Annotated in this window: 48 protein-coding genes (2 of these 48 only partly in view); 33 read left to right on the forward strand and 15 right to left on the reverse strand. The window is 62.3% G+C overall.

The features are described from left to right. The 5 genes from hslV to HER32_RS04575 all read right to left on the reverse strand — a co-directional run. On the reverse strand, nt 1-314 hold the 5' portion of the coding sequence (gene hslV, locus HER32_RS04555) for an ATP-dependent protease subunit HslV (protein WP_149071853.1). The gene continues 223 nt to the left of window position 1, outside the view; only the first 314 of its 537 coding nucleotides appear in the window; the start codon lies at nt 312-314; the stop codon falls past the left edge of the window. Between the two features lie 174 nt (nt 315-488). Next, complete coding sequence (locus tag HER32_RS04560; RefSeq protein ID WP_168680879.1) at nt 489-2819, reverse strand: S9 family peptidase; 2331 nt, start codon at nt 2817-2819, stop codon at nt 489-491. Nucleotides 2820-3007: 188 nt separating this feature from the next. Then, nucleotides 3008-5560 (reverse strand): TonB-dependent receptor, encoded by a 2553-nt coding sequence (locus HER32_RS04565; RefSeq protein ID WP_168680881.1) that lies wholly within the window; start codon nt 5558-5560, stop codon nt 3008-3010. 165 nt (nt 5561-5725) lie between these two features. After that, nucleotides 5726-7444 carry a pyruvate dehydrogenase complex dihydrolipoamide acetyltransferase gene (locus tag HER32_RS04570; RefSeq protein ID WP_168680883.1) on the reverse strand — a complete coding sequence of 573 codons (1719 nt, stop codon included), beginning with the start codon at nt 7442-7444 and terminating at the stop codon, nt 5726-5728. A gap of 161 nt (nt 7445-7605) precedes the next feature. Further along, nucleotides 7606-8232 (reverse strand): histidine phosphatase family protein, encoded by a 627-nt coding sequence (locus tag HER32_RS04575; RefSeq protein WP_149071857.1) that lies wholly within the window; start codon nt 8230-8232, stop codon nt 7606-7608. Between the two features lie 211 nt (nt 8233-8443). Between HER32_RS04575 and HER32_RS04580 the strand changes: the two genes are divergently transcribed. From HER32_RS04580 to HER32_RS04600, 5 genes are all read left to right on the forward strand, one after another. Then, the gene (locus HER32_RS04580) at nt 8444-8878 is read left to right on the forward strand and encodes a hotdog fold thioesterase (RefSeq protein ID WP_149071858.1); all 435 of its coding nucleotides are present in this window, start codon (nt 8444-8446) and stop codon (nt 8876-8878) included. Beyond that, a complete protein-coding gene (locus tag HER32_RS04585) occupies nt 8818-10095 on the forward strand; it encodes a chorismate-binding protein (protein ID WP_232066376.1) in 1278 nt (425 codons plus the stop codon). The genes HER32_RS04580 and HER32_RS04585 overlap by 61 nt, the downstream gene beginning before the upstream one ends. Nucleotides 10096-10196: 101 nt before the next feature. After that, the gene (menD, locus tag HER32_RS04590; protein ID WP_168680885.1) at nt 10197-12068 is read left to right on the forward strand and encodes a 2-succinyl-5-enolpyruvyl-6-hydroxy-3-cyclohexene-1-carboxylic-acid synthase; all 1872 of its coding nucleotides are present in this window, start codon (nt 10197-10199) and stop codon (nt 12066-12068) included. A 121-nt stretch (nt 12069-12189) separates the two neighbouring features. Beyond that, on the forward strand, nt 12190-13002 hold the full coding sequence (gene menB / locus HER32_RS04595; protein WP_168680887.1) for a 1,4-dihydroxy-2-naphthoyl-CoA synthase: 813 nt from the start codon (nt 12190-12192) through the stop codon (nt 13000-13002). Between the two features lie 121 nt (nt 13003-13123). Continuing rightward, complete coding sequence (locus HER32_RS04600) at nt 13124-13486, forward strand: DUF6370 family protein (RefSeq protein ID WP_149071861.1); 363 nt, start codon at nt 13124-13126, stop codon at nt 13484-13486. A 177-nt stretch (nt 13487-13663) separates the two neighbouring features. Here the strand turns inward: HER32_RS04600 and HER32_RS04605 are convergent, their stop codons facing one another. Continuing rightward, nucleotides 13664-13873, reverse strand: a complete 210-nt coding sequence (locus tag HER32_RS04605; RefSeq protein WP_149071862.1) for a hypothetical protein — start codon at nt 13871-13873, stop codon at nt 13664-13666. A 149-nt stretch (nt 13874-14022) separates the two neighbouring features. Here HER32_RS04605 and HER32_RS04610 point away from each other — a divergent pair, with 149 nt between their 5' ends. The 3 genes from HER32_RS04610 (at nt 14023) to HER32_RS04620 (ending at nt 17884) form a co-directional block, all read left to right on the forward strand. Next, nucleotides 14023-15156, forward strand: a complete 1134-nt coding sequence (locus tag HER32_RS04610; RefSeq protein WP_168680889.1) for an AMP-binding protein — start codon at nt 14023-14025, stop codon at nt 15154-15156. 79 nt (nt 15157-15235) lie between these two features. Then, complete coding sequence (locus HER32_RS04615) at nt 15236-17395, forward strand: dipeptidyl-peptidase 3 family protein (protein WP_232066378.1); 2160 nt, start codon at nt 15236-15238, stop codon at nt 17393-17395. A gap of 111 nt (nt 17396-17506) precedes the next feature. Continuing rightward, complete coding sequence (locus tag HER32_RS04620; protein WP_149071864.1) at nt 17507-17884, forward strand: hypothetical protein; 378 nt, start codon at nt 17507-17509, stop codon at nt 17882-17884. Between the two features lie 252 nt (nt 17885-18136). Here the strand turns inward: HER32_RS04620 and HER32_RS04625 are convergent, their stop codons facing one another. Then, on the reverse strand, nt 18137-18808 hold the full coding sequence (locus tag HER32_RS04625; RefSeq protein WP_149071865.1) for a hypothetical protein: 672 nt from the start codon (nt 18806-18808) through the stop codon (nt 18137-18139). A 169-nt stretch (nt 18809-18977) separates the two neighbouring features. Between HER32_RS04625 and HER32_RS04630 the strand changes: the two genes are divergently transcribed. Together HER32_RS04630 and HER32_RS04635 are read left to right on the forward strand one after the other, a co-directional pair. After that, on the forward strand, nt 18978-19430 hold the full coding sequence (locus tag HER32_RS04630; protein WP_168680891.1) for an ABA4-like family protein: 453 nt from the start codon (nt 18978-18980) through the stop codon (nt 19428-19430). Nucleotides 19431-19442: 12 nt separating this feature from the next. Beyond that, nucleotides 19443-20297 (forward strand): hypothetical protein, encoded by an 855-nt coding sequence (locus tag HER32_RS04635; protein WP_168680893.1) that lies wholly within the window; start codon nt 19443-19445, stop codon nt 20295-20297. A 200-nt stretch (nt 20298-20497) separates the two neighbouring features. On the opposite strand, the gene HER32_RS04640 is transcribed toward HER32_RS04635, so the two are convergent. Next, the gene (locus HER32_RS04640) at nt 20498-22042 is read right to left on the reverse strand and encodes a tetratricopeptide repeat protein (RefSeq protein WP_168680895.1); all 1545 of its coding nucleotides are present in this window, start codon (nt 22040-22042) and stop codon (nt 20498-20500) included. 489 nt (nt 22043-22531) lie between these two features. Here HER32_RS04640 and HER32_RS04645 point away from each other — a divergent pair, with 489 nt between their 5' ends. The 14 genes from HER32_RS04645 (at nt 22532) to HER32_RS04710 (ending at nt 38836) form a co-directional block, all read left to right on the forward strand. Continuing rightward, the gene (locus tag HER32_RS04645) at nt 22532-23434 is read left to right on the forward strand and encodes a branched-chain amino acid transaminase (protein WP_168680897.1); all 903 of its coding nucleotides are present in this window, start codon (nt 22532-22534) and stop codon (nt 23432-23434) included. 87 nt (nt 23435-23521) lie between these two features. Beyond that, on the forward strand, nt 23522-25246 hold the full coding sequence (ilvD, locus tag HER32_RS04650; RefSeq protein ID WP_168680899.1) for a dihydroxy-acid dehydratase: 1725 nt from the start codon (nt 23522-23524) through the stop codon (nt 25244-25246). After that, complete coding sequence (gene ilvB, locus HER32_RS04655) at nt 25203-26966, forward strand: biosynthetic-type acetolactate synthase large subunit (protein ID WP_168680901.1); 1764 nt, start codon at nt 25203-25205, stop codon at nt 26964-26966. The genes ilvD and ilvB overlap by 44 nt, the downstream gene beginning before the upstream one ends. A 64-nt stretch (nt 26967-27030) precedes the next feature. Beyond that, complete coding sequence (ilvN, locus tag HER32_RS04660) at nt 27031-27636, forward strand: acetolactate synthase small subunit (protein WP_149071871.1); 606 nt, start codon at nt 27031-27033, stop codon at nt 27634-27636. 67 nt (nt 27637-27703) lie between these two features. Beyond that, on the forward strand, nt 27704-28771 hold the full coding sequence (ilvC, locus tag HER32_RS04665; RefSeq protein ID WP_168680903.1) for a ketol-acid reductoisomerase: 1068 nt from the start codon (nt 27704-27706) through the stop codon (nt 28769-28771). Between the two features lie 60 nt (nt 28772-28831). Further along, nucleotides 28832-29584: a methyltransferase domain-containing protein gene (locus HER32_RS04670; protein WP_149071873.1), complete on the forward strand. Its 753-nt coding sequence runs from the start codon at nt 28832-28834 to the stop codon at nt 29582-29584. 44 nt (nt 29585-29628) lie between these two features. Continuing rightward, nucleotides 29629-30900 carry a threonine ammonia-lyase IlvA gene (gene ilvA / locus HER32_RS04675; RefSeq protein ID WP_149071874.1) on the forward strand — a complete coding sequence of 424 codons (1272 nt, stop codon included), beginning with the start codon at nt 29629-29631 and terminating at the stop codon, nt 30898-30900. A gap of 238 nt (nt 30901-31138) precedes the next feature. Next, the gene (locus HER32_RS04680; protein WP_168680904.1) at nt 31139-32305 is read left to right on the forward strand and encodes a 2-isopropylmalate synthase; all 1167 of its coding nucleotides are present in this window, start codon (nt 31139-31141) and stop codon (nt 32303-32305) included. Nucleotides 32306-32410: 105 nt separating this feature from the next. After that, nucleotides 32411-33805 carry a 3-isopropylmalate dehydratase large subunit gene (gene leuC / locus HER32_RS04685; protein ID WP_168680905.1) on the forward strand — a complete coding sequence of 465 codons (1395 nt, stop codon included), beginning with the start codon at nt 32411-32413 and terminating at the stop codon, nt 33803-33805. A 15-nt stretch (nt 33806-33820) separates the two neighbouring features. Then, a complete protein-coding gene (gene leuD / locus HER32_RS04690; protein ID WP_168680906.1) occupies nt 33821-34420 on the forward strand; it encodes a 3-isopropylmalate dehydratase small subunit in 600 nt (199 codons plus the stop codon). After that, nucleotides 34417-35532, forward strand: a complete 1116-nt coding sequence (gene leuB / locus HER32_RS04695; RefSeq protein WP_168683213.1) for a 3-isopropylmalate dehydrogenase — start codon at nt 34417-34419, stop codon at nt 35530-35532. Before leuD ends, leuB begins: the two co-directional genes overlap by 4 nt. A gap of 258 nt (nt 35533-35790) precedes the next feature. Further along, complete coding sequence (locus HER32_RS04700; RefSeq protein WP_149071879.1) at nt 35791-36750, forward strand: alpha/beta fold hydrolase; 960 nt, start codon at nt 35791-35793, stop codon at nt 36748-36750. Between the two features lie 200 nt (nt 36751-36950). Next, nucleotides 36951-37961: a sensor histidine kinase gene (locus HER32_RS04705; RefSeq protein ID WP_149071880.1), complete on the forward strand. Its 1011-nt coding sequence runs from the start codon at nt 36951-36953 to the stop codon at nt 37959-37961. A 74-nt stretch (nt 37962-38035) separates the two neighbouring features. After that, a complete protein-coding gene (locus tag HER32_RS04710) occupies nt 38036-38836 on the forward strand; it encodes a LytR/AlgR family response regulator transcription factor (RefSeq protein WP_168680907.1) in 801 nt (266 codons plus the stop codon). A 145-nt stretch (nt 38837-38981) separates the two neighbouring features. Here HER32_RS04710 and HER32_RS04715 read toward each other — a convergent pair whose 3' ends face one another. The 7 genes from HER32_RS04715 to HER32_RS04745 all read right to left on the reverse strand — a co-directional run bounded on the left by HER32_RS04715 (nt 38982) and on the right by HER32_RS04745 (nt 46564). Then, nucleotides 38982-39572 (reverse strand): phosphatase PAP2 family protein, encoded by a 591-nt coding sequence (locus HER32_RS04715; RefSeq protein WP_168680908.1) that lies wholly within the window; start codon nt 39570-39572, stop codon nt 38982-38984. Between the two features lie 21 nt (nt 39573-39593). After that, on the reverse strand, nt 39594-40379 hold the full coding sequence (locus HER32_RS04720) for a LytR/AlgR family response regulator transcription factor (protein ID WP_232066380.1): 786 nt from the start codon (nt 40377-40379) through the stop codon (nt 39594-39596). Between the two features lie 41 nt (nt 40380-40420). Then, nucleotides 40421-41545: a sensor histidine kinase gene (locus HER32_RS04725; RefSeq protein WP_168680909.1), complete on the reverse strand. Its 1125-nt coding sequence runs from the start codon at nt 41543-41545 to the stop codon at nt 40421-40423. Nucleotides 41546-41727: 182 nt separating this feature from the next. Then, nucleotides 41728-42429, reverse strand: a complete 702-nt coding sequence (locus HER32_RS04730) for a hypothetical protein (RefSeq protein ID WP_168680910.1) — start codon at nt 42427-42429, stop codon at nt 41728-41730. Nucleotides 42430-42776: 347 nt separating this feature from the next. Beyond that, nucleotides 42777-44957, reverse strand: a complete 2181-nt coding sequence (locus HER32_RS04735) for a TonB-dependent receptor (protein ID WP_168680911.1) — start codon at nt 44955-44957, stop codon at nt 42777-42779. A gap of 343 nt (nt 44958-45300) precedes the next feature. Continuing rightward, nucleotides 45301-46056, reverse strand: coding sequence for a phosphodiester glycosidase family protein (locus tag HER32_RS04740; RefSeq protein WP_168680912.1), 756 nt, complete (start codon nt 46054-46056; stop codon nt 45301-45303). Further along, on the reverse strand, nt 46043-46564 hold the full coding sequence (locus HER32_RS04745; RefSeq protein WP_168680913.1) for a hypothetical protein: 522 nt from the start codon (nt 46562-46564) through the stop codon (nt 46043-46045). The genes HER32_RS04740 and HER32_RS04745 overlap by 14 nt, the downstream gene beginning before the upstream one ends. Nucleotides 46565-46971: 407 nt before the next feature. Between HER32_RS04745 and HER32_RS04750 the strand changes: the two genes are divergently transcribed. From HER32_RS04750 to HER32_RS04790, 9 genes are all read left to right on the forward strand, one after another. After that, complete coding sequence (locus HER32_RS04750; protein WP_168680915.1) at nt 46972-47856, forward strand: pirin family protein; 885 nt, start codon at nt 46972-46974, stop codon at nt 47854-47856. Between the two features lie 48 nt (nt 47857-47904). Beyond that, entirely contained in the window at nt 47905-48354 is a 450-nt protein-coding gene (locus HER32_RS04755) for a GNAT family N-acetyltransferase (RefSeq protein ID WP_168680917.1), read from the forward strand. A 126-nt stretch (nt 48355-48480) separates the two neighbouring features. Then, nucleotides 48481-49785 (forward strand): PAS domain-containing protein, encoded by a 1305-nt coding sequence (locus HER32_RS04760; RefSeq protein WP_168680919.1) that lies wholly within the window; start codon nt 48481-48483, stop codon nt 49783-49785. 57 nt (nt 49786-49842) lie between these two features. Further along, a complete protein-coding gene (locus HER32_RS04765) occupies nt 49843-50205 on the forward strand; it encodes a hypothetical protein (RefSeq protein WP_168680921.1) in 363 nt (120 codons plus the stop codon). A 100-nt stretch (nt 50206-50305) separates the two neighbouring features. Then, nucleotides 50306-51961: a M28 family peptidase gene (locus tag HER32_RS04770; RefSeq protein WP_168680923.1), complete on the forward strand. Its 1656-nt coding sequence runs from the start codon at nt 50306-50308 to the stop codon at nt 51959-51961. A gap of 247 nt (nt 51962-52208) precedes the next feature. Further along, entirely contained in the window at nt 52209-53636 is a 1428-nt protein-coding gene (locus tag HER32_RS04775; RefSeq protein WP_168680924.1) for an AMP-binding protein, read from the forward strand. A gap of 4 nt (nt 53637-53640) precedes the next feature. Continuing rightward, nucleotides 53641-54783, forward strand: coding sequence for a DUF3419 family protein (locus HER32_RS04780; protein ID WP_168680926.1), 1143 nt, complete (start codon nt 53641-53643; stop codon nt 54781-54783). After that, the gene (locus tag HER32_RS04785; RefSeq protein ID WP_168680928.1) at nt 54780-55955 is read left to right on the forward strand and encodes an aminoglycoside phosphotransferase family protein; all 1176 of its coding nucleotides are present in this window, start codon (nt 54780-54782) and stop codon (nt 55953-55955) included. Before HER32_RS04780 ends, HER32_RS04785 begins: the two co-directional genes overlap by 4 nt. Continuing rightward, nucleotides 55946-57671, forward strand: the 5' portion of a protein-coding gene (locus tag HER32_RS04790; protein WP_168680929.1) for a PEP/pyruvate-binding domain-containing protein. Its footprint extends 938 nt past the window's final position; only the first 1726 of its 2664 coding nucleotides appear in the window; it begins with the start codon at nt 55946-55948; its stop codon lies beyond the right edge, outside the window. The genes HER32_RS04785 and HER32_RS04790 overlap by 10 nt, the downstream gene beginning before the upstream one ends.

Here is a 57671-nt window from a genome sequence, read left to right on the forward strand (position 1 = left end):
TTGTCGCACACCACCATCATGGCTTCGAGCTTGCGCAGGTACTGGTCCTTGCGCCATTCTTTGGCCAGCTCAATGGCAGCCCGGCGCAGCTGCCCGCCGTAGCCGCCCAGCTTTTCCTCAAACTTATCGAGCAGCATAAAGGCATCGGCGGTGGAGCCGGCAAAGCCCGTCACCACCTTGCCCTCGTGGAGCTTGCGCACCTTGCGCACGTTGCTTTTGGCCACGTGCTTGTCCATGGTGGCCTGGCCGTCGGCGCCGAGGGCAATCTGCCCGTTGTGGCGCACACCGAGCACGGTAGTCGAGCGAATTCTCATGGCAACAATACGAAGAGATAAAACAGTTTTTCGGCGGAAGAGGCGCAAAGCTACGGGAATCCGCTGGCAACGACCCAAACATGGTTATAAGAAGACCGTCATTCCGAGCATGTGGCTTGAAGCACCACATGTTCGGAATGACGTTTTGGTGTTGACTATTCAACCCTCTTACGTCTACTGCACCGCGTTGCGCGGATCGGGCTTGGCTTTGAGTTCGTAGTTGACGGGCGGCGTGGCCCCGGCCAGGTGCTCCACGAAGTAGTCCCAGCGGCGGCGCATCATGTAGTACGAGGCGGCACCGTAGCCGTGGCGGGCCTGCGGGAATACCACCAGGTCGTAGCTTTTGTTGGCTTTGGTGAGGGCGTCCACCACCAGCCAGGTGTTGTAGGGCGGCACGTTGTCGTCCATCAGACCGTGGGCCAGCATCAGCTTGCCCTGGAGGTTTTTGGCGAAGGGGGCGTTGGCCTGGTTGTCGTAGTTGGTAGTGCCGTCGGGGTTAGTCTTGAGCAAACCGATGTAGCGCTCGGCCCAGTCGTCCTCATAGTTGCGGTTTTCGTGGTTGCCGGATTCCGAAATGCCCACTTTAAAGAACTCGGGGTAGCGAAACATGGCTGCCGCTGTGGCGTAGCCGCCGCCCGAGTGTCCCCAGATACCAGCCCGCTCCAAGTCAATGTAGAAGTACTTCTGGGCCAGCTGGCGCATGCCGGACACCTGGTCAGACAGTGTATTTTCGGCCATGTTGCCGTAGCAGGCATCGTGGTAGCTCTTGGAGCGCAGGGGGTTGCAGCTGCCTTCAATCACCACCACCACAAAGCCCAGCTCTGCCAGGGCCTGGTTGTCGTTGCGGGCCGAGCTGAACGACCAGCTGCCCACGCCCCCACCCTGCGGGCCGGGGTAGATGTAGTTGATGATGGGGTACTTCTTGCCGGGCTCCAGCGTGGTGGGCGTAAACATCAGCCCGTAGAGGTCGGTCTGCCCGTCGGCGGCTTTCACCGTGATGGGCGTGGGCGCTTTCCAGCCGGTAGCGGTAAGGCGGGAAACGTCGGTTTTCTCCAGGGTTGACAGCAGCTTGCCATCGATGGCACGTAGTACCGTCACGCCCGGCTTATCGGGCTGGGAGTACGTGTCCACAAAGTAGCAGCCCGAGGGCGCGAAAGTTACCAGGTGGTTGCCGGGCTCGGGGGTGAGCAGCTTCAGGTTTTTGCCATCGAGCCCAATGCGGTAGAGGTACGTGAAGTAAGGGTTACCCGGCTCCCGGCCATCGGCCAGGAAGTACAGCTCGCGCCGCTTTTCATCTACCTGCACCAGCTGCGTAACCGCGAAGTCGCCCTTGGTAATCTGCTGCTTGACCTTGCCGCTGGTGGCATCATACAAGTACAAGTGGCCCCAGTTGTCGCGCTCCGAGTACCAGATGACTTCTTTGCTCTTAGGCAGGTAGTGCCAGTTGATGGCGCCCTGCCCCGACTCGTACTGCGTGGCCACGGTTTCCGAAAACACGTCCCGCACCGCGCCGGTGGTGGCATCGGCAATGCGGAATTTCTCCTCCTTATGGTCGCGGGAAGTCGAGACGAAGGCCAGCTCCTGGGTATCGGGGCTCCAGTCTACGTCGTCGAAGGTGCCGCTGCTGGCAATATCGTCGGAGAGGCTGCCCCGGTGCGGGTCGGGGGCCATCTGGAAGCGCACCACTTTCGGGCTGTTCACTTCAATCACGACCCGCTCGATAGTGGCAATGTCCTGGTCACCGGGCAGGGGGTACTTCCACGCTTCCAGCTTCGGATGGCCCACGTTGGTGGTCACCAGGTACATGTCGCCCACGCGGCGCTGGTCCTGGCGGAAGGTGGCAATCTTGCGCGAGTCGGGCGACCAGCGCAGCACGGGCCGGTCGCTGTGGGTCCAGCCGGCGTTGTCGGTGGCGTAGCCGTAGTCCTTGGCGCCGTCGGTAGTAAGCTGGGTGAGCTGGTTGGTGTGGGTGTCGCGCACCCACAGGTTGTCGTCCTTGATGAAAGCGGCCAGCTTGCCGTCGGGCGACTCAATTTCGTTGCCTTCATTGGCGTAAGGCGTGTTTGGAGCTGCATCGGGTCTCAGTTGGCCGCTGCCTACGCTGTATTTCCAGGTTTTGCCGTTGGCGGCGAAGGATATAGTCTTCGCATCGGACGAAAACGAGAGCGTGCGGAAAGGCAGCCGGTTGGCCTCGTACGTCTGGCCGCTGGCCTTCGACAGCGCCGCCGCCAGCCTGGCCTGGTCGAAAGCCGGCTGGCGGGTTTTACGGGCCGGATCTACCAGGATAAACTCGCTGCCCCGGGCCGTGAGCACGCGGTACCAGAACCGGTCGTTGTCCAGCCAGTTGAGCTGGCCGGCGCTGCCATCTACCAGCGCCTGGGTGTTGTAGCTCAGAAACCGCTCGGCCCGGGCATAAGCCTGGGAAGAGAGAGCGGGCCGCTGCTGGGCTGAGGCCGTCGAGACGCAAAAGGCGCCGACGGTAAAGGCCAGTAAATACTTGTGCATAGAAAGTAAAAAACGGGATTATCCGTCCGAAACAGACGGGGGCGGAAGGTAGCACCAATCCCCGAAATGCGCACCGCCGGCCCGTCATTCCCCAAATGCAACATACCGGACCAGCCCGGGCAACGCCCCGACCAATCCGGTATGGTCTATACATTAGGTTCAGCTTCAGCCTGTATCAGCCGTAAAAGCTAGAAACGGGCCTGCAGCTTGGCAAAGTAGAAGCGGCCATTAGCCCCCATCTGCACCGGGTCCCAGGCACCGCCGGTTTCCGTGAGCTGGGGGTTGAACAGCGTGGGGTAGCGGTTGAACAGGTTGGTGCTGCCCACCGAGAACTGCAGGTGGTTGGTGAGGGCGTAGCTCAGCGTCAGATCGGTGGTCACCCGGGCGTCGTAGTTCATGTCATTTCCGTCCCAGTCAATGAGCTTCACCTTATCGAAGCGCACGAAGCGTAGCAGGGTGCTGAAGCGGCCCACCTGGTAGTCGAAGGTTAGGTTGATTTTGGATGGGGGCGCGGAGGCTTTCACAAAGGCCTGCTCGCGCTTGCCAAAGAACTCTTCGTCGCGCCCGGTCAGCTTGCCGGAAGTGCGCACCCGGTCGATGCGCAGGTTGTTTAAGTTGGCGGCCAGGCTGGAGTTCAGGCGGCTTTTGCCCAGCATCAGGCTATGACTCAGCACCACGTCGAGCCCCAGGGAGCGGGTGTCGGCGGCGTTGGCAAAGAACTGGGCCTGGCCCACGTTCAGGGCCTGCAGGTCGGGGCCAATAACGGGGTCGTCGTCGCCGAACTGGCTGGTGAGCACCACGCGGTCCTTCACCTTGATGTAGTAGCCGTCCAGCGTCACGCTGAAGCCCGAGCCGAGGCGGCTAGTCAGGCCCACGTTGGCACTGTTGGAGGTTTCCTGCTTGAGGCTGGGAACACCCAGTTTTTGCGTCACGGCGCTGTTGTTGCGCGCCAGCAGCACTTCCACCGGATTGCCGTTAATGAAGTTGGTAAATGTGGAGTTGAAGTTGATCTGGGCCAGGGAAGGTGCCCGGAAACCGGAGCTGAACGTCCCGCGCAGCGTCAGAAACTCGGTTACGTTGTAGCGGGTGGCTACTTTGTAGTTGAGGGTGCTGCCAAAGTCGCTGTAGTTCTCAAAGCGCAGGGCACCCGCCAGCAGCCACTGCGGCGTCACGCTCAGCTCGGCATCGGCATATGCCCCGAAGTTGGTGCGGTCGGCCTCGATTTCGTCGCCGGGCTGAAAACCCGGGAAGCCCTGAGAGCCACCCGCCAGCTCCGAAGCGGGGTCATAGTTTTTATAGGAGCTTTCTTCCCCGGCAAAAAGCGAGTACCACTCCTTGCGCCATTCCAGCCCTGCGGCCAGGTTCAGCCCGTTCAGCACGCTGGTGTAGTTGCGCGTGGCGCTTAGGCCGACCACATCCTGGCGCAGTTGGAAGCCGCCCGCGTCGAACGAGGTGGGCGAGGCGGCGCCAAGGGTCGTGTTCAGCGTGTTGCGTACGCCGTAGTGAAAGCGGTTGGAGCCGTAGTTGTTGCTCAAATCCAACTCCCAGCCGCCCAGGTTCGTGCGCACCCCGGCCACTGCCGAGAAGTCATCGATGTCGCTGGTGATGATGGGGTCGAAGCCGTTGGGGTAGATGGCGGGTACGTTGCGGTCATCATCGGCGAAGCGCGTCCAGGCAAAAGCATCCCCCTTGCGCTTGTTATAGCCCCCGAACACGTAGGCGTGTGACTTATCACTAAGAGCAAATTTCGAGTTCAGGTACACCGACGCGTTGGAAACTTCCGGGTCGCCGTACTCGCGGCGGGCCAGGCCATCGGGGGCAGGCACGGCGGCCCGCTGGGTGTGCTCCCGCTTGTTGTAATCGAGGGTGGCGTTGATAAAGCTGCCTTTTTCGCCGAAGCCCAGGCCGTAGTTCACGTTGGCGTTCAGGTTGCCCCCGTCGAATTTCTCGTCGTCGCGGCGGTACTTGGCATCGTAGGCGCCGTAGTTTACGCTGGCCGTCAGTTCCTTCACCGAGCTTTTGAGCACAATGTTGATGACGCCGGCAATGGCATCGGAACCGTACTGGGCCGCGGCACCGTCGCGCAGAATCTCAATCCGCTCAATGCTGGCGGCGGGTATCACGTTCAGGTCGGTGCCGGTGTTGCCGCGGCCGCGCGAGCCGAACAGGTTCACGAGCGCCGACTGGTGCTGGCGCTTGCCATTCACCAGCACCAGCGTCTGGTCGGGGCCCAGGCCGCGCAGGGAAGCTGGGTCCACGTGGTCGGCCCCGTCGGAGCCAGTCTGGCGGTTGGAGTTGAAGGACGGCGCCACAAACTGGAGCAGTTGGTTCACGTCGAGCTGCCCGGTTTTGGTGGTCACCTCGCGCAGGTCAATCACATCCACCGGGGAAGGCGAATCGGTAACGGAACGGTTCTGGCTGCGCGAACCCACCACCTGCACGGCGCCCAGGCTAGTGGTCGACTCGGTTAGCTGCACGCTGAGACCCGCGCCACCCGCCACTTCCTGTGGGGCGTAGCCGATGGAGCTGATTACCAAGCGCGGGGCACTGCTGCGGCTCTGAAGCGTGAAGCGTCCTTCGTTATCGGTGGCGGTACCGTTGTTGGTCCCCTTTTCCACGACGGTAGCGCCAATCACGGCGCGGCCGGCGGCATCCTGCACCCGGCCTGTTAAGGTTTGACTTTGGGCCCAGGCCGAGGCAGTGGTGAGGCACAAGGTCACGGCAAGTAAATTTTTCCGCATACACAAGATAGAAAAGTGAGTGACAGGAAGCAGCTGCAACTGCCTCTGCAACAAGTATAGGCCTTTTACAACCAATTAAAACTTTATTAAGACCCGGGCCCATGAAAAAGCCCCGGCCGAGCTAAGCTCAACCGGGGCTTTCAGGGCCAAACTGGCCAACTATTCTCAGATCAGCATGCGCATGGGGTCTTCCAACAGGCTTTTCAGCGTCTGTAGGAAGGCGGCCCCGGTAGCGCCGTCTACCACGCGGTGGTCGCAGCTCAGGGTCACCTTCATCACGTTGCCAATAGCCAGCTGCCCATCCTTCACCACGGCGGTTTGCTTGATGCCGCCCACAGCCAGGATGCAGGCATCCGGGGGGTTGATGATGGCCGTGAATTCCTCGATACCGAACATACCCAGGTTGGAGATGGTGAAGGTGCTTCCCTCCCACTCGCTCGGCTGCAGCTTCTTGGTCTTGGCTTTTTCGGCCAGGCTCTTCACTTCCGTGGCAATGGTCGACAGGCCTTTGCCGTCGGCGTTGCGCACTACAGGTACCAGCAGGCCTTCTTCCACGGCTACGGCCACGCCAATGTTGACGAGCTTGTTGACGCGGATTTTGTCGCCCAGCCAAGAGGAATTAACGGCGGGGTGCTGCTTGAGGGCCACGGCGGCAGCCTTAATGACCAGGTCGTTGAACGACAGCTTCACCGGCGACAGGGCGTTGAGCTGAGTGCGCACTTCCATGGCCCGGTCCATCAGGATTTCCATCGTCAGATAGAAATGCGGGGCCGTGAACAGGCTTTCCGAGAGACGACGGGCAATAACCTTGCGCATCTGCGACACGGGCGTGTCAGTATACGTATCGGCGGCGGGGGCCACGGCCGGGGCCAGGCCACCAGTCGTAGCCGGGACGGGGGCAGCCTGCGGAGCTTCGGCAGCCGCCGGGGCAGCTTGTGGGGCGGGCTGAGCGGCAGCTGGAGCCGCAGCGGCCGGGGCGGTTTCCAGGTCGCGGGACACAATGCGGCCGTTTTCGCCGGAGCCTTTGATGGTAGCCAGGTCAATGCCTTTGTCTTTGGCAATGCTCTTCGCCAGCGGCGAGGCGAAGATGCGCCCACCAGCGGCCGGAGCAGCGGCAGCTTCCTCAGCGGCCGGAGCGGGGGCCGAGGTCGTGGCGGCGGCCGGAGCCGCTTCGGCTGCCACTGGGGCGGCGCTGCCACCACTCTGCCCGCCTAGCAGGGCCTGCACGTCGGCTCCTTCCTCGCCAATGATGGCCAGGATGCCATCCACGGGAATAGCTTCGCCCTCTTTGGGACCGATGTAAAGCAGGGTCCCATCTTCGTAGTTGTCCAGCTCCATGGTCGCCTTGTCGGTTTCCACTTCCGCCAGCACGTCACCGGATTTCACTTTGTCGCCTACTTTCTTCAGCCAGGCGGCAATAGTGCCTTCGGTCATCGTGTCGCTCATCTTCGGCATCCGAATAACGGTGGCCTTCTTGCCATTGGCAGCCGGCGCCGGCGCGGGTGCCGGGGCAGGTGTTGCCGCTGGGGCAGGCGCAGCAGCGGGTGCCGGGGCCGCAGGAGCGGGGGCGGCTTCCGCTTTCGGCGCTTCCGGGGCCGGAGCAGCGGGGGCCGCACCACCGCCGAGCAGGGCCGAGATATCTTCGCCTTCTTTGCCTACGATGGCCAGCAAGCCGTCTACGGGCACTGCTTCGCCCTGCTTGGGGCCAATATGCAAAAGGGTGCCGTCCTCATAATTTTCCAGCTCCATGGTGGCCTTGTCGGTTTCAACTTCGGCCAGGATATCCCCGGATTTTACCTTATCCCCTACTTTCTTGAGCCACGAGGCAATGACCCCTTCGGTCATCGTATCGCTCATTTTGGGCATTTTTATGACTTCGGCCATCAGCGTCTTCAGTTGAGTTGAGGGTCAAAAATAGACCGGATTTTTGGGGGGCGCAAGCTATACCTATATCTCGTGGGCGGGCAGCCAGCGGCGAATTTTCGCCTTGGAATTTCCGCGGCCTGATTCTTCTAACGTAAGTTCCCGGCCCGCGGCCGTTGGGGCTACAGGCCCGGCTGCTGCAAGTGCCGCATATCCAGAAAGCTGCGCACTGTAAACAGGCTGCCGGTGTAGTGCAGCTTGTACAGGCACAGGTTGTGGTGCTCAAAAGAATCCATCTGACTGAGCGGGTAGCCTAGCAACTGACATAGCAGCACGCGCATAGCGCGCCCGTGCATGCACACCAGCACGGTTTCTTCCTCGGGGCGGGAAGTGAGCAGCTCAATAAAAGGGCGCTGCCGGGCGGCTACTTCGTCGGGGCTTTCGCCCCCGGCCATAGCCGTTGCCGTTTGGCCGGCGCGCCACTGCTGCAGCACGCTGTAGTATTCCTCATCTTCCTCGGGCGTAATGCGGGTGCCCTCCCGGATGCCCCAGCTAATCTCGTTGATGCCCCCGTGCTGCTCATGCGGAAGGCCCAGATCCAGAAAACCCTGCACCGACTGGTGGGTGCGCTGCAGCTTCGACGTGTATACTTTATCGAAGGGAATGTGGCCGTAGGCGGCAAAAAACTGCGCAGCCTGCCGGCGACCGGCTTCGTTCAGGCTCGAATCTACCCCGCTGCCCTGCACGATGCCGCGCACGTTGAAATCGGTCTGCCCATGGCGAATGAGGTATATTTTTTTGACGCTCACTTTCCCGCTAGTTTTGCTGTTTCAGCCGTTAAAGTACGGCCTTTCCGGCTAGGGCGTCGTATCCAAACCCTACTTTTCTCCCTGCCTCAGCCCCCGGCGCCCACCAATGCAGCAAGCATTTTGCCGACTTATTGGTATTACATGTTCACGATAGTTTCGTAAGCCGCAACCCATGCCTATGGGTTGCTGGCTTTTCATTTTCGTCTGTTCTATGACGCTCGAACAAATAAAGGATTGGGTAAGTAAGCGCCCTACGCTGGCCGATAACCTCGGCATTGAGCTGACTAATCTTACCCCCGAGTACCTGGAAGGCCGCATGCCCGTGGATGGCCGTACCCACCAGCCCATGGGCCTGCTGCACGGGGGCGCCTCGGTGGCCCTGGCCGAAACCCTGGGCAGCATTGGCGCCTTCAGCCGCCTGTCCGACCCTACCAAGCAAGCCTGCGTGGGCCTGGAAATCAATGCCAACCACCTGAAAGGCGTGCGCGACGGGCACGTGATTGGCCGCGCCGCGCCCCTGCACGTAGGCCGCAGCACCCAGGTCTGGGAAATCCGCATTACGCACGAGGAAACCGGGGCCTTGGTGTGCATCAGCCGCATTACGATGGCCGTCATCGACTTACCCGCTACGGCTCCCCGGGCATGAGCAGCCTGCAGCGGATTGCCTGGACGCCCGCGCTGCCCGTGGACACCCGGCTACGGCATTTGGTAGCCCTGGCCCTGACGAGTGGCCGCCCCGTGGCGTTGTGGCGCCTGCCGGGAGCTGCGCATGCTCGTCTTTGCCTCAGCCTGAAGGTGGATGCCGCCTACGCGGGGCTGCCTCCGGCGCTGGAGCCTACGGCACCGGCGGGGTTTGCCTTTTTTCCCTTTCACGATTCCGACCACAATCCTCCCTTCTTTTTTCCCGCCGACCTGTTTTTTGACCTGGCCCAGCCAGACGAAATCCAGGTAAGTGCTGCCGCGGCTGCCCGCCTGCCCGAGCTGCGGCAGCGCTTTGCCAACTTACCAGCTACCCCCGATCTGCCCTGGCACGTAAGCCCTCAGCCAGCACCGGAGCCGGCTACGCGGGCCACCTACGAGGCCCTGGTGACGGCGGGCGTGGCCGCCATTGAAGCCGGTACCGTGCGCAAGGTGGTATCGAGCCGGGCCGTGCGCCAGCCTTTGCCAGCGGGATTTGATGTGCTGGCCGCCTTCGACGACTTGCAGACTCGCTATCCGAATGCCTTTGTGTCGCTGGTAAGCGCGCCGGGGGCCGGCACCTGGCTGGGGGCCACGCCCGAGGTGCTGGCAGAAATTGACGAAGACCGGGTGTTCCGGACCATGGCGCTGGCGGGCACTCAGCCCCTGCTGCCCGGCCTGATACCGGCCACGGCCAAGTGGGCGCAAAAGGATATTGAAGAGCATGCCCTGGTGGCCCGCTACATTGTCAACTGCTTTAAGCAGCTGCGCCTGCGCGAGTACGATGAGCGGGGCCCGCGCACAATAGTGGCCGGCCAGATGCTGCACCTGCGCACCGATTTCGCAGTGCACCTCACGCAGGTTCCTTTCCCTACGCTGGGCACGGATATGCTCCGCCTGCTGCACCCTACCCCGGCCGTGGGGGGGGTGCCCCGGCAGCCCGCCCTCGATTTTTTGCGCACCCACGAAGGCTACGACCGGGCCTACTACGCGGGCTTCCTGGGCCCCGTCAACCTGCCGGCCAGCGGCGTTACGCAGCTGTTCGTCAACCTACGCTGCTTACAGCTACGCCCCCAGGAGGCCATTCTGTACGCAGGCACCGGCCTTACCATCGACTCCGATCCGGCCCGCGAGTGGCAGGAAACTGAGCTGAAGCTCCGAACGGTGGGCGCCATTCTGCAGTAAACCCGTGCGTGATTTAGCAACTCGGTAAGTTGCCTTGCCATTTATCCTGGTGCTGTTGGCTCACCCGTAACCTCACTCCGTCATACTTCTTCTACCCGCTGATGCAAGCTGTTCATAATATCGCCGAAATCTGCGCGCGCCACGGCATCACCGACGTGGTATTGTCGCCGGGTTCCCGGTGTGCCCCCCTCACCATTGCGTTTGCGCGTCACCCGGAAATTAAGGTCAGGACCGTGCCGGATGAACGGGCTGCCGCTTTCATTGGGCTTGGTCTGGCTCAGGCGCAAAAGCGGGCGGTGGCGCTGGTGTGCACCTCGGGCACCGCCGGCCTGAACTACGCGCCGGCGGTAGCAGAAGCCTACTTTCAGCAGATTCCGCTGGTGGTTTTCACCGCCGACCGCCCACCGGAATGGATTGATCAGCTCGATGGGCAAACCATCCGGCAGGCTGATTTGTACGGGGCCCACGCCAAAGGCTCGTTCCAGTTTCCCGCCGATACGTCCCATCCCGATGCCCTCTGGCACTCGGCCCGCCTTGTCTCGGAGGCCATCGGGCTGGCCGAGCAGTTTCCGGCGGGGCCAGTGCAGGTGAATGTGCCCCTGCGGGAGCCTTTCTACCCCAAGCCCGGCGAAGAGCTGCAGTTCACCGCCGTGAAGGTAGCGCGTGAGGTGCCCGGCCGGCCCCAGCTGCCGGAGCCCGTGCGCCGGGAGTTGCAGAACGCCTTGCGAAGCACCACTCGGGTGCTGGTAGTGGCCGGCCAGCACCCGGCCGATACGGACCTGCTGCTGGCGCTGCGGCGGTTTGCCGCCGTCTGGCAGGTGCCCGTGGTGGGCGACGTTATTGCCAATCTGCACCTGCCCGCCGCTCCCGACTACGACCAGCGCCTGCGGCCCCTTGGGCGCCACGACGTATTTCTGGCCGTGCCGGAGCCGGGCCTGAAGGAAGCCCTGAAACCTGAGCTGCTCATCACCTTTGGCCAGTCGCTCATCTCCAAAGCCCTGAAGCTGTATTTGCGTAACGCCAAGCCTGCTCAGCACTGGCACATCCAGCCCAGCGGCGCGGTGGCCGACACGTTCCAGTCGCTGACCAAGGTACTGCGCGTGGAGCCCGTCGATTTCTTTACGGCCATGATGGCTGAAGAACCGGCGCCCACTGCCCCCACCGCCGGGGTGCCGGGTATGCTGGTGGCCCCGCCCGATGCTACCCGGGTGGCGCCGGCTCTGCACCCTGTGGGCCCGGCCCGGCTTACGTGGCCTGCGCCGGGCGGGCAGCTAACCGAAGCCGAGGCCCAAACCAAAGCAGCGTACCTGAAACCGTGGCTAGCGGCGGAAAACTGGGCCAGCCGGTTTCTGCCGGATTTCCTGGCCCAGCCCAACCCGCCCTTCAACGAATTCTTGGCCATCTACCAGGCACTGCAGGGTTTGCCCGATGGCACGGCCCTACACCTGGCTAACAGCATGGCCGTGCGCTACGCCAACATCTTGGGGCTGCCGGCCGGGCGCACGGTGGAGGTGTTTGCTAACCGGGGCACCAGCGGCATCGATGGGTGTACCAGCACGGCGGTGGGTGCAGCCCTGGCGCAGCCTCACCGGCCGGTGGTGCTGCTAACCGGCGACGTGGCTTTTTTCTACGACCGGAATGCTTTCTGGCACAACTACCCGGTGCCCAACCTGCGCGTCATCCTGCTGAACAACCACGCCGGGGGCATCTTCCGGCTGATTGACGGGCCGCGCCAGCAACCGGAGCTGGAAGAATTTTTCGAGACGCGCCAACCGCTGACGGCTGCCAATACCGCCCGGGATTTTAACCTGCGCTACCTCACGGCCGGCACCTTTACCAAACTTGAATCGGTTTTACCGGTTTTCTTTGCACCCGAACACGGCGCCACCCTGCTGGAAATTACCACCGACAGCAAGACCAACGCTGCGTTCTTTGAACAATACCGGGCCGCGGTCCGAACTTCTTTTTCCTAAACCACCCTGCGCCTTCTGCGAAAACTTCGGCGCCTTCTGCGGGCTCAGTTCATACCAACGACCTAGCCCGCAGAGGATGCCAGAGAAAACGCCGGTGACGCCGAAACCAACGCATTTACCTATGACTTGGACTCCCATCAAGGAATTCCGCGAAATCCTCTTCACGCAGGCGGGCGGCATTGCCAAAATCAGCATCAACCGCCCGCAGGTGCACAACGCCTTCACGCCCCTCACGGTACAGGAGATGATTGAGGCTATGCACATCTGCCGCGACCGGACCGACATCGGGGTCATCATCCTTACGGGCGAGGGTGGCAAGGCCTTCTGCTCGGGCGGCGACCAGAGCGTGCGGGGCCACGGCGGCTACGTGGGCGAGGACACCGTGCCCCGCCTGAACGTGCTCGACCTGCAGAAGCTGATTCGCTCCATTCCCAAGCCCGTCATAGCCATGGTAGCCGGCTGGGCCATTGGCGGCGGCCACGTGCTCCACGTGGTCTGTGACCTGACCATTGCGGCCGACAATGCCCGCTTCGGCCAGACCGGCCCCAAAGTAGGCTCCTTCGACGGGGGCTTCGGCGCCTCGTACCTGGCGCGGGTGGTTGGCCAGAAAAAAGCCCGGGAAATCTGGTTTCTCTGCGACCAGTACGATGCCCAGGAAGCCCTCGATATGGGCCTGGTAAACAAGGTAGTGCCGCTCGATAAGCTGGAAGAAACGACGGTAACCTGGTGCCACAAAATTCTGGAAAAGAGCCCCCTGGCTTTGCGGATGCTCAAATCTAGCTTTAATGCGGAACTGGACGGCCAGGCCGGCATTCAGGAGCTGGCGGGCAATGCCACCCTGCTGTACTACCTCTCGGAGGAAGCCAAAGAGGGCAAAAACGCCTTCATTGAGAAGCGCAAACCCGATTTCGATAAGTACCCGAAGTTTCCGTAAGCACGGCAGTACGCCCGCAAACTGTTAAAATCGGCCCGCCCTTTGGTGCGGGCCGCTTTTTTAATTGGCTTTCCCCAACGGTGCTTATCTTGCTTAACCTTCACCTGCTGCTTGCAATACCATGAAACTACTGCTGCTCTTTGCGCTGATGGCCTTTGCCACCCTTGCCAATGCCCAGGCTCAAAAGGCGGCGTCTGCTACGGTGGCAGCCGCACCCGACAAAGCCAAGCCTGTGCAGGTAGTAGAAGCCGCCTGCGGGCAGTGCCGGCTGGGCCTGCCAGGCAAAAGCTGCGACCTGGCTGTGCGCATCCAGGGCCAGGCCTATTTTGTGGATGGCACCGGTATCGACTCGCACGGCGACGCGCACGCGCAGGACGGGCTTTGCAACGCGGTGCGCCGGGCCGAGGTGCAGGGCGAGGTGGTGAATAACCGTTTTGTGGCTACGTATTTCAGACTGCTGCCGGAAGCTGGAAAAGGTCAGTAGCCTTGCCTAAGCCTTGCTATGGCAGGCTATTTCTGAAGGCCACGGCTCATTTCAGCTGAACAGGCCGCTGGCTGATAAGCTGCCGCAGCAGGGCCAAGATTCCCCCCATCCTCGACAGCATACCAAGTAAAATGCCGTTGCCGTGGCGGGATAAAGCTCCTATCCTGCGGTAGCCGCTCAGAATATCGACCCGTACGCCTCACAGCCAGCGCACCAGCCGAAGAAGTTGCGCAGCCGCTCGTGCTTAGCCTCCTTCTTCAGGCGTTTGCGCCGGGCTTTTTCCTCTGCTAACTGCCGCAGGCAGGCTACTTTCTGAGTTGGGGAAGCCAGCGGCAGAAAAAGAAACGTCTTAACCGCGGTGAAAGGAGCAACAACAGTAGGTTTCATGGCGCGCAAAGGCTAGTGACGTAGCTTAAGATACGGTTTTACTGGCCTGAATGTCAAGCAGCACCATATTTTCTGACCGGCTACCCCCGCCATTCGTATGCAAGTCTGGTTATAGTTGAAAACCTTTGCCGCCCACCTTGGCTCATTTCATGGCTGCTGACTCTTCCCTGCTTCCCGACTCGCTTTCCCTCAACGGCCGTACCTTCCACTACGCCGATATTCAGCAGTATCCGGCCCGGGCGCCCCAGGACCTGAATGGCTACGAAGCCCGCGTGCTGGACTTCTGCCGGCAGTGGCTGAATGGCGCCCAGGAGTTTGGCCTGCGCACCTCCGGCTCCACGGGCAAGCCCCAGCTCGTGACCATGAAGCGGCGGCAGCTGGAAGCATCGGCCCGCCGCACCGGCGACTATTTCGACCTGGGCCCGGGCGACCGGATGCTGGTGTGCCTGAACTGCGAGTTTGTTGGCGGGCTGATGATGCTGGTGCGTGGCTTCGAGCGGAATATGCACCTGACCATTGTGGAGCCCCACGCCGACCCTCTGGCCCTAGTGCCCGCCGCCGCTGATTTTGACTTTGCTTCTTTTGTGCCTTTGCAGCTGCGGGCCGTGCTGGATGCCGGCCACGCCCCGCGCCTCAACCGCCTGAAGGGCCTTCTGGTGGGCGGCGCCGCCGTGGAGCGTAGCCTCGAAAAAGACCTGCAGCAGCTGCGAGTACCGGTGTACCTCACCTATGGCATGACGGAAACAGCTTCGCACATTGCCCTGCGGCGGCTAAACGGCCCCCAGCCCAGTTCCCGCTACCAGGTGCTGCCGGGCATAACTGTGGGCCAGGATGCGCGCGGCTGCCTCACGGTGCGCGCCGATGTCACGCTGGATCAGCTTATCACCACCAACGACCGGGTGCAACTACTGGATGCGCACTCCTTTGAGTGGCTGGGCCGGGTTGATTTCGTGATTAACAGCGGCGGGGTAAAGGTGCAGGCCGAGAAGGTAGAGCAGGTATTGGAGGTGACGCTCACGGAGCTCAACCTGCCTCGCCGCGCCTTCGTGGCCGGCCGCCCCGATGCGCGCCTGGGCGAGCAGGTAACCGCATTTCTGGAAGGCAAACCCCTTACACCGGCCCAGGAGCACCGCGTGCAAGCCCTGCTGGCAGAGCGCCTCGACAAGTACGAGCGGCCACGCGCTTTCGTGTACGTGCCGCAGTTCCGGACCACAGCCTCCGGCAAGCTTGACCGCCTCACCACGGTACGCTCCCTGGCCCCCGCGCCGCCGGCCGGCCGCTGAGGTTGTTTTCGGGGGGCGGATTGCGTTGCTTTGCGGTTAGCTAGTGGTCTGACTAGCCGATTGTTTCATTCCCTCCCCTATGTCCCGTTCGCTTTTTCCGGCTGCGGCCCTGCTGCTGGCCGCCCAGCTTAGCGGCTGCGCCAGCTCCACCCCGGCCACTGTAAGCTCTGCCACCCCACCCGCCGAAGCCACGGCCTCCACGATGGCTACCCCTGCCGCGGCTGCCCCGGCTACCCCGGCAGCCCCAGCCGCCGAGCCTTTTCAGGTAGTAAGCGAACAGTTTGCCGACCTGCGCATCCTGCGCTACGAAGTTCCCGGCTTTGAGGCCCTGGAACCTAAGCAGAAAGAGCTGCTGTACTACTTGTACGAGGCGGCCCTGAGTGGGCGCGACATCATCTACGACCAGAACTACAGCCAGAACCTGCGGGTGCGCCGCACCCTGGAGGCCCTCTGGGAGACCAACCAGGCCCGCCGCGCCGCTACCACCAATACCCAGCAGGTAGAGCAGGCCCAGCAGTTCAACACCTACGCCAAGCGCGTGTGGTTTTCCAACGGCATCCATCATCACTATTCCACCCGCAAGCTGCTGCCCGAGTTTACGCCGGCTTACTTCAAAGAGCTGGTGCTAAGTGCGCCGGAGCGCAGCCTGCCTTTACTATCCGGCGAAACGGTAGCGCAGTTTGTGGCCACCATGACGCCCGTGCTGTTCGACCCCAACGTAGCGGCCAAGCGCGTAAATCAGGAAGCGGGCAAAGATCTGCTCACAACTTCGGCCAACAACTACTACCAGGGCGTGACCCAGGCCGAAGCCGAAGCGTACTACGCCAAGAAAATCGATAAAAACGACCAGCGCCCCATTTCCTACGGCCTCAACTCGCGGTTGGTGAAAGATAAGCAGGGCAACATCGTGGAGCAGCCCTGGAAAGTGGGCGGCCTCTACGGTGAGTCCCTCACGCAGGTGGCGTTCTGGCTGAACAAGGCCCTGGACGTGGCCGAAACGCCCGAGCAGCGCGCCGCCCTCACCAAGCTCATTCAGTACTACAGCACCGGCGACCTGAAGCTCTGGGATGAATACAACATTGCCTGGGTCCATGACACGAACTCGGATACGGACGTGGTGAACGGCTTTATCGAGGTGTATGGCGACCCGCTGGGTTACCGTGCCGCCTACGAGTCGGTCGTGTCGTTCAAGGATGTGGAGGCTACCAAGCGCATCAAGACCATCGGCGACCAGGCACAGTGGTTCGAGAATCACTCCCCTATTAAAGCCGAGCACCGCAAGAAAAACGTGGTGGGCATCACGGCCAAGGTGATTACGACGGTAGTGGAATCGGGCGACGCGGCCCCCGCCACGCCCATCGGCATCAACCTGCCCAACGCCACCTGGATTCGTAAGGAGCACGGCTCGAAGTCGGTAAACCTGGGCAACATTGTGGAGGCCTACGACCGCGCTTCGGCCGGCGGCATGCTCGACGAGTTTGCCTTTGATGAGGCCGAGAAAAAGCGCGCCCGGCAGTACGGTGCCCTGGCCGGCAAGCTGCACACCGACATGCACGAGGTAATCGGGCACGCTTCGGGGCAGATCAACAAGGGTGTGGGTACCACCAAGGAAACGCTGAAAAACTACGCCTCCGCCATTGAAGAAGGCCGCGCCGACCTCGTCGCCCTCTATTATCTGATGGACGACAAGCTGGTGCAGCTGGGCGTGATGCCGAGCCTGGAAGTAGGCAAGGCAGAATACGACAGCTACATCCGCGGCGGCCTGATGACCCAGCTGGTGCGCCTGCAGCCCGGCGAAACCGTGGAGGAGGCCCACATGCGCAACCGCCAGATGGTAGCCAAATGGGTGTTTGAGAAAGGCAAGAAGGACAAGGTGATTGAGCAAGTCACGCGCGACGGCAAAACCTTCTTCCACATCAACGACTACCAGAAGCTGCGCAATCTGTTTGGGCAGCTGCTGCGCGAAACCCAGCGCATCACGAGCGAGGGTGACTTCAACGCGGCTAAAAACCTGATTGAAACCTACGGCGTGAAAGTAGATGCCGACTTGCACAAGCAGGTGCTGGCCCGCTATCAGAAGCTGGGCATTGCGCCCTACGCCGGCTTTATTCAGCCCAAGCTGGTGCCCGTGGAGCAGGAAGGCAAAATCATTGACGTAAAAGTGGAATATCCCACCGACTTTGCCCAGCAGATGCTGGAGTACGGGCGTAAGTATTCGTTCCTGCCGCATGTGAACTAGCGCGTTGCGCAGTAACTTGTTGAGAAGCCGGCTGGGGAAGGGAATGGGGCACGCAACGCCTACCTTTTCAGCCGGCTTCTCTTTTTCTCACCAGACCCTTGCTCACTTCCCATGAAACGTAATTTCCTCCTGATCTTTCTCCTGGCTCTTTGCTGCTGGGCTGGCCGCGCCCAAGCCCAAACCCTGGATGCCAAACGCTTCGAGTACTGCGAGCTGCTCACCACCGACAACCTGTTTGCGCCCGATGCCAAAGGCCGCGGGGGGGATATTTTCGTGGATTTCGGCTACGGATTCGAGAAGCTGGGCGGCGGGTCCCTGTCGCAGCGGGAAGCCGGCAAGCTGCAGGTATTTGCTACCCACGTCAGTGCCCTCACCTACATGGGCAAGCTGGGCTGGGAGGTCGTGCAGATGTACCAGCAGCCCAAGCCCAGCGCCAAAGACAATGCCCCTACCATCTTCGTGCTGCGCCGCCCGGCCCGGGGCAACTGAAGCTAATGTGATAATGTGGAAGAATGTGCTCATGTGCTCATGACGAGGCGAAGCGACGCAATCCGTTCTGTACAGCACCGACCCATTTTTCTACCAGAAAGCCCCTGACGTCCGTACGTACGTACATCAGGGGCTTTTCACATCTCAGAGCTTGGTGCATTGCTTCTCCGTGCTTCCTCGCCACGATGCGAATCAATGGCACTTCAGCACATTTTCACATTCCTCCACATCAGCACATTACCCACATTAATCTCAGAGTCCTTGCTGGGAAAACAGGCGCTGGCGGCCGCGCACAATCTTGTATAAGTCGCCGAGAAAAAGCTTCACGCGGCCGAAGAAGATAGGGCCGTTCAGCTCGCTTTCCAGCGCATTATCTTGAAACAGCATCTGCCGGTAGCCCCCGCCCGCGCCCAGCCCTACCCATCGGAAAATGCGCACGTGCCCGGCCACCGAAGGCTCCAGGATGTAAATCAGCTGCTTGGGGGTGCGCTCCACCTGGCCGTCGGGTTTTTCGTAGCGGGCGTAGTAGCGGCCTATACCCAGTTGAGTGGGGGTGCTCAGCTCCCAGCGCGGCGTGCCCACCACCACGTATTCGCCGTAGGCCGCTACGTAGCGAAAGCGCAGCTCGTCGCGGGTGCCGGGGGGCAGATAGGACGGCAGCGCCACGTCGGTCGGTACCCCGTCGGAGAGCAGGTAAATGCCTAGGCCGGTGCGCAGGCGCCCACGCCACTCTATTCCGGCTTTCAGGCCATTGATGCCTACAATACCGCCATTAAGCAAGGAATACCGCTGGTCGAACTGAAACACGACGCGCCGGTGCGACTGGCGCACCCGGCTGGTATCGGGGGGAGTTTCGGCGGCCGCCGGTCCGGCTCCTCCTGCCCATAGTACCCAAAGCAAACTACTCCCAAGCAGCACTTTCATACGGAGCAAAGGTAAGCAGTAGTGCCTGAGGCATTGCAACGCCCCACCAACGCCTCGCCCGGGAGTTCTGCCGGTTTACCCCGGCCGGTTGCGGGTTCGCCCCGCTTGCGCTGGCAACCGGCCGGCCTACCTCCTAGCTTTACCTCATCATCTACGTAGCCCCCTTGCCATGACTCTTACCCCAGAAACGCTGTTTTCGGTCGCCAATACCGCCGTGCTACCGGCCTGGCTGCTGCTCCTGCTTGCTCCGCAGTGGGCCGTAACGCGCCGCCTCGTGCGCAGTGGGTTGTGGCCCCTGCTGCTCGCCGCTCTCTACGCCGCCCTGCTCATCGGGCACTACCTGGGGGCACAGGCCACGGAAGGCAGCTTCAGCACCCTGGGCGGCGTGGCGGCTCTTTTTCAGGACCCGTGGGCCCTTACCGCGGGCTGGGTGCACTACCTCTGCTTTGATTTGTGCGTGGGCATCTGGGAAGTGCAGGACGCTGAGCAACGCCAGCTGCCGTGGTACGTGCGGGTGCCGTGTCTGCTGCTCACGTTTCTGGTCGGCCCCATTGGCTTTTTGCTGTACGCCATTCTGCGCCGCGCCTTTCCCGCTGCTTTACCCGCTTCTCAATCCCGCTAACCCTTTCCTGCTATGACAACGCCTGCCCTTCCGCTCAAACTTTCCTCGTCCCGCCCCGCCGCCACGCCCGAAACGGCCGGCATCCGCAGCTGGCTGCGCATTCTGCACCGCGTAAACCCTGTGCTTTCCTGGACGGGGTGGCTGCAGGTGGCCCTGCTGGTGGTGGCGCTGCTGCTCCTGCCCTACGACACCCGCCTGGTGACCGGGGCGCCGGTGTGGCTGAAGCCGATTAAATTCTGCCTGTCGGTGGCCGCCTATGTATGGACGCTGGGCTGGCTGCTGGCTGATTTACCGGCCCTGGCCCAGCGCGCGGTGCGGCACATCAGCTGGACGGTAGCCGGGTGTATGCTCATCGAAATTGCCTGCATCTTTACGCAAGCTGCCCGTGGCACCACCTCGCACTACAACGCCGCCACGCCCCTGGATGCGGGAATCTTCAGCCTGATGGGCGTGGCCATTATGGTAAATACAGTAGCCACCGCCGCTGCGGTGTACCTGGCCTGGCGGTACCGCCCGTATGGCCCGGCTGGCTATGTATGGGGCGTGCGCCTGGGCCTGCTGCTGTTCTTGGTAGGCAGCGTGGTGGGCGGAATGATGATCAGCCAGAACCAGCATACCGTGGGTGCCCCGGACGGCGGCCCGGGCCTGCCCGGCCTGGGCTGGAGCACCCGCGCCGGCGACCTGCGCATTGCGCACTTCCTGGGCATGCACGCCCTGCAGGTAGTACCCCTGCTGGGCTGGTGGCTCAGCCGCCGCCTCCCGCGCCGGGCCGCACTGCTCGCTTGGCTGGGGGCATTGATTTATGCTGCTCTGGTCGCGCTGCTTTTCGCCCAGGCCCTGCAAGGCCAGCCGGTGGTGAAGTGGTAACTACCTGACGGATTACCTTGTCACGTGCCATTGAAGCGTAGCCGCCCTCTGAGCCCTGCTACAGCCTTTACCAGAAAGCCCCTGTCGTGCACTGCACGACAGGGGCTTTCTATTTTAGAGGGCGTCGTACGATGCCCAGGCCCGATTATTTCGCGCCGCGCACAACGACACGCACCTATTCCCTCATTTTTCCCGCTTTACTACTTCAACTGGGAAAACTTGCGGCGGATGATGTCCTGCACAGGCAGGTTCTCAATCTTGCTTTCCAGCCAGGAAATAATATCCAGGTACAGGAAGGGCCGCCGCTCGAACGGGTTTTCGGCAATGCGAATCAACTTGTCCTTCAGCTTAATGAAGGCCTCTTTCAGCTGGGAAGGCGCCACATCACCCAGGCCGCGCAGAAACTGGAAAATGGCTTCCTGCATCTGCTGCTGGTCGTTCATCTTGCCCAGGTAGCGGTACACCGACCGGATCTGGTACTCCAGGGACTCGTCGCGGCCGGCTTCATAGTGGGCAATCAGGTTGAGGATGCGGGCAAAGCACTGAATATCCTCGCGCAGGCTAACTTCTTTAAGGTAGATAACCTTGTTCAGGTACTCAATGGCTTTGTCGGGCTGGCCGCTGCCGAAGTAGAGGCTGGCAATTTTGTAGTAGAACACCAGGCGCCGGTGGGAGTCCATCTGCAGGCGGAAGTTCTCGATGTTTTCGAGCAGGGACGGCACAATTTTCAGGCCTTCTGAGAACTCGCCCCGCATGAAGTACCCGTTGATGCGGTTGGTGTAGAGGTACAGGAACAGCAGCATCTCAATGTTGGGGCTGGTGCGCCGATCCGGGTCGGCGGCGTAGGCTTCCAGCTGCGCCAGCACCTGCTCAAACTTGCTATAGTACAGCATGTTGTGCGCCGTCACCAGCAGATTATGAATACCCTTGAGGTAGAGCATGGCCTGCTGCTCGCGCATCAGCTCGTTGTGCTCAAACAGGTCTACCCACTTCTGAGCATAGCGGAAGCACTGCCGGAAGTTCTGCGTGATGGTGTAGTACCACACGTGGGCCTGGTAGAAGTACAACTGCTCAAAGAAGCCGGCCTGGCGGGGGTCCAGCGTCGGCAGCCCTTCCCGGAAATAGGCCGTAATCTTCTCGTAGTCTTGCTGGTTGCGTGTGTGCCCGATCTTGAGGTAGCGGCCATACATGCGCAACGCCAGGTTCGACAGCTCATGTTCCCGGGAAATATGGGCCACGGCTTCCGACGACTCATCGGAAAGCTCCCGGGCCCGACCACGCAGGCTCCGCGTGATGTACTGGCCTTCAATCAGCTTCTCAAAATCCAGCACCAGCAGCACAATGTGCGGCATTTCGGCCTGGCGGGCGGCGGTTTTCACTTTCTCCAGCATGCGCAGGCTCTGCTGGTACAGGCCCCGGTTGTAGAGGACGCGGGCGTAGTCCAGCTGCTCGTGGAGCTGAATATCGAGGTTGTGGCCCGCGTGGTACATGCGCAGGCTGGCCAGCAGCTGGCGGTACAAATTGGCCTTCAGGTTGGCTACTTGCACTTTTTTGATAGCCGGTACCTGGGCCAGCACCCGCTCCTCATCGTAGCGTTCCTGCCCGTCCAGGGCATCAAACAGCTGCAGGAACTTCAAGCCTTCGGCCGAGCCCTGACGGTTGGCAAACAAACGGAAATGACGCTTCTCGGTGCGGGTCAGGGACTTGATGAGCTGAAAAACCGGGTCCGTATTTTCGTTGGGCATTGTATTTACAAAAAAATCAACTTGTTGTTTTTCAGTTCTTTACCAAACAAAGCGCAAATAGTAGAAATAGTAGGTTACCGGAGAGAAAGTTTTAATTACCTGCTGTGACTGATGTACTTGCTTACATCCTAACAACGCAAAGATGACATGTCGGAGCACTTTTCCACTTCTTGGTCGGCACAATTTATTTCGCTGGTAGCGGCGGGCTGGCGCCCTTGCATGCTGCCGGCCACATTGCTTAAACCCGGTTCGACTGGCTTTTACTCCGTCGAGCGAATAAAATCAAGCTCAGTACCTCGTACGTCTTCCACCGTCGTCTTCCCTTTTCGCCTCACATGACTCTGCTTTTTTCCTCCGTCGGACTAGTCATTACCCTGCCGCTGCCAGGCTGAACGGAACCGCGTTACCCGCTATGCCCGCAGCCTTTCGCAGCCTAGTGCTCTGAAAGGCTTTTTTATTCTTACTCCTCCTTTTCCGCCAGCCTCCCGCATGTACTTCACCTCTGACACCGTTGCTTTCCTGGATGGCGAGTTTGTGCCGGCCGAGCAGGCCACGTGCGGCGTCTATGCCCAGTCGTTGCACTACGGCTATGCCGTGTTCGAAGGCATTCGGGCTTATCAGACGCCAGCCGGTACGCGCATTTTCAAGGCTGAGGAGCACTATGAGCGGCTACACTATTCCTGTAAAGCCGTGGGGCTGCCGCTGGCGTACTCGGTAGAGGAGCTCACCCGCATCAGCTACGAAGTGCTGGAGCGCAACAACCTCACCGACGCCTACATTCGGCCCCTGGTGTATGCCGCCACGCCCAACATGAGTTTGAAAGCCGCGGCCTCCGGCAACCTGCTGATTGCGGTATGGGAATGGGGTAAGTACCTCGGCGACCAACTGCTGCGGCTCACCATTTCGCCCTACGAGCGGCCCAACCCCAAAGCCGTGCCCATTGAGGCCAAAGTCTCGGGTCACTACGTCAACTCCATCATCGCCAGCACCGAGGCCAAGGGCCGGGGCTACGACGAAGCCCTGCTGCTGGACATGCACGGCTACGTGGCCGAAGGCCCCGGCGCCAACTTCTTTTTCGAGCGCAACGGCGAGCTGTACACCGCGCCCCAGGGCAGCATTCTGCGCGGCATCACCCGCAACACCATTATCGACCTGGCCCGCGAGGCCGGCATCACGGTGCACGAGCAGTTCTTCCGGCCTGAGGAGCTGCGTACCGCTTCCGCCGCCTTCATGACGGGTACCGCCGCCGAGGTTATTGGCGTGGCTTCAGTCGATGACGTGACCTTCTCCACCCCTTTCCAACAAACCATCGGTGGCCTGCTGGCCCGTCACTACCAGGCCCTGGTCACCGGGCAGCCCGTCAGAACTGAGAGCTTAGAAGTGAGAACCTAGACTTGTGGAACTACTCTCCGGCTTCTTCTCCTCATAGCCTACTCTAACCTCTTGGCTCTAAGCTCTGACCTCTAAGCTCTCAACTACATGACTCTAAATAAATACAGCCGCATCTACACCCAGGACGACAGCCTGCCGGCCTCCCAGGCCATGCTCATCGGCTCGGGGCTGTCGGATGAGGACTTGCGCAAGCCGTTCGTGGGCATTTGCTCCACAGGCTTCGAAGGCAACACCTGCAACATGCACCTCAATGGCCTGGCCGACCAGGTGAAGGCCGGCGTGCAGCAGCAGGGCCTGGTGGGGCTGCGCTTCAATACCATCGGCGTGTCGGACGGCATCACCAACGGCACGGCTGGTATGCGCTACTCCCTGGTCTCGCGCGAAATCATTGCCGACTCCATCGAGGCCATGGCCGGGGCCCACAACTACGATGCCCTGGCCTGCGTGATGGGCTGCGACAAGAACATGCCTGGCGCCCTCATTGCCATGGCCCGCCTCAACCGGCCTTCGCTGATGGTGTACGGCGGCACTATCAAGGGCGGCACCTTTAAAGGGCAGCAGCTCAACATTGTTTCGTGTTTTGAGGCCTACGGCAAAAAGCTACAGGGGCAGATATCGGACGAGGATTACAAAGGCATTATTCACAACGCTTGCCCGGGTCCGGGGGCGTGTGGAGGCATGTACACGGCAAATACGATGGCGGCCGCTATTGAAACGCTGGGCATGAGTGTTCCGTTTTCCTCGTCCTCCCCGGCCGTAAGCGCCGAAAAGCAGCAGGAGTGCCACGACGCCGGCGGCTACCTGCGCCGCCTGCTGGAGCTGGACCTCAAGCCTCGCGACATTCTGGTGGGCGAAGCCTTCGAAAACGCCCTGGTGATGACCACCGTGCTGGGCGGCTCCACCAACGCCGTGCTTCACCTCATTGCCATTGCCCACGCCGCCGGCGTGCACCTGACGATGGAGGACTTCCAGGCCGTGAGCAACCGCGTGCCCGTGCTGGCCGACCTGAAACCCAGCGGCAAGTACCTGATGGAAGATTTGTCGGCGCTGGGCGGGGTGCCGGCCGTGATGAAGACCATGCTCAACGCGGGCCTGCTCCACGGCGACCTGCTGACGGTGACGGGCCGGACGCTAGCCGAAAACCTGGCCGACGTGCAGCCCCTGGGCGCCGAGCAGGACTTGCTGCGGCCCCTGGATAACCCCATCAAAGCCGACGGCCACATTCAGATTCTGTACGGCAACCTGGCCACCAAAGGCGCGGTGGCCAAAATCACCGGCAAGGAAGGCCTGCGGTTTGAAGGCCCAGCCGTGGTGTTCAACTCCGAGGAAGAACTCAACGAAGGCATTACGCAGGGCAAGATTCAGCCCGGCCACGTCGTCGTGATTCGCTACGTGGGGCCCAAGGGCGGGCCCGGCATGCCCGAAATGCTCAAGCCCACTTCCGCCATCATCGGCGCGGGGCTGGGCGACAAGGTGGCCCTGATTACTGACGGGCGCTTTTCGGGCGGCACGCACGGCTTCGTTATCGGCCACGTGTGCCCGGAGGCCTACGACGGCGGCACCATTGCCCTGGTGGAAGACGGCGACTGGATTGTGCTGGATGCCGGCACCAACACCATTGATGTGCAGGTAAACGCGGCCCAGCTGGCCGTGCGCCGCCAGCAGTGGCAGCGGCCCCGGCCCAGCGTGCAACAGGGCGTGCTGCTGAAGTATATCCGCACCGTGAGCGACGCGAGCCGCGGCTGTATCACCGATTACGAGGAAGACCATGTACACGCAAGAGCAACCCCAGCCCGTGCCGACCTCGCCTGAGGCGGCCGTAGCCGCGGCAACGCCAGCTACCCGCACGCTTTCCGGCGCTGAGGCTACGCTGCACGCCCTGCTGGCCGAAGGCGTAGACACCATTTTCGGGTATCCGGGCGGCGCCATCATCCCGATCTACGATGCCCTCTACGACTTTAAGGAGCAGCTGAACCACGTGCTGGTGCGCCACGAGCAGGGCGGCATTCACGCGGCCCAGGGCTACGCGCGGTCTTCGGGCAAGGTGGGCGTGGTCTTCGCCACCAGCGGCCCCGGTGCCACCAACCTCGTCACCGGCCTAGCCGATGCCCTCATTGACAGCACCCCGCTGGTGTGCATTACGGGGCAGGTATTCGCGCACTTGCTGGGCACCGATGCCTTCCAGGAAACCGACATCATCAACATCACCACACCCATTACCAAGTGGAACCACCAGGTGACGGACGCCAGTGAAATCCCCGAGGTGCTGGCTAAGGCCTTCTACATTGCCCGCAGCGGCCGCCCCGGTCCGGTCCTTATCGACATCACCAAGAACGCCCAGATTCAGAAGGCCGACTTCGCGCCCTACCAGCCTTGTACCCACATCCGCAGCTACCGCCCCAAGCCCATTGTGCGGCCTGAGTACGTAGCGCAGGCGGCCGAGCTCATCAACCAGGCCAAGCGGCCCCTGGTGCTTTGGGGGCAGGGCGTACTGCTGGGCCAGGCGGAGCAGGAGTTCCGGCAGTTCATTGAGAAAAGCGGCATTCCGGCGGCTTGGACGATTCTGGGTGCTGGCGCCCTACCCACCGGCCACCCGCTCAACGTGGGCATGCTGGGCATGCACGGCAACTACGGCCCCAACGTGCTGACCAACGAGTGCGACGTGCTCATTGCCATTGGCATGCGCTTCGACGACCGGGTAACGGGCCGCCTCGACAAGTACGCCCGCCAGGCCCAGGTGATTCATCTCGACATCGACCCCACGGAAATCGACAAGAACGTGGCGGCTACCGTGCCGGTATGGGGCGACTGCAAGGAAACCCTGCCCTTGCTTACGCAGCTGGTGCAGGCCCGCACTTACCCCGAGTGGCGGCAGCGCTTCACGGAGCACGATGCCGAGGAAATTGCGGCCGTCATTCAGGACGAGCTGTTTCCGACCTCCGACGAGCTGACCATGGGCGAAGTGATTCAGCAGCTGAACGAGCTGACCCAGGGTGAGGCCATCATTGTGACGGATGTAGGCCAGCACCAGATGGTGGCCTGCCGGTACGCCAAGCTCAACCACACCCGCAGCAACATCACCAGCGGGGGCCTGGGCACTATGGGTTTTGCGCTGCCCGCCGCCATCGGGGCCAAGTATGGGGCGCCAGAGCGCACGGTAGTAGCCGTCATCGGCGACGGGGGCATCCAGATGACGATTCAGGAGCTGGGCACCATCATGCAGACGGGCGTGAACGTGAAGATCCTGCTGCTCAACAACCAGTTTCTGGGCATGGTGCGCCAGTGGCAGGAGCTGTTTCACGAGCGGCGCTACTCCTTCGTGGACATTGCCAGCCCCGACTACGTGACCGTGGCCCAGGGCTACAGCATAGCCGGCCGCCGCGTGGATGCCCGCCCCGAGCTGCAAAACGCCCTGCGCGAAATGCTCGAACACCCCGGCTCCTTCCTGCTGGAGGTAATGGTCACCCGCGAAAACAACATCTTCCCCATGGTACCGCAGGGCTGCGGCGTGGGCGAAATACGGCTTAAGTAAATGTCGTTGCGAGCCGGTGGCGCATCAAGACACCGGCTCGCAACGACAACACAAGTTCCCCCTTATGCACCAGCAACCAATCGACCGGCGCGAGTACAACATCACGGCGTATACCGAGAACCAGGTGGGGCTGCTGAACCGCATTGCCATCATCTTCTCGCGGCGCAAAATCAACATCGAAAGCCTCAACACCTCCCCTTCCGAAATCGAAGGTATTCACCGCTTCAACATTGTGGTTGTGGAGACGGAGGAAGTGGTGCGCAAGATTGCCCGCCAGATTGAAAAGCAGGTGGAAGTGCTCAAGGTCTACTTCAACCCCAACGAGGACGTCATCTGGCAGGAAATGGCCCTCTACAAAGTGCCCACCGACGTCATTGCCGAGCGGGCCCTGGTGGAGCGGCTGCTGCGGGAGCACGGCGCCCGGGCCGTGGTCATTCGCAAGGACTACACGGTGTTTGAAACCACCGGCCACCGCGAAGAAACCGACAAGCTGCTGGCGGTGCTGCAGCCCTACGGCCTCATCGAGTTTGTGCGCTCGGCCCGCATTGCCATCATCAAGGGCAGTGAAGGCTTCCACCACAAGCTGCGCGAGTTTGAGCGCATCGAGCCCGGCCATGAGGTCAGCGAAAACGACTACCTCAATAGTCGAGACAAAGTGTTTTCGATGTAGCACCAACGTCGCCAACAACCAACGAATCAATCACAATAAACCTTCAACCACTCAACCTCCAACCATCATGGCAACCATCAACTTCGGCGGCGTAGAAGAGCACGTAGTTACCCGCGACGAATTTCCTTTGGAAAAAGCCCGCACGATTCTCAAGGATGAAACCATTGCCGTGATTGGCTACGGCGTGCAGGGCCCCGGCCAGGCGCTGAACCTGCGCGACAACGGCTTCAACGTCATCATCGGGCAGCGCCGCGACTCCGCCTCCTGGAGCAAGGCCGAAGCCGATGGCTGGGTGGAAGGTGAAACCTTGTTCGACATCGAAGAAGCAGCGGAGCGCGGTACCATCATTGCCAACCTGCTCTCCGACGCCGGTCAGATTGCAGTGTGGCCCACGCTGAAAGCCAAGCTCACGGCCGGAAAAACGCTGTACTTCTCGCACGGCTTCGGCATCACCTTCAACGACCAGACCGGCATCATCCCGCCCGCCGACGTGGACGTGGTGCTGGTAGCACCTAAGGGCAGCGGCACCAGCCTGCGTCGCCTGTTTGTGGCCGGCGGTGGGCTGAACTCCTCGTTTGCCGTGTACCAGGATGCCACCGGCCACGCCTACGAAAAGGCTATTGCTTTGGGCATCGGGGTGGGCTCGGGCTACCTGTTCGAAACCGACTTCAAGCGCGAAGTGTACTCCGACCTCACCGGCGAGCGGGGCGTGCTGATGGGCGCTCTGGCTGGCATCATCGAGGCTCAGTACCAGGTGCTGCGCCAGCGCGGCCACTCCCCTTCCGAAGCCTTCAACGAAACCGTGGAAGAACTCACCCAGAGCCTGGTGCCGCTGGTGGGCGAAAACGGCATGGATTGGATGTTCAGCAACTGCTCCGTAACGGCACAGCGCGGCGCCCTCGACTGGAAAGGCAAGTTCCGCGAGGCTACCCTACCTGTGCTCAACGAGCTGTACGACAGCGTAGCCTCGGGCCAGGAGGCCGCCCGCACCATCCAGCGTGGCTCCACGCCCGGCTACCGCCAGGAGCTGGAAGCCGAGCTGAAGGAAGTGCGCGACTCGGAGCTGTGGCAGACCGGAGCGACCGTGCGTGAGCTACGCTCCAAGGCTACCGAGAAAGTAGAAGAGTTGAGCTAAACTGAAAACAAACCAAGGAAGGCTGGCCGCAACGCCAGCCTTCCATTTTTCGCCGGCCCTATGCACTGGAATGCTGATACCTATACCCAAAAGCACGCTTTCGTCTCTCAATACGGCACCGGCCTGGTGGAAGTACTAGCCCCGCAGCCGGGCGAATGGGTGCTGGACCTGGGCTGCGGGGCCGGGGAGCTGGCGCAGGAAATAGCCAGCCGGGGCGCTAACGTGGTGGGCCTGGATGCCTCAGCCGACATGCTGATCAAGGCCCGCCAGCAGTTTCCGGCGCTAGACTTCCAACTGGCCGATGCCGCTTCGTTTCAGCTGCCGGAACGCTTCGACGCCGTGTTCTCCAATGCGGCGCTGCACTGGGTTCCGGCGGCGGCGGCCGTGGTGCGGCAGGTGTATCAGCACCTGAAGCCAGGTGGGCGCTTCGTAGCGGAGCTTGGCGGAAAGGGCAACGTAGGGCACATTGTGGAAGCCCTGCTCCGCCAGTTGCACCAGCACGGCTACCCCCAGGCCCGCGCCGACTGGTGGTACTTCCCCTCGGTAGCCGAGTACGCTACCCTGCTCGAACAGCAAGGCTTCCGGGTACGCCTGGCCCAGCACTACGACCGGGAAACGCCGCTTGCCGACCCCAAAACCGGCCTTCGGGACTGGATTGAACAGTTTGGGGACAATTTCTTTCGCGGTGTTCAGGATGAAGATCGGGCGGCCATCCTTACGGCTACCGAAGCTGAGCTGCGCCCCGTCCTATTCCGGGACGGCCAATGGCGGGCCGATTACAAGCGCCTGCGCATCGTGGCGGAGAAGCCCTAGACTTACCTGAAAAGCCGCCGGACTCTGGCGCAAAATGAGCCTATATGGAACAAGAAACCCTCACCGCCAGCCCCGTTGTGCAACTGGCCAACGTAGAGCGCGCCGCCCGCACCCTGGATGGCGTCATCTACAAAACCCTGCTGCAGCACAATCTGGGCCTTTCGGATGCTTACGGGGCCCAGGTCTACCTCAAGCGCGAAGACCTACAGGTGGTGCGCTCCTACAAAATCCGGGGGGCCTATAATAAGATTGCCGGGCTGAGTCGGGAACAGGTGACCCGCGACGTGGTCTGCGCTTCGGCCGGCAACCACGCCCAGGGCGTGGCCTATGCCTGCCAGCTGCTCGGAATTCGCGGCCACATCTTCATGCCCGCCCAAACGCCGGCCCAGAAGGTGAGTAAAGTGCGGCTGTTTGGCAAAGACCAAGTAGAAGTGGTGCTGGTAGGCGCCACCTTCGACGACACGTACCAAGCCGCCAAGAACTTCTGCGACCAGCGCGGCAGCACCTTCGTGCACCCGTTCGACGACCTGGCCATAGTAGAAGGCCAGGCCACCGTGGGCCTGGAAATCCTACGCGACGCCCCTGCTTCCATCGACTTTCTGTTTATGCCCATCGGCGGCGGGGGGCTAGCTTCGGGCGTAAGCAGCGTGTTCCGGCAGCTGAGCCCCCACACCCGCCTGATTGGCGTGCAGCCGCTGGGGGCCCCTTCCATGCAGCAGGCTATTGCCAACGGACAGCGCCAAGCCCTGGAATCTATTGAGAGCTTCGTGGATGGCGCAGCCGTGAAGTGCCCCGGCGAGCTGACATTTCAGCTGTGCCAGGAGCTGCTGGATGAGGTGGCGTTAGTGCCCGAAGGCCAAGTGTGTGAGGACCTGCTGAAGATGTACAACGAGGAAGGCATTGTGCTGGAGCCCGCGGGCACGCTCAGCGTCTCGGCCCTGCACCAGTACGCCGACCAGATTCGGGGCAAAACGGTGGTGTGCGTGCTTAGCGGCTCCAACAACGACATCACCCGCATGGAGGAAATCAAGGAGCGGGCCATGCGCCACCAGGGCCGCAAGCATTACTTCCTGGTTACCTTCAACCAGAAGCCCGGGGCTCTGCGCCGCTTCGTCAACCACGTGCTCCGGGAAGGCGACGACATCATTCAGTTTCAGTACATTAAAAAGAACAATAAGGAAAAAGGCCCCGTTTTCATCGGTCTGGAAGTGCAGAACCCACACGAGGTAGCGGGCATTCAGCAGCGTATGGCCGACGAAGGCTTCGGCTACGAGTACCTGAACGGCAAGCAGGACTTCTTGAGTCTGCTGGTATAAGGCAAGTAGCTGCACTGATTTAAGATAAAATAGTAGCCTCGCTACCTCAGAATGAAGGCCGCTTGCTTATTTCAGGATTTGGCCGTTGTAGTTTAATTTATTTTCCATATTTGATTATCAACAAGTTACAAACGCAACGTCAACTTTTAGAAATAGTAGGCGTGCTGATTAACCGTTTTCATAGCCCCCTGAAGTCCGTGTACTTGCGAGTAGCCTTTTCGCCGAAAGACCTTACCCTATGGCTACTCAGAAAATCCACATCTTCGATACGACCCTGCGCGACGGGGAGCAAGTGCCGGGCTGCAAGCTCAACCGGGACGAGAAACTGCTCATTGCCCGGCAGCTGGAGCTACTCGGCGTCGACGTGATTGAGGCGGGCTTTCCGGTTTCCAGTCCCGGCGACTTTGCCGCCGTGGCGGCCATTGCGGCCCAAACGCGCTACGCCACCGTCTGTGGCCTCTCGCGGGCCGTAGAACACGACATCGTGACGGCGGCGGAAGCCCTGAAATCGGCCAAATATCCGCGTATTCATACCGGCATCGGCACTTCCGAGTCCCACATCAAGTTCAAACTCTGCACCACGCCCGACAAGATTATTGAGCGGGCCGTGGCGGCCGTGAAGCTGGCCAAGAGCTTTGTGGAAGACGTGGAGTTTTACGCCGAAGATGCCGGCCGCACCGACAACGAGTTCCTGGCCCGCGTGTGCGAAGCCGTTATTCGGGCTGGTGCCACGGTGCTCAACATTCCTGACACCACCGGCTACTGCCTGCCCAGCGAGTACGGCGCCAAGATCAAGTACCTGGCCGACAACGTGCGCGGCATCGAGCACGTGCGCCTTTCCACGCACTGCCACAACGATTTGGGCATGGCTACGGCCAACTCCATTTCGGGTGTGCTCAATGGAGCCCAGCAGGTGGAGTGCACCATCAACGGGGTGGGCGAGCGGGCCGGCAATACGGCGTTGGAAGAAGCCGTGATGGTGCTCCGCCAGCACCCCTACCTCAACTTCGAAACCGGCATCAACACCAAGCTGCTGGCCGAAACCTCGGCTATGGTCTCGCACCTCATGAGCATGCCCGTGCAGCCGAACAAGGCCATTGTAGGGGCCAATGCGTTTTCGCACTCCAGCGGCATTCACCAGGATGGCGTGATTAAACACCGCGAAACCTACGAAATCATTGACCCGCGCGAGGTGGGCATGCCCGACTCGGCCATTGTGCTCACGGCCCGCTCCGGCCGCGCGGCCCTGGCCTACCGCCTCCAGAAAATCGGCTACGACTTCGACCGCACGGCCCTCAACAAAGCTTACGCGTCGTTTGTGGCCCTCGCCGACCGCCAGAAGGAAGTCGTGGACGAGGATTTGCACGTGATGGTCGAGCAGGAAAACCTCGTTACCGTCGGCTAACCCAACGCTGGACCGTCATGCCAACACACCCGGGCACGACGGTTTTCTATTTTACGCTGAGCCCGAACTACGGGAAGCCCAGGCTCCCGTCACCCCACCCTTCTCATGGCTAAGACCTTATTCGATAAAATCTGGGACGCCCACGTGGTGCGCGAAGTAGCCGGTGGCCTCACCGTGTTCTACATCGACCGGCACCTGATTCATGAAGTCACCAGCCCGCAGGCGTTTGACGAGCTGACGGCCCGCGGCCTCACGCTGCGCCGCCCCGGTCAGATTGTGGCCACTGCCGACCACAACGTACCCACGCGCCACCAAGACCAGCCCATTCAGGACCCCCTGTCCCGCTCTCAGGTAGATAAGCTCACCGAGAACTGCGCTAAGTTTGGCGTGGAGCTCTACGGCCTCGGCCACCAGTACCAGGGCATTGTGCACGTCATCGGGCCGGAGCTGGGCATTACCCAGCCGGGCCTGACGATGGTGTGCGGCGACTCCCACACCTCCACGCACGGGGCGTTTGGCACCATTGCCTTCGGCATCGGCACCAGCCAGGTAACGCAGGTTATGGCCTCCCAGTGCCTGCTGCTCGACAAGCCCAAGCGCATGCGCATCACCCTGGACGGGGAGCTGCGCCCCGGCGTATCAGCCAAGGACTTGATCCTGCACGTTATTTCCCAGCTGGGCACCGGCGGCGCCACCGGCTACTTCGTGGAGTACGCCGGCAGTGCCATCCGCGCCCTGAGCATGGAAGGCCGCATGACGGTGTGCAACATGAGCATTGAAATGGGCGCCCGCGGCGGCCTCATTGCCCCCGATGCCACTACGTTCAGCTACCTCGAAGGCCGCCGCTTTGCGCCCCAGGGCGATAACTGGGACCGGGCCGTGGCTTACTGGCAGACGCTCTATTCCGACGAAGACGCGCAGTTCGACGCCGAGCTGCAGTTCGACGCCTCGGCTATTCAGCCGATGATAACCTACGGCACCAACCCCGGCATGGGCATCCCGCTCAGTGCCAGCATTCCCATGCTGGCCGACGCGGGCGAGGCGGCTAGCTTCGACAAGTCGCTGCGCTACATGGGCTTTGAGGCGGGTGAGTCACTGCTGGGCAAGGAAATCAACTACGTGTTCATCGGCAGCTGCACCAATTCCCGCATCGAGGACTTGCGCACGGTGGCAGCTTACGTGAAGGGCAAGCGCAAGGCGGCCCACGTGGAGGCCATCATCGTGCCCGGCTCCAAGCAGGTAGAGCTGCAGGCCATAGCCGAAGGAATTGACCAAGTGCTGGCCGACGCGGGCTTTGAGCTGCGCGAACCGGGCTGCAGCGCCTGCCTGGCCATGAACGACGACAAGATTCCGGCCGGGGCCTACTGCGTGTCGACCTCCAACCGCAACTTCGAAGGCCGCCAGGGTCCCGGCGCCCGCACGCTGCTGGCCTCCCCGCTGGTGGCGGCTATTACCGCCGTGGAAGGTCGCCTGGTTGACATCACGCAGTACTTGAACTAACCTGTCTCCCACCCCATGGAAAAGTTTCAGACCCTGCAATCCGGCGTGGTGCCCCTGCCCATCGAAAACGTGGACACCGACCAGATTATCCCGGCCCGCTTCCTGAAGGCGACGACCCGGGAAGGCTTCGGGGCCAACCTATTTGCCGACTGGCGCTACGCCGCCGGCGGCCAGCCGAAAACCGATTTTGTCCTCAACGACCCGCGCTACCAGGGCCACCAGATTCTGCTGGCCGGCAAAAACTTCGGGTGCGGCTCCAGCCGGGAGCACGCCGCCTGGGCCCTGTACGACGCCGGTTTTCGGGTGGTCATCAGCAGCTACTTCGCCGATATTTTTCGGGGCAATGCCCTGAACACCGGGCTGCTGCCCCTGCAGGTTTCGGATGAGGTGCTGCAGGCTTTGTTTGCCGCCGTGGCCGCCGACCCGCAGCTACCGCTGACGGTAGACCTGGGTGCGCAAACCCTCACGGTGCCCGGCCGGACGGAAGCCATTTCCTTCGAGCTGGATGCCTACAAAAAAGAGTGCCTGCTGAACGGGTACGACGACATTGATTTTCTCATTAGCCAAGAGGCGGCCATTACGGCCTACGAACAGCAACGGTCATGGATAGCATAAGCAAACGTATTGTGGTGTTGCCCGGCGACGGTATCGGGTCGGAAGTGTGTAGCGAGGCGGTGCGCGTGCTCAAGGCCGTGGGCGACCGGTTCGGCCACGAGTTTACCTTCGACTACCAGCTGATGGGCGCCTGCGCCATTGATGCCGTGGGCACCCCGCTGCCGGATGTGACCCTGGAAGCCTGCCGCCGCGCCGACGCCGTGCTGCTCGGCGCCATCGGCGACCCGAAATACGACAACGACCCCACCGCCAAAGTGCGCCCCGAGCAAGGCCTGCTGGGTTTGCGCAAGTCGCTGGGCCTGTACGCCAACATTCGGCCTATCACGGCCTACGACCAGCTGCTGGAACATTCCCCGCTGAAAGCCGAGCGTATTCAGGGCACCGATATTCTGATATTCCGGGAGCTGACCGGCGGTATCTACTTCGGGGAGAAAGGCCGCAGCGAGGACCGCGCCAGCGCCTACGACCACTGCACCTACCACCGCGACGAGATTCTGCGCATTGCGCACCTGGCCTTCAAGGCCGCCGAAACGCGCCGCCACAAGCTCACGCTGGTCGATAAGGCCAACGTGCTGGAAACTTCCCGCCTCTGGCGCGAGACGGTGCAGAGCATTGCGCCTCAGTACCCGAGCGTGGCCCTCGATTATCTGTTCGTGGACAACGCCGCCATGCAAATCATCCTGAACCCGCGCCAGTTCGATGTGATGCTGACGGAAAACATGTTCGGCGACATCATTTCCGACGAGGCTTCCGTCATTGCTGGGTCACTGGGCTTGCTGCCCTCCGCCTCCATTGGCGACGGTTCGGCCCTGTTTGAGCCCATCCACGGTTCTTATCCGCAGGCCAAGGGCAAGGGCATTGCCAACCCTATTGCTACCATTCTTTCGGCGGCCATGCTGCTGGACCACTTCGGCCTGCCGGAAGAAGCCGACTGCGTGCGCGATGCCGTGCAGCACGCTCTCGATGAAGGTGTGGTAACGCCGGAGCTAAACCCAGCTGTGGTGCACACCACCGAGCAGGTGGGCAGTTTCATTGCCTACGCGGTACTGGACATTGCCGACTGTGAGCTGCACCGCAACAACATCCGGCTGGGCATGAGCACGATTATCTAAGTTGTGAGAGGGCGATTTAGTTCGTCACTAATTCGCCGCTTAAAAAGTACCTCAGGGGTGGGGTTAAAGCCCGAGTATCTGGTCGCCGGACCGGATGCTTGGGCTTTTTAGCGTTTGAGGGGCAGCAATCGGCCCCGGCGGTTTTGGCGGTTCACCGGGTGCGGGCGACGCTTCACCCGGTTTAGCCTCGGGCCGCGCAAGCAAAGTGCGGATGTTTGAAGCATCAAATCTGGCTTCTCAACCCGCACACTTCGTCTTATGAAAACGCTTCGCCCCAACTTCGCCTTCCTGATTCGCACCCTCTGCGGCCTGCTGCTCACCCTCGTGCTCCTGCAAACAGCCACCGCAGGCGGCCTCCCGAATGGCACGCCGGCATTTCAGACCTCGGATGGGGTGAAGCTCTTCGTAAAAGTAGCCGGCCAGGGGCTGCCCTGCCTGTTTGTGCACGGCGGCCCGGGCGCGGGCAGCCAGGCGGTGGAAGTGCTGGCCGGCGCACCGCTGGAAAAGCAGCTGCAGATGATTTACCTCGACCAGCGCGGCAGTGGCCGCTCGGCCAGCGACCCACAGAAAAACTACTCCCTGGAGCGCCAGGTGCAGGACATGGAAGAGCTGCGCCAGCAGTTGAAGCTGGAAAAATGGACGCTGATGGCCCACTCCTTCGGCGGTATCCTGGCCACGACCTACGCGCAGAAATACCCCGGCCGCGTGCACAGCCTGATTCTGGTCAACGCAATTCTGAATTTGCCGGCTTCGATGGAAAGCACCACGGCCTATGGCTACACCCTGCTGCCCGCCGCTACCCGCCCGCCGCTGGATGCCGCCGCGCCCCTCCCCCAGCGCTACTTCATGGTGACGGGGCTGCTCCAGCGCCAGGGCCTCTACAACCAGCTTCAATACGCCTCCGACTCCTCGGCCGCCCGGGTGAGCCGCACGATGAAAGGCCAGCCCGCCAACCACGATTTTGCCGCCAACATGTTCCAGAACCCCGGCAACTACCTGCTCGATTACACGCCCGCCACGGCCAGCCTTGCTATGCCGGTCCTGGTTCTCACCGGCCAGCAGGACTACGTAACCGGCCCTGAGCATTACAAGAGCTTCCGCTTCCCCCAGCAGCAAGTAGTGGTTTTGCCTGGGAAACACGTGCCCTTCCTCGATAACCCGCAGGAATTCAACCAGGCCGTGCAGCGCTTCGTGCGCCAGTTGCCCCGCAAAAGCTAAATCGAGGGCTGCGAATTTTTTCATTAAACGTCATGCTGAGCTTGTCGAAGCATCTCTACCTCTGGCTAACATAATCGTGAGAGCGAAGCGGTAGAGATGCTTCGACAAGCTCAGCATGACGTTCTGGAAATCATTTTCACTAGCCTATCAAAACAGTTCAGCCATCTGTTTGCGCCGCGAAAAAGCTACTTTTACCTTCCATGAACGACCGAAAGTTTTTGCTCTGGGGCATTCCCATTCTCGCGCTGCTGGTGCTGATTCCCCGGGGCGTGCTGTACATTCGGTCGGTGCCGGTTTTTTTCCTGAACTGGGGCATTTCGATGCTGTTCACCTGTGCCTTCTGGTTTACGGGAAGGGCGCTATGGCGGGCCTTGTTTCGGCGCTTTCCGCGGGTAGACCAGACCCGCAAGCGGCTCTGGCGGCTGGCAGTCATCAATACGGCTATTGCGGCGGCTGTCACGTTCATCCTCGACAGCGTGGCGGCCTGGGCCCAGGGCGGGCAGTTGGATAGCGCCACGTTCTGGCGGGAGTTTGGGCTGAATATGGTGCCTACCGTGGTCATTCAGCTGATTTATGAGAGTATGAACTTCTTTCAGCAGTGGGAAGAAAACGTGCGCCGGGCCGAGCAGCTCCAGAGTGCCGGCGTGCAAAGCCAACTCGAAGCCTTGCAAAGCCAACTCGACCCCCACTTCCTGTTCAACTCCCTCAACACCTTGTCGGCCCTCATTGAGCCCGACAACGAGCCGGCCCAGGACTTTGTGGAGCAGCTTTCCGACGTGTACCGCTACGTACTGCTGGCCCGCGACCGAACGACCGTGCCACTGAGCGAGGAGCTAGCCTTTGTGGATACCTACCTGGCCTTGCATAAGGCCCGCTTCCGCGACAACCTACACGTGACGATGGATGTGCCGCCTACCGCGCTGGCGCAGCACGTAGCTCCTTTGAGCGTGCAGCTGCTGGTGGAAAATGCCCTGAAGCATAACGTTGCTTCGCGGGAACATCCGCTGCAGCTCCGCCTCGCAGCCGACCCCGTAGCCGGCCTCTTCACCGTCGAAAACACCCTACGGCCGCGCACGGCGGGCCTGGCACCCGGCACGGGCACAGGCTTGCGCAACGTGCGTCACCGCTACGAGCTGCTCCACGCCCCGCACCCGGTGGACGTCACTTCCGAGGCAGGCATCTTCCGGGTGCGGCTGCCGCTATTAAGGTAGTAGCTTCCGCTGCTGGCTTAGCTGGCTAAGACCGCAGCATTCACCATTTTACTACCGTACTATTTTACCGCCCCATGACCGTTCTGCTGCTCGAAGATGAGTACCCGGCCGCCGAGCGGCTGCAGCGCCTGCTCCGCCAGGCTGCCCCCGAGGCACAGGTGGCCGCCGTACTCGACAGCGTATCCGGCGCCGTGCAGTGGCTGGAAAGCAACCCCGCCCCCGACCTGATTCTCTCCGATATCCAGCTGGCCGATGGGCTGAGCCTGGAAATCTTCGACCAGCTCCTGGTGCGCAGCCCGGTTATCTTCACCACCGCCTACGACGCCTATGCCATTCGCGCTTTCAAAGCCAACAGCGTGGATTACCTACTGAAACCCGTAAAGCTAGTCGAGCTTACAGCCGCCCTCACCAAGCTGCGCGACTGGCGCCTGGCCCTGCGCGAATCAGCCGCTACCGGAGCCCCTGAAAAGGCTGACGAGGCCTCTGCGCACCGCCTGGAGCGCCTGGCCGATTCTCTTCCGCGGCCCGATCGGCAGTTTAAAACTCGTTTTCTGGTGCGCAGCGGCGAGCAGCTATTGCCCCTGCCCATATCCCAGGTGGCCTGGTTTCAGAGCCGCCACGAAACCACTACCCTCACCGCCACCGACGGGCGGCGCTTCGTGGTGGATTACACCTTGGAGCAGCTGGAAAGCCTGCTCGACCCCAGCCAGTTCTTCCGCCTCAACCGGCAGTTCATTGCTCAGCTGCCGGCCGTGCAGCGCCTGCACCCACACTTCAATGGGAAGCTGCTGCTGGACTTGCAGCCTGCTCCCAGCGACGAAGTACTGGTAAGCCGGGAAAAAGCGGCGGCGGTGAAAAGCTGGCTGGAAGGGTAATCAGGCCTGACGAGCTTTTCCCTTACCAAAGGAAAGGCCGCCCGGATGCCCCTGGTGCTAGCTAAGTCCCGAGTACTTCGCCGTCAGAAGCACTGAGAGTCACCGCCGTCGGTTTTTGATGAATGTCTCTCTTGTTTTGGGGCAGCTACAACTCCCAAGCCAGGAGCAAGCCGGCAATTGTACCCAGAAGTGTACCGGCCAGCAGTTCAGAGGCCGTGTGGCGGCGTAGTACCAATCGGGAGGCAGCTACCAGCCCAGCGGCTACCAGCGCAAGCCAGCCCCAGCCAGGGTACAAGGTGAGCACTACGCAAGCCAGGAAGAAAGAAATGGCGGCGTGCAACGACACCTTCAGCCAAAAGTTGAGCGCAAAGCATACCAGTAGCAGTGCCCACACGGCAAGCAGCCCGTACCGAAAGGCCCCGCCCTGCTGCTGCCAGAATAGCCCTGCGGTGGCAGCACCCAGCAAGACCAGCAATACCTGATAAAAGCTGTGACGCTGCGTCCTTTGCGACACGTCGAAATTGGTGTAGCCACCGCGCCGCGTCTGCCACAGATTCCACACGCTGATGGGCCCTACTACCAGCAGCGCCACGCTACCTATTATCCAGGCCGAGCCAGACCCCGGCACGTGGTGTCGGGCTACAAGCACCGCAAATACCATGGTAGTAACGAGGGGATGGCCCAGAAAGGAAACGACTGCCGAAACCCGGTACAGCAGCGAAGAGGAAACACCCATACGAAAAGGACTTACCACCCGCTACCGATCCAGCCAGGCCTTAAACGCCCCAACTTTCTCCCGGCTCACCAGCACGGTGTCGTTGTCGGGGGCAGCGGGCTTGAGGACGGTTTGCAGGCGGGAGTTAGTGTAGTGAATGATGTCGTGGATGGCCTCGGCGTGGGCGAGGTAGGCACGGTTGAGGCGGAAAAACTCGGTGGGGTCGAGCATGCCTTCCAGTTGCTCCAGGGTGTAATCTACCACGAAGCGCCGACCTTCCCGGGTGTGCAGCAGGGTCACTTTTTCCAGACTGGCGAAGTAGGCAATCTGCTCCACGGGAATGGCTTTCAGGTGCACCCCTACCCGCACCACAAAGCGCGACTTGTACTCCTTGGCAGGCTGGGCCTGGCGCAGCACCTGGGCCAGCAATGCGGCATCAAAAGCCGGGGCAGCGGCCTCGCGCTGGCGGCGCAGCTTGTCCAGGGCGGCCGTCAGCTCCTCCGGGTCGATGGGCTTGAGCAGGTAGTCCACGCTGTTCACCTTGAAGGCGCGCAGGGCGTACTTGTCGTAGGCCGTGGTGAAGATAACCGGGCTCTGCACGTCCAGCCGCTCAAACAGCTCGAAGCTCAGTCCATCGGCCAGGTGGATATCCAGAAACAGCACATCGGGCGCAGGGCGCAGGGCGCGCAGCAGGGCCTCAGCCTCCGCTACCGACTCGGCCGTGCCAACCACCTCTACCGGCTGCGGCTGCTTGCGCAGCAGCTCCGTGAGGCGGCGGGCAGCCAGGGGTTCATCTTCAATAATGAGGGCGCGCACGGGTGTGTTCATAAGCGAAAGTAACGCGACGGAGGAATGCCAGCCTAAAAAAACTACTGCAGCTCCAGCAGCGGCAGCGTCACGCGGAACTCGGTTTCGGTTTGGGCTACCTGCACGGGCTGCTGGGTGAGGAAGGCGTAGCGCGCCGCCAGGTTCTGCAGCCCCAGGCCCGTGGATTCGCCCTCGGCCAGGCGGCGCGGGCGGCGCTGGTTGCGCACCGTAAGCGTGCGGGAAGCCACGTCCAGCGTCACCTGAATTTGCAGCGGGTCGCGCTGGGAGGTGGCGTTGTGCTTGAGGGCATTTTCCAGCAGCAGCTGCACGGCCAGCGGGGGCACCAGCAGGGTTTCCGCCGTAGCGGCGGGCAAGCTTGGCATCTCCACCTGCACGCCTTCCCCCAGGCGGGTGCGCTGCAGAAACAGGTAGGCCTCCACGAAGCGCAGTTCCTCGGCCAGCGGCACCACTTCCTGCTCCTGGGCATCAAGCACGTAGCGGTATACCTGGCTGAGCTGGCGGATAAAGCGCGTGGCGCGGGCCGGGTCATTTTCCTCCACCAACGAGGTCAGCGCGTTCAGGGAGTTGAACAGAAAGTGTGGGTCGAGCTGGCGGCGCAGGGAGTCGGCCTGAGCCTGGGCATTTTCCTTCTGTAGCCGCTCCGTCTGGATGGCCGCCTCGCGCCAGCCCAGCAGAAACGAGCGGCTGTGCATAAACAACGACACCACCACCGTAATCAGCAGGGGAATAATAAACTGCCGGATGGAGAGGTCGGAGAGTGGACGGTGGTGGTAAAAAACCAGAAAGCCACCCGACACCAGCAAAATGACCAGCAACGACATTACCAGGGAAAAAGCCAGCGTGATGAGGAACCGCCGGATAGGCTGGGCCGTCCAGTCGACGCGGCGGTTAAGCCACTCGCTGGGGTAGCCGTTGGCCAGCCACAGCCCCACGGTGTAGCAGAAGTTGTAGCTGAACGTTACCAGGAAATCCTCGCTCCACACGGCGCAGCCCCGGCAAAACAGGAAGCTTAGCCCCAGCGAGGCAGTAGTCATCAGGCCCAGCCCCCAGGCCAGCTTGCGGTGCGGGTAGTGCCGGCCCAAGTTGGCCACCTCGGCGGCAGTAATGGGCGCCGGCGCGTTGGGGGGCGCTACGGCCGGTTTCGATAGCAAGGCAGAATCAGCCATAAGATACAAGCCCGTAGGCCGGAAAAAAGCAGGGGCAAAAGATACGCACAAAGGGGCGAGCCGGGGGTATGGCGGCTTCTTAAGCCCGTTGTGCCAGCAGTGCGTCCCTCCTGCGGGAAGGTTGTCGTGGCATCAGCCCGTCCTGCTGGTCTTGTCGAAGCAGGACAGGCTTGAATGCCTCCTTACTTCGCGGCCGTGGCTTCGTAGTTTTTCAGGCGGCCGAGCACCTGCCGCTCGCCCCAGTTGGGGGCCACGGCGGAAGCGGGCTTGAAGGCGGCAAAGCGCACTTTGGCTTGCTCGTAGATAGGCTTGGCCACCTCGGCCCCGCCCCCAAACATGCTGGGCGTGTAGTACACGTTGTTGGCTTGCACCAGGTAGATGCGCGGGTTGGCCGGGTTCAGTTTTTTGGCCTGCGCCAGCGTCTCGTTCACCATGCCCGAGTACTTCATGGAGCGCATCATTGGGGCCACGCCCAGGCGGGCCTGGTAGAGGTAGGCCTGCAGCACGAGCAGCTCCGATTCGTCGCCGCCCAGCTTGCGGGCCTGGGTGAGGGCGGTTTCAGCCTGGTCGAGGTACTTATCCTTGGTGTCGCCGTCTTCCTTGCTCACAAAGCAGGTGATAACGCGGGTATAGGCCTGGTAGTAGCGCGGCAGCCAGTCCTGGGGCTTCACCGAGGCGGCCCGCTCCAGTTTGGCGTCGGCCTGCTTGAGCTGGGCCGGGTCGCCGGTGCTCATCAGCTCCTGCACGGTGGCAGCTAGCAGCTGCGTGTAGGCATCGGTGGGCTGGGCGCCGGGCGCAGCCGGCGCAGCAGTAGCGGCGGTAGTCTGGGCCTGGGCGGCGAAGGAGGCGGCAACGAGGGCGAGGGCGAACAGGGTCTTTTTCATAACTCAGAAGGGCTGAAAAGTGGGTAAAAGCGTTGTTGTGTGGTTGAGTGATTCAAAGGTGCGGCACGGCCGGCCCCGCTGAAACTTGCCGTTACCGAAGCGTCGGATTTTCGGGATGAAGCGTCGGGAAGGGAGTTTCTGGTTGCTGGTTGCTGGTTGTTAGAAAAAGAACGTCATGCAGAGCGTAGCGAAGCATCTCGCTAGTGTGGTAACCCAATGAAGCGGTACAGATGCTACGGCCTTGCAGGAACCAGGCAAAGCGTGACAGTTACCACCACAACGTCAGCACGCGAGATGCTTCGCTACGCTCTGCATGACGTTGTTTTTCCTGGCAACTGGCAACTGAGCTACTCCGGGGCGGTATTCAGGTCTACCGGCTTCTTGTTGATGGAGATGAACAGGCCCACGAACAGCATGCGCGGGGCCGAGGGTGTGACGGCAGTGCGGGCGTAGGAACCGTCGGGGCTGGCCTGGGTGGCGTAGCGGTAGCCGTACACATTCTCGCGGCCCAGCACGTTGCTCACGCTCACGTAGAGGATGGTAAACTGCCCCCGGAGGCGGGTGAGGTAGCTGGCGTTGAAGCTCAGGTCCTGGTAGCTGGGCAGGCGGCCCTGGTTGTAGCCTTCCTGGGCAGGGTTGTGGTAGCGGCGCGGGCTGCCGTAGCTGGCCGTGAAGCCCACCTGGGTGTGCGCCTTGGCAATCCAGTACTTGCCCACGAGGCTCAGGTTGTGGCGTGCGGCAAAGGTGGGCACGGCCAGCATCGGGTCCTGCCGGGCCTGGCGGCGCGTGTCGAGCAAGCCGTAGCTCACCCAGTAATCGGTGTTGCGAAGGGTTTTTCGGTCGCGCCAGTACAGGTCGAGGCCGCGGGCGTAGCCGGTGCCGGCGCTGCGGTAGGCGGCGGGGTTGTGGGGCTGCTGCGCGTCGAATACGGTGAGGTTTTGATACGCCTTGTCGTAGGCTTCCAGGCGCAGGGTGCGGTTGTCGCGGGCATACTGGTAGGTGACCAGGGCATGACGGGCCCGCTCGAAGCGCAAGTCGTGGCTTACACGCAGCAGGTCGTTGGCGGGCGTCTGGTAAAACAAGCCGTAGGCCCCCGAAACCGAGCTATTCTCACTGGTTTGCCAGGCCAGGGCCAGGCGCGGGGCGGCGTTCCAGCGGCCCAGCACCGCCGAGTACTCGGCCCGGCCACCCACGCGGGCTCCCACCCGGTCGGCCAGGCTGATGTCGGCCTCGGCAAAGGCGGCCCCCCGGCGCTCGGTAAAGGAACCATCCTGCCAGATGGGGGCATCGGCGGCGGCCTGGTAGGTGCGGCGGTACTGCTGGCCCAGGGCTTCAGCACCCAGCTTCAGGCTCCAGTTGGCCCCGGCCGAGTCGTTGGTGAGCACCAGGCGGCCCACCAGACTTTGCTCCATTTCCCGCAGGCGCATGTCGACGGGGCGCACCTGGTTGTCGTCGCGGGTGAGGGCGGCGCCGGTGCTCAAACTCCAGCCCCGGCGCAGGGGGCTGCGGAAGGTGGCATTGAGGTAGCCGTTGCCGTTGCGCAGGGCCACGGTTTGGTCGGCGGTGAAGGCCTGGTTGGGCTGGCGCAAAGCCAGCTGCTGCTGCTGCCACACGCCGTACACTTTCAGCATGCCGGCCTCGCCGGTGCGGTGGCGCAAGCTCAGCGAGGAGCCCAGGCTCTGCGGGGCTTTCACCCACCCGAAGCTTTGCGGCACCAGTCCGTAGTAAGGCTGCAGGTTCATATAGTCGGCCGTAACGGCCACCGAGGTACGCTCCCAGCGCTGCACCCGACTCAGGCTCCCCCCCACCGACATCAAGCTCACGCCCGTCTGCGTTTCCGGGGCCAGATCAGTTGTATTCAGCAGCACCACGGCGCTGAGCGCCTGCCCGTACTCGGCCGAGTAGCCGCCGGTGCTGAACACGGTGCCCTTAAACAGGAAGGGCGAAAACCGCCCCCGGGCCGGTACGCTGGGCACCGAGCCGCCGTAGGGGTTCTGCACGGGCAGCCCATCGAGGTAGGTTTTCGTTTCGCCGGCGGCCCCGCCCCGCACGAACAGCTTGCCCTCGTCGCCCACCCGGGTGGTGCCGGGCAGGGCATTCAGGGCCCCGGCCACGTCGCCCAAGGCACCCGCCGTGGTCACAATGTCGAGGGGCTTGAGCACGGCGCTGCGCTTTTCGTCGCTGGCCTCGAAGGAGCCGGCCGTGATGACCACGCCGCCCAGCTGGTGCCGGTCGGCTTTCAGCTGCAGGGGCAGCGGCAGCTCCCCGCCCGCCAGTTGCACGGGCACCGCCTGGGCCAGGTAGCCCAGCAAACTGAGCTGCAGCGTTTGGGCGCCGGTTTGGGTGGTTTCGAAGCGAAAAGCGCCGACCGAGTCGGTGCTGGCCCCGTCGAAGGAGCCGCGCAGAAATACGTTTACGCCGGGCAAGGGCTGGCCGTGGTCGTCGCGCACGGTGCCGCGCAGGGTGGTGGTTTGGGCTAGCCCAAGCAGCGGGGCGAGCAGAAGCAGAACGAGAACAAGTGGTTTCATAGCCAGCAGCGGTGAGGTGATGGCTCAAAAGTGGCCCACCGCCACCGCGCCGGAAATTTGCTGTTACCGAAGCGTCAGAATCAGGGGATGAAGTGTTGGTGGTTGCTGGTTTCTAGTTGCTGGTTGTTCGTTGTCAGGCAGAACGTCATGCAGAGCGGAGCGAAGCATCTCGCGTGCTGACGTTGTGCTGGTAACTATCACGCTTCGCTTGGCGCCCACAAGACCATAGCATCTGGACCGCTTCGTTGGAGTACTGCTGCAACATCAGCACGCGAGATACTTCGCTGCGCTCTGCATGACGTTCTGCTATTCTCTATTCCTGGCAACCAGCAACCAGCAACAACTAATCAGCAACCACCCCTAGCATCACCCCAAAATCTCCATCCACCTGCTCCCAGCCCTGGGCGGGCAGGTAGGTGCGCGACACGAACCCGTCCAGGTACAGGGCCTGACGGCAGCCCTGGCGCTGGAAGTAGCGGGCGAAGTCGTAGAAGTTGATTTCCTGCCTCGACAGCACCAGCAGCACGCGCCCGTCGGGCAGCAGCCCCACGCCGTTGCGAATCTGGCGGTTCTGGGAGCCGGGCCGAAACGCCGGGTGCAGCTGCCCGTCCCGCACCAGCATGGGCCCCGACTGGGTGGCATATTGCACCTGCGGCCCCACCCGAAACGCGGCGGTGGGCACAATACCGGCTTGTCCGGCGCGGGTGAGGTAGAACACGCCGTTGGGCTGAAGATAAAAGTTGCCGATGCCGCGCGTGGTATCCAAGGGGGTGCGCTGCCGGCCGTCTTCGATGAACAGCCCCAGGGGCACCGGGCCGGTGCGGTACATGCCCCCGTTGCAGGCAAACACGAGGCGCTGCCCCCGGCCCATCAGCCAGTCGCGTAAGCGGCCGAGGCTGCGCAGGGGCTGGCCCTGCTCATCCCGCCAGTACAGGCGCAGCGTCTGCCGCCGCGGGTTCACCGTGTAGCTGATGAACTGGCTGGCGTCAGTAGAGTCGGGCGGGGTGCAGGCGGGGAGGGCGGCGCTCAGGGCAAGTAGCACCCCGCTAAGCCAAAGCTCGCAGGCTGTTTTGCGGCCGACTGTCTTAGTGGGGTGCATGCTGTTGGGCCGCATACCCCGCTACTTCTGCCGCCTGCGCTGCTTTTTTCTGAATAGCAGCAATGGTGCGCATTATGTAGAGCGCTACCAGGTTGACGCTAAGCCGGGTTTCCTCTCCACTGCTATTGAAATTTACCTGATAGCTTGAGACAGACGCTGATATAATGCTCTTGGTTTCTGCCGTAAAATCAGCCCCTAGTAAGACGCTCACGCCGGCAACATATTCCAGCCCAAAGCCCACCACGCTAAAACTAATCACCTGCAGGGCCTGATTGAGCATGGAAAGTTGAAGTCCTTTCTCCGTGTGGCCTTTCAGCAGCTGCTGACCGCAGTAGATAGAGTAGCTGTGTAAGCCAAATCCTACGGCCAGTGCCAGGAGCGAGCCGCCCGTGAGGTAGCCACTCAGCACCATCAGCCAGAACATCAGACCAATCCCTAGCACCCCACCAATAATCTGATAGTACGCCAGCCATTTCAGGGTATGCTCGGCTTTTCGATAAACGGACATGGGTGGATTTTCCTCAGGTAGTTTCTGGTTCTTTCGGCGGCGCCTTTGCTTGAGCTGTCCAAACTACGCCAATCCTAGCTATTCCCTCAACGTGCCGTCCTGTTATCCTGAAAAGTCAACGAGTTGTCCAGCGAAGCCAACGGGTTGTCCGCGGAGGAAACCCAGGTGTCTGCAGAACCTATCTATTTGTCCTCCGAGGACAACTAACGGCCCCAGTACGGTGTAACTAACAGAGAGAAGCCGATAACATAGGACGGACTAACTGTTCAACATCCGCAAGCTCTAGGCCAAACCCCCGGGTGGCAAAATGGGTTAGAGGGATGGTATAGACCCTCATACAGAAGAACGTCATTCTCGGCTTCGCTCGGAATGACATTCTGTTCAGCACAAATCTTCTCTTTCGCCCTATGCCTCCTACGCATCCCGGCCGCCGCATCTTTCAGATTATTAATGGTAATAAGAAAGCCGTGGGCGACGGCTTCGATGTGACCAGCCCCATGCCCGGGCCGCGCATCCGCCAGCTCAGCCCCTACCTGCTCATCGACCACACCGGCCCCATGCCGGTGGCGCCCACCGAGGCTCCGCTGGGCACCCCACCCCACCCCCACCGCGGCTTCGAAACGGTGACGGTGGTGTACGAAGGCGCCCTGGCCCACCGCGACACGGCCGGGCACAGCGGCACCCTCGGCCCCGGCGACGTGCAGTGGATGACGGCCGGGGCGGGCCTCTTGCACGAGGAGCGCCACGAGCGGGCGTTTGCCCGCCGGGGCGGTACCCTGGAGCTGCTGCAGCTGTGGGTGAACGTGCCCAGGAAGGACAAGCTGGCCCCGCCCCGCTACCAGAACATCCGGGCGGCGGCCATTCCCGAGGTGCCCGCCGCCGAGGGCCGGGGCCGCATCCGGGTGGTGGCCGGTGAATACGAAGGCGTTACGGGGCCCGCCGAAACGTTTTCGCCCATCACTCTGCTGGATGTACATGTGCCCGCCGGGGCCGAAACGACCATCTGCCTGCCCGCCGAGTACAACGTAGGGTTCTACGTGGTGCGCGGGCAGGTTCAGCTGGCCGATGGGCGTACGGCCGGCAGCAAGCAGCTGGTGGTTTTCGGCTGGAACTCCCCCGAGGTGCCCTTCACCGCTACGGAAGACACGGTGCTGCTGGTGCTGGCCGGCGCGCCCATTGAGGAGCCCCTGGCTACCTACGGTCCCTTCGTAATGAACACCAACCAGGAGCTGGTACAGGCCATTGCCGACTTCGAAAGCGGCGGCATGGGGCAGTTCCCGGAGGAGGAGTAGCACCGGCACCCCCGTTCCCGTACCTTCGCCCCTCCTGTTTTCCTGCCCATGACGCTGACCTGGACCCATAAGCCCTTCCCTGCCCTCACCCTCTCCGAACTCTACGCCCTGCTGCAACTGCGCTCCGAAGTGTTTGTCGTAGAGCAAACCTGCGCGTTCCAGGACATTGATGGGCAAGACCAGGCCGCCTGGCACTTGCTGGGCTATACCGAGGGCGGGGAGTTGGCCGCCTACGCCCGCCTGTTCGGGCCGGGCATCAGCTACCCCGAGGCCAGCATCGGGCGGGTGGTAGTCAGCCCGAGGTTCCGGCGCTACGGCCTGGGCCGGCAACTGCTGCAGGAAGCCCTGGCCACCGTGGCCGCGCAGTTTGGGCCGCAGCCTATCCAGATCGGGGCCCAGCAGTATCTGCAGCAGTTCTACGAAGACTTCGGCTTTCGGCAGGTGGGCGAGGGCTACCTGGAAGACGGCATTCCGCACCTGCACATGGTGCGGCCCTAGCTCCCGGCGGCGCCGGCCTGTAGCCCGACAAATGTCGGTGGGGCCGTTTTTTTCTCCTTGTTTGCCCGTAGTTTTGTTTTCCTGCCGCCCCCGCCCCGGGGCTTGGCTCTGCCCTGCTTCCTGCTTATGCCTACGCCCAACTTCCCGGTTGATTACCAGCAGCTGTTTCACGCCCTGCCCGACAACTTCCTGCTGATTGCCCCCGACGCCGACGCCACCATCCTCGACAACACCGACCGCCATGTGGCGGTGTCGATGAAAAGCCGGGCCGAAGTGGTGGGGGTACCTTTCTTTGAGGCCTATCCGGCTACCGATGAAGCCTCGGCCAATACCATCCGCGAATCGCACGAACACGTGCGCCAGCACCGGGAGCCGCACACCATGCCCCTGATCCGCTACGACCTGCAGCGGCCCGAAAGCCAGGGTGGCGGGCTGGAAGAGCTATATTGGGAAGCCACTCACTACCCCATCCTGGATGAGCAAGGGCAGCTGCAGTTTATTCTGCAGCGCACCCAGGACGTGACGGAAAAGTACCAGGCCCGGCTGGCGGCGGAGAAAGTGCGGCGCGAGCTTGCCGAGCAGCAGGATCGTATGCGCTTTGTGCTGGAGTCCATGCCCATTCTGGTATGGACGGCCCGGCCCGATGGCACCCGGGACTACTTCAATACGCGCTGGCTGCAGTTTACGGGCAAAGAGCTGGGTGCCGAGCTGGAGGGCCAGTGGCTGCAGGGTGTACACCCCGACGACCGGGCGCGCGTGACGCAGCGCTGGCAGGAATGCGTGCAAAGCGGCCAGCCCTACCAGGTAGAGTACCGCCTGCGCCGCCACGACGGCCAGTACCGCTGGGTGCTGATGCGCGGGCTGCCCCGCCTCGATGCCCAGGGCCAGATTACCATGTGGGTGGGCGGCGGCACCGACATTCAGGACCAGAAGCAAATGGTGCAGGAGCTGCTGGATACCAACGAGCAGCAGGCCCTCCTCTCCGAACAGGCTTACCAGGCCTATCAGCTGGCTGAGCAGCAGCGCGAAACATTCTACAACCTGTTTATGCAGACGCCCGCGCTTATCTGCATTCTGCGCGGGCCCCAGCACCGGTTCGAGTTCGTGAACCCGCCTTACCAGGCGCTGTTCCCCCACCGCCAGCTGGTTGGTCTCACGGTAGCCGAAGCCCTGCCCGAAGTCGTGGAGCAGGGGTTCATTGGGCTTCTCGACGGGGTATATACTACGGGGGAAACCTTCGTGGGCAACGAAATAGAAATCATGCTGGACCGCGACGGCAGCGGCCGCCTGCAGCGCAGCTACCTTAACTTCACGTATCAACTATTCCAGGAAAACCACGAGAAGGCCGGTATTACGGTATTTGCCTACGACGTAACGGACCTGGTGGAAGCCCGTCGGGCGCTGGAAGGTTCTGCCCCCGCTGCGCAGTAACCCGATGCCCGACCACCGTCCCACTTCCGGATCCTTCCGTATTTCGCCCCTCCCTCTATGGACTTAACCAGTCTGGATTTTCAACAGGCCCGCATTAAGCAGGTGCTGTTTAAGTCGCGGCTGCGCTCGGTCCTGTATGGGGTGCGCGAAGCCGAGCCCACGCTTTTCTCCCTCCGCGACAACCCGCTGGCGCAGTGGCTCGACGCCACTATCAAGCCCACCTACGGCCTGTTGCCCGAAACCCGGGAGCTGGAGCGCGCCATCAGCCAGATGCTGGAGGTAGGGCAGGCCCTGGTGCGCCAGTACCAGCGCGGGCAGCTGGAAGAAGCCCGCGCCGGCCTCGAGCAGATTGACGGCTTTGCCCACCGCATCGAGCAGATTCTGCAAAAGCTGGAGCAGCAGGTACTCCGCCCTCACTAGCGTATCGCTGCGGCCCGCCGCGAAGCCTGGTGGCTAGCTGGGGTAGACAGGGCATTAGGGCGTTTGGTGCTAATTTCGACCCCACTCGCTCTCGTTGCTTATGCCTGATTTCTCTTTTTCCCTTCGTGCGCTGGCGGGCAGCCTCCTGCTGGCCCTACCCGCCGCGGCGCAGTCGTACCAGCCTGCCCCCGCCGTTACTACCGCCCTGGAGCAGGTAGAGCCGGCCGCTATCAAAGCCCATATTCAGTTTCTGGCCGATGACCGGCTGCAGGGCCGCCAGCCCGGCACGCCCGGCTACCAGCTGGCCGTCGACTACGTTACCCAGCAGCTGAAATCCTTCGGCGTGAAGCCCGCCGGCGACAAAGGCTCGTTTGTGCAGCGGGTGCGCCTGCGCCGGGCCGTGGTGCAGGCCGGCAATACGCTTAGCCTCCAGACAAGCGGGCAAGGAAATACGCCGCTTACCGCTGGCCAGGACTACGTTTTTTACCCCAACCCCGCCGCGCCCAGTGTGCAGGTGGAGGCCCCCCTGGCCTTTGCCGGCTACGGCATTACGGCCCCCGCCCTGCAGTACGACGACTATGCCGGCCTCGATGTGAAAGGCAAGCTGGTGGTGGTGCTGCGCGGCGCGCCCCGCTCCTTCCCCTCCACCGTAGCCGCCGCCAGCCAGGACCTGCTGCTAATCATGCAAAACGCGGCCGAGCACGGGGCGGTGGGCGTGGTGGTGGCTACTACCAACCCGAAAGCCAAAGTGTCTAACCTGCAGCGGGGCGCCTACAGCGTGTTGGATGCGCAAAGCCAGGTGGCGGCCTCCCGCACTTTCTTACCCGGCGGGGCCTTGCAGCTCGTGGCCAGCGTCAGCGCCGATGTGCTGCAAAACCTGCTGCGCACCGCGGCTACCGATACCAGCCAGGTGCTGGCCGCTTTGCGCCAAAGCCGGCCGGCGCCCGTGGCCCTGCCCGTGCGAATGCAAGCCCGCTTCGCCACCACCTACCGGGATTTCGACTCCTACAACGTGGTTGGCCAGATTCGAGGAAGTGATAAGCGCCTGCGCCGGGAGTATGTGGTACATTCCGCCCACCTCGACCACCTGGGCGTGGCCACCCCCGTCCAGGGCGACTCCATCTATAATGGCGCCCATGATAACGCCTCGGGCGTGGCTTCGGTGCTGGAAATTGCCCGCACGTACTCGCGGCTCAAGCAAAAGCCCAAGCGTAGCATTCTGCTGGTGCTGCAAACCGGGGAGGAGCTTGGTCTTCTGGGCTCGGCCTACTTTGCTTCCCACCCCACCGTGCCCAAAGCCAGCATTGTGGCCGACGTGAACACCGATATGCCCACCATCATTGCCCCGCTGCTGTCGGTGGTGCCGCTGGGGGCTCAGCACTCGTCGCTGGCCGGGCCCGTGGCGCAGGCGGCCGGGGCGCTGGGCCTCACCGTGGAGGCCGACCCCGAGCCTGAACAAAACCGCTTTATCCGCTCCGATCAATACAGCTTCGTGATGCAGGGCATCCCGGCCCTGCACATCAAATATGGCAACCGCACCGCCGACGGGCGTAACAACCTGAGCGAACTGGTGCAGAAGTGGCGCGCGGTTACCTACCACAAACCCCAGGACGACATCAACGGCCTGTTCGACTTCGAGGCGGGCAAAAAGTACGTGCAGCTGAATTTTCTGATCGGGTACCTGGTAGCCAATGACGCGCAGCGGCCCACCTGGAATGCCAACGACTTTTTTGGGCAGCGCTTTAGCCCCAAGTAAAAGTCTGGTTTAGCACCACGGCCTTTACGCGCAAGGCCTATTCGTCTCTGGGAAAGAGCTGCTTCTTTCGTGTCTGAAAAAGCGGTTTTCCGCGCAGAGGCCCTTTTTAACAGCTTTGATTTTTTCTATTCCCGGGTAGCGGTGAGCCGGCATTGAAATGTCTGATTTTCCCACCGATTCGTGGTCGGGTTGTGCGGTGATTTGTGCAGCTTTGGCATAAGGCTTCTCCGGCCTTTCGCTACGCTGTATGACTACCAACTTCTGCCAGGCCCTGTATGAAAATCTGCTCCGGAACCCGGAGCAGGTGTGCCTGGTGTGGCCCCAGCCCGCTGGCCCGCCGCGGCGCTATACGGGGCAGGAGCTGCTACGGGCCGTGGCTGGCTTTCGGCAGCAGTTGGCAGCGCAGGGCGTGCGCAGTGGTGCAGCCGTGCTGGTAGCTGTACCGGTGAGCCTCGAGCTGGTAGCCGCCCTGCTGGGGGTGATGGCGCATGGTGCCATTCCCGTGCTGCCGCCCGCTGCCGTCTCGCCCTGGCAGCTAGTGAAGCTGCTGCGCTACCATCAGATCCGGACGGCCGCGGTTAGTGAGGCGGCAGCGCGTCGTTATGGCTGGCTGCTGCGGCTAGTGGGCGTGCGGGCACTACGCCCTTCTTCCGTCACAGCTAGTCTGACTTTCCTGGAGCAGCCCGTGGCCGTACCGGCCGACCAAGCTGCACTGGTGTCTCACTCCTCCGGCTCTACGGGGCAGGCCAAGGCCATCCGGCGCAGCCACCGTGTGCTCACTGCCCAGCACACGGTGCTGAAAGCGGTGTTTCCGCCCTGGCTGGGGCAACGGGATTTTCCCTTGTTTCCCAACGTACTGCTGCACAACCTGGCTGTGGGCGCCGTGAGCATCCTGCCGGATATTCCCTGGGGGCAGCTAAGCCAGTTCCGACCGGAGAAAGTGGTGCAGCAGTTGCAGGACGAGCAGGTTGAGACGCTTACGGGCAACGTATTCTACTTTAGAAGCCTGGGGCGCTTGCTGAGTCAGCAGCGCCAGGCGCTTCCCCACGTGAAAGCGGTGGGCATTGGCGGCTCCCCCGTGCCGGAATGGCTGCTGCAGTCCCTAAAAATCTGCTTTCCTCATGCCACCATCTACGGCATTTATGGCTCTTCAGAAGCCGAGCCCATTGCCGTGCGTGCGGCCGAAGACGCTTCCGCCAGCCCGCGGGCGGGTTACTACGTGGGCCCCGTGGTAGCGGGCCTCGACTGCCAGCTACGGCCCTGCGGGCAGTTGCTGCTGCCGGAGGGGCGCACCGTTGAAGCAGGCGAAATCCTGGTGCGCGGGGCCCACGTGGCGGCGGCAGGCTGGCTGGCCACCGGCGACTTTGGGTACTTCGATGAGCAGAACCATCTTTGGCTGACGGGCCGGCAAGGCAACGCGGAGGTGGTGCGGGGCGTGCAGCACTACCAGGTAGAGCACGTGTTGCAGCACCTGTCGGGAGTAGAGCAAGTGGCGGCCAAGCCCTACGGCCAGGGTTTTGCCGTGTACGTGCAGGGCGCGGCCACCGAAGCAGCCGTGCGCGCTGCCCTGGAAGCGGAGTTTCCGCCGGGGCTGTGCGCGCACGTTCATTTCCGGGCGCACTTGCCCCTGGATAACCGTCATTTGTCGAAAGTTCGTTACGCCGCCTTACGCTAAACCTATGCACTCCGAGTTTCACCACGTCGCCCTCGACCAGATTCGCTATTCGGTGGTCTGGGAAAGCCACGCTACCCTGGCGGCAGCCCTGCAGCTGCAGCCCACCGACGAGGTGCTGGTTATTACCTCGGCGGGCTGCAATGCCCTGAACGTCCTGCTGAGCGAAGTGCGCTGCGTAACGGCCATCGACCTGAACCCGGTGCAAAATGCCCTGCTGGAGTTCAAGGTTTACCTGATCCGCCACTTCCCCCACGCAGTGCTGCGCGCCCTCCTGGGACTGGACGGCCCCACGGCCGTAGCCCGCACCTGGGCCCACATAGCCCCGCAGCTACCCTCCGACTTACGCCGCTACTGGGATGCCCAGCTAACCCAGCACCCGCACGGACTGCTCTCGGCGGGCAAGCTGGAAATGTACCTGCATGGCTTTCTGCCTACCCTGCCGGCAAGCCTGCAGCAGCATGTGCGGGCTTTGCTTGGCTGCGCTACCGTGGAAGCCCAACGCGCCTACTTCGCCGCCCATCTGCACGGCACCGCGTTCCAAAGCCAGTTTGAGACCTACTTCGACGAAGCCAATCTGAGCCGGGGCCGCGACCCGCGCCTGTTCCGCTACGCCGAGGAATCGGGGGGGGCGGCCTTCTACCAGCGGCTGCGGCGTCAGGTAGCCACGGAGCTGCTGGCCGACAACTTCTTTTTCCGCTTTTTCTTTTTCGGGCCTGAGCACCTGCCGGAGCATATTCTGCCGATCTGCTACCAGGAAAAGAACTTCACCCGGCTCCGGGCGCGTCTGCCTTACCTGCAGCTCCAGTCCGGCGAGGCCGTGGCCTACCTGCTGAGCCCGGCCGGCCGGGCCATTACCAAAGCCAGCCTGTCCAACATCTTCGAGTACGTGAGTCCGGTTGAATTTGCCGATGCCCTGCGGGCCCTGCGCAACCGCGGCAAGCTCCGGCTGGTGTACTGGAACCTGCTGCAAACCCAGGGCGACCCAGGCCACGGTGGCCTGCCGCTGGAAGCCAGCCCGGAGCCGGTGGCGCCCTCTCCTAATGCCTGCTTTTACCTGCCCGATGCCCGCGCCCTGGAGTTTGCCGCGGCCAGCGTGCTGGCTACGGTAGGTGGCTACTCGGCCTTTACTTCGCTTTCTGCCCTATGAAAACCGCTGACTATTTTGCCCCGGCTTACCTGGAGCGGCTGCTGCGCACTACCCTGCATTCGGCACAGGTGCTGGCGGTAGAGCCATTTGCCTTGGATAACTCCGCCAGCATTCTGGCCGTGCTGACGGCCGGACAGAGCGAGCGGCCCATTGGCCACTACGGGTTGCGCGTACGGTATAGTAGCCCGGCTGGCGAGCAAACCGAAAACCTGGTATTGAAGCTCAAGCCTCCGGGGGCTGAAATATCGGCCATGCTGCAGAGCCTGGCTACGGCCTGCGGGGGCGAGCTGGGCGCGGTATATCCGGCGCACATGCTGCAGACGGGGTTTGCCAACACCCACCACCGGGAGCTGACGGTGTATGCGCAGCCGCAAGCCGGGCTGATGCCCCGGATCCGCGGCCTACACCAGGACGAGGCCACGGGGGTGTACGCCATTCTGATGGAGCACCTGGGCAAGGACCTGCAGCTGATGAACTCCGTGATGCACCCGGAGCAGTGGACCGACGCGCACCTGCGGGCAGCGCTAAGCCAGCTAGCCGAATGGCATGCCGGGCACCTGCTGCCGGCCGGCGCTCCGCTGCCCTGGGCTGATGCCCCTACCCTGGACTATATGCTGGCCCAGCGCCCTCTCTGGCAAGCCCTGCTGACCAATGCAGCCTCGCACCTCCCCGAGCTGTACCCGCCCGCCCGCACTGCCCAGCTCCAGGCAGCCCTCGATGCCCTGCCCTTGTACTGGCCGGAGCTGGCGGCCGCGCCCCGCACCCTGGTGCATAACGATTTGAATCCGCGCAACACTTGCTTCCGGCAAACCGCCGCGGGCCTGCAGCTTTGCGCTTACGACTGGGAGCTGGCCACCTACCACGTGCCCGTGTACGACGTGGTGGAGCTGCTTTGCTTTGTGCTGACCCCGGAACGCTACGCCCAGCGCCTCGACTATCTAGAGTTTTACCGCCAGCAGCTGCACGCCCGCACCCAGCAGTTCGCCGACGCCGACCATTTCCGCCGAATTACCGGCCTGGCGGCTTTCGACTTCGGGCTGCACCGCCTGGGCATGTACTTGATGGCCCATGCGGTGAGTCCCTACCCGTTTCTGCCGCGGGTGGTCGACAGCTACTTTGATACGCTCACGCAGCTGCGCCCCTGGCTGCCGGAACTGGCCTCATGCTCCTGACCGAAACCACTTATCCTGGCTCCTACGCTGTAGGTGGCAAAGCCCACGGCCTGTACCAGTTGCGGGCTGCGGGCGTGGCGGTACCCGGCTTTGCCGTGCTGCCGGCCGAAACCTTTGCCCCGCTCCTTGCCCACTTACCCGCTACCATCGACGCCGACCTGGATAAGCGTCAGCGGGCCTTAGGCGCGTTTCAACCAACTGACGCCGAAAGGGCGGCGCTACAACAGGTGCTAGCTGCCTGGGGGTTCCCGGCCCGACCCGTGGTGGTTCGTTCCTCGGTAGTAGATGAAGATGGCGCCGGCAACTCGTTTGCCGGCCTGATGGATTCCTTTCTAAACCTGACCACGGAGGAGGCCGTGTGGGCGGCGGTGGCGGAGTGCGCGGCCAGTGCTTACTCGGCGCGGGCCCGGGCCTACCGGCAGCAGCGCGGCCTGCCCCCGGCGGCATTACCCGGGGTGATAGTGCAAGTACAAGTGGCCGCCCGCACCAGCGGGGTGCTGTTCAGCACCTGGCCCGAGTACCCGCCCGAAATGGCTATCCACGCCCTCTGGGGGTTTGGGGAAGCCCTGGTGAGCGGGGCGCAGCAGCCCGATGAGTTCTACCTGCGCAAGACCACGGGTGCCGTCAGCTACCAGCAACTGGCCGAAAAAACCCAGCAGCTCACGGCTCCCAGCACCACATCGGGTTTGGCCGCGCAGCCGGTAGCGGCTGATGCGCAGCTAACGCCCAGCCTTCTGCCCACAGAGCTAACCCAGCTTCACGCCCTGGGCCAGCACCTGGAATCGGCTTTCGGCGCCCCGCAGGACGTGGAGTTTGTGGTGGATACGGCGAGTGCGCTTTGGGTGGTGCAGGCCCGGCCCATCACCCAGCCCATTCCAGAGCTGCTGGTGTTCGACAACTCCAACATCCAGGAAAGCTACTGCGGGGTCACCACGCCCCTGACGTTTAGCTTTGCCCGGCGGGCCTACGCCACGGTATACCGCCAAACCATGCAGGCCCTGGGCGTACCACCCGCGGAAGTGGCCGCGCACGAGCCCGTCGTGACGCAGCTGCTGGCCCTGGTGCAGGGGCGCATCTACTACAACATCAACAACTGGTACCGCGGCCTGCTGTTGCTGCCTTCCTTTCAGCAGAACAAGGCCGATATGGAGCGCATGATGGGGCTAGAGGAACCAGTGGATTTTGTGCAGCCCCCGCGCCGCAGTCGGCTGGAGCAACTGCGCAGCGCCCCGCGCCAAGCGGCCAACCTGCTGCGCCTGCTGGCGGCATTTGCCGGCCTGCGCCGCGGGGTGCCGAAGTTCCAAACGCAGTTTGCCGCGGCCTACCAGCGTTTCTATTCCCTGCCCCTTGCGCAGCTTAGCCAGGCGGAGCTGCTGGCCGAGAAAACCTGCCTGGACACGGAGCTGCTGGCCCACTGGACCACGCCCATCATCAACGATTTTCGGGTGATGATGTATAACGGGCGGGCCCTGCGCGGCCTACGGGCAGCGGGCATTGCCGAGCCCGAAGAGCTGTTGCGCCGCTACCTGGCCACCGACCAGCAGCTGGCCAGCGTGCAGCCCGTGCACCGCTTGCTGAAGCTGGCTGCCGAGGCGCGCACCTTCCCCGGCCTGACCGAGCTGGTGCGGGCCTGGCCCGCAACCATAGCGGAGGAAGTAGCCCAACGTTACCCGGCGTTTCACCGCACCGTGCAGGACTTTATTGCGGAGTATGGCG

Origin of the sequence: Hymenobacter sp. BT18 (genome assembly GCF_012273015.1) — a bacterium.
Classification (GTDB): Bacteria; Bacteroidota; Bacteroidia; order Cytophagales; family Hymenobacteraceae; genus Hymenobacter; species Hymenobacter lutimineralis.

Coding starts and splice junctions, on each gene's coding strand:
- HER32_RS04560 (WP_168680879.1), bottom strand. CDS start 2,819: ATGCACAAGTATTTACTGGCCTTTACCGTCGGCGCCTTTTGCGTCTCG.
- HER32_RS04565 (WP_168680881.1), bottom strand. CDS start 5,560: ATGCGGAAAAATTTACTTGCCGTGACCTTGTGCCTCACCACTGCCTCG.
- HER32_RS04570 (WP_168680883.1), bottom strand. CDS start 7,444: ATGGCCGAAGTCATAAAAATGCCCAAAATGAGCGATACGATGACCGAA.
- HER32_RS04580 (WP_149071858.1), top strand. CDS start 8,444: ATGACGCTCGAACAAATAAAGGATTGGGTAAGTAAGCGCCCTACGCTG.
- menD (WP_168680885.1), top strand. CDS start 10,197: ATGCAAGCTGTTCATAATATCGCCGAAATCTGCGCGCGCCACGGCATC.
- menB (WP_168680887.1), top strand. CDS start 12,190: ATGACTTGGACTCCCATCAAGGAATTCCGCGAAATCCTCTTCACGCAG.
- HER32_RS04600 (WP_149071861.1), top strand. CDS start 13,124: ATGAAACTACTGCTGCTCTTTGCGCTGATGGCCTTTGCCACCCTTGCC.
- HER32_RS04605 (WP_149071862.1), bottom strand. CDS start 13,873: ATGAAACCTACTGTTGTTGCTCCTTTCACCGCGGTTAAGACGTTTCTT.
- HER32_RS04610 (WP_168680889.1), top strand. CDS start 14,023: ATGGCTGCTGACTCTTCCCTGCTTCCCGACTCGCTTTCCCTCAACGGC.
- HER32_RS04615 (WP_232066378.1), top strand. CDS start 15,236: ATGTCCCGTTCGCTTTTTCCGGCTGCGGCCCTGCTGCTGGCCGCCCAG.
- HER32_RS04620 (WP_149071864.1), top strand. CDS start 17,507: ATGAAACGTAATTTCCTCCTGATCTTTCTCCTGGCTCTTTGCTGCTGG.
- HER32_RS04625 (WP_149071865.1), bottom strand. CDS start 18,808: ATGAAAGTGCTGCTTGGGAGTAGTTTGCTTTGGGTACTATGGGCAGGA.
- HER32_RS04630 (WP_168680891.1), top strand. CDS start 18,978: ATGACTCTTACCCCAGAAACGCTGTTTTCGGTCGCCAATACCGCCGTG.
- HER32_RS04635 (WP_168680893.1), top strand. CDS start 19,443: ATGACAACGCCTGCCCTTCCGCTCAAACTTTCCTCGTCCCGCCCCGCC.
- HER32_RS04640 (WP_168680895.1), bottom strand. CDS start 22,042: ATGCCCAACGAAAATACGGACCCGGTTTTTCAGCTCATCAAGTCCCTG.
- HER32_RS04645 (WP_168680897.1), top strand. CDS start 22,532: ATGTACTTCACCTCTGACACCGTTGCTTTCCTGGATGGCGAGTTTGTG.
- ilvD (WP_168680899.1), top strand. CDS start 23,522: ATGACTCTAAATAAATACAGCCGCATCTACACCCAGGACGACAGCCTG.
- ilvB (WP_168680901.1), top strand. CDS start 25,203: ATGTACACGCAAGAGCAACCCCAGCCCGTGCCGACCTCGCCTGAGGCG.
- ilvN (WP_149071871.1), top strand. CDS start 27,031: ATGCACCAGCAACCAATCGACCGGCGCGAGTACAACATCACGGCGTAT.
- ilvC (WP_168680903.1), top strand. CDS start 27,704: ATGGCAACCATCAACTTCGGCGGCGTAGAAGAGCACGTAGTTACCCGC.
- HER32_RS04670 (WP_149071873.1), top strand. CDS start 28,832: ATGCACTGGAATGCTGATACCTATACCCAAAAGCACGCTTTCGTCTCT.
- ilvA (WP_149071874.1), top strand. CDS start 29,629: ATGGAACAAGAAACCCTCACCGCCAGCCCCGTTGTGCAACTGGCCAAC.
- HER32_RS04680 (WP_168680904.1), top strand. CDS start 31,139: ATGGCTACTCAGAAAATCCACATCTTCGATACGACCCTGCGCGACGGG.
- leuC (WP_168680905.1), top strand. CDS start 32,411: ATGGCTAAGACCTTATTCGATAAAATCTGGGACGCCCACGTGGTGCGC.
- leuD (WP_168680906.1), top strand. CDS start 33,821: ATGGAAAAGTTTCAGACCCTGCAATCCGGCGTGGTGCCCCTGCCCATC.
- HER32_RS04700 (WP_149071879.1), top strand. CDS start 35,791: ATGAAAACGCTTCGCCCCAACTTCGCCTTCCTGATTCGCACCCTCTGC.
- HER32_RS04705 (WP_149071880.1), top strand. CDS start 36,951: ATGAACGACCGAAAGTTTTTGCTCTGGGGCATTCCCATTCTCGCGCTG.
- HER32_RS04710 (WP_168680907.1), top strand. CDS start 38,036: ATGACCGTTCTGCTGCTCGAAGATGAGTACCCGGCCGCCGAGCGGCTG.
- HER32_RS04715 (WP_168680908.1), bottom strand. CDS start 39,572: ATGGGTGTTTCCTCTTCGCTGCTGTACCGGGTTTCGGCAGTCGTTTCC.
- HER32_RS04720 (WP_232066380.1), bottom strand. CDS start 40,379: ATGAACACACCCGTGCGCGCCCTCATTATTGAAGATGAACCCCTGGCT.
- HER32_RS04725 (WP_168680909.1), bottom strand. CDS start 41,545: ATGGCTGATTCTGCCTTGCTATCGAAACCGGCCGTAGCGCCCCCCAAC.
- HER32_RS04730 (WP_168680910.1), bottom strand. CDS start 42,429: ATGAAAAAGACCCTGTTCGCCCTCGCCCTCGTTGCCGCCTCCTTCGCC.
- HER32_RS04735 (WP_168680911.1), bottom strand. CDS start 44,957: ATGAAACCACTTGTTCTCGTTCTGCTTCTGCTCGCCCCGCTGCTTGGG.
- HER32_RS04740 (WP_168680912.1), bottom strand. CDS start 46,056: ATGCACCCCACTAAGACAGTCGGCCGCAAAACAGCCTGCGAGCTTTGG.
- HER32_RS04745 (WP_168680913.1), bottom strand. CDS start 46,564: ATGTCCGTTTATCGAAAAGCCGAGCATACCCTGAAATGGCTGGCGTAC.
- HER32_RS04750 (WP_168680915.1), top strand. CDS start 46,972: ATGCCTCCTACGCATCCCGGCCGCCGCATCTTTCAGATTATTAATGGT.
- HER32_RS04755 (WP_168680917.1), top strand. CDS start 47,905: ATGACGCTGACCTGGACCCATAAGCCCTTCCCTGCCCTCACCCTCTCC.
- HER32_RS04760 (WP_168680919.1), top strand. CDS start 48,481: ATGCCTACGCCCAACTTCCCGGTTGATTACCAGCAGCTGTTTCACGCC.
- HER32_RS04765 (WP_168680921.1), top strand. CDS start 49,843: ATGGACTTAACCAGTCTGGATTTTCAACAGGCCCGCATTAAGCAGGTG.
- HER32_RS04770 (WP_168680923.1), top strand. CDS start 50,306: ATGCCTGATTTCTCTTTTTCCCTTCGTGCGCTGGCGGGCAGCCTCCTG.
- HER32_RS04775 (WP_168680924.1), top strand. CDS start 52,209: ATGACTACCAACTTCTGCCAGGCCCTGTATGAAAATCTGCTCCGGAAC.
- HER32_RS04780 (WP_168680926.1), top strand. CDS start 53,641: ATGCACTCCGAGTTTCACCACGTCGCCCTCGACCAGATTCGCTATTCG.
- HER32_RS04785 (WP_168680928.1), top strand. CDS start 54,780: ATGAAAACCGCTGACTATTTTGCCCCGGCTTACCTGGAGCGGCTGCTG.